Source organism: Pseudoalteromonas sp. SR45-4 (genome assembly GCF_014163535.1).
Classification (GTDB): domain Bacteria; phylum Pseudomonadota; class Gammaproteobacteria; order Enterobacterales; family Alteromonadaceae; genus Pseudoalteromonas; species Pseudoalteromonas nigrifaciens.
Genome location: NZ_JACJDO010000001.1, coordinates 1 through 57,671, shown reverse-complemented (window position 1 = coordinate 57,671; position 57,671 = coordinate 1). Strand labels below are relative to the sequence as shown.

At 40.2% G+C, this 57,671-nt stretch carries 51 protein-coding genes (1 of these 51 running past the window's edge); 28 read left to right on the top strand and 23 right to left on the bottom strand.

The window, feature by feature from the left end; all coding sequences use genetic code 11:
* From murF to lpxC, 11 genes are all read left to right on the top strand, one after another.
* Positions 1 to 68, top strand: partial view of a UDP-N-acetylmuramoyl-tripeptide--D-alanyl-D-alanine ligase gene (gene murF, locus H5058_RS00255; RefSeq protein WP_182676482.1) — the final stretch only. Its footprint begins 1,315 nt before the window's first position; the window shows 68 of its 1,383 coding nt (coding positions 1,316-1,383); its start codon lies beyond the left edge, outside the window; it ends in the stop codon at positions 66 to 68.
* Positions 68 to 1,150 carry a phospho-N-acetylmuramoyl-pentapeptide-transferase gene (gene mraY / locus H5058_RS00250; protein ID WP_182676480.1) on the top strand — a complete coding sequence of 361 codons (1,083 nt, stop codon included), beginning with the start codon at positions 68 to 70 and terminating at the stop codon, positions 1,148 to 1,150. The genes murF and mraY overlap by 1 nt, the downstream gene beginning before the upstream one ends.
* A complete protein-coding gene (gene murD / locus H5058_RS00245) occupies positions 1,151 to 2,491 on the top strand; it encodes a UDP-N-acetylmuramoyl-L-alanine--D-glutamate ligase (protein ID WP_182676478.1) in 1,341 nt (446 codons plus the stop codon).
* Entirely contained in the window at positions 2,488 to 3,663 is a 1,176-nt protein-coding gene (gene ftsW, locus H5058_RS00240; protein ID WP_182676476.1) for a cell division protein FtsW, read from the top strand. Before murD ends, ftsW begins: the two co-directional genes overlap by 4 nt.
* Positions 3,660 to 4,736, top strand: coding sequence for an undecaprenyldiphospho-muramoylpentapeptide beta-N-acetylglucosaminyltransferase (gene murG, locus H5058_RS00235; RefSeq protein ID WP_182676474.1), 1,077 nt, complete (start codon positions 3,660 to 3,662; stop codon positions 4,734 to 4,736). Before ftsW ends, murG begins: the two co-directional genes overlap by 4 nt.
* Positions 4,737 to 4,778: 42 nt before the next feature.
* Positions 4,779 to 6,188 carry a UDP-N-acetylmuramate--L-alanine ligase gene (gene murC, locus H5058_RS00230; protein WP_218910928.1) on the top strand — a complete coding sequence of 470 codons (1,410 nt, stop codon included), beginning with the start codon at positions 4,779 to 4,781 and terminating at the stop codon, positions 6,186 to 6,188.
* On the top strand, positions 6,185 to 7,105 hold the full coding sequence (locus H5058_RS00225; RefSeq protein ID WP_011329150.1) for a D-alanine--D-alanine ligase: 921 nt from the start codon (positions 6,185 to 6,187) through the stop codon (positions 7,103 to 7,105). Before murC ends, H5058_RS00225 begins: the two co-directional genes overlap by 4 nt.
* A 1-nt stretch (position 7,106) precedes the next feature.
* The gene (locus H5058_RS00220) at positions 7,107 to 7,886 is read left to right on the top strand and encodes a cell division protein FtsQ/DivIB (protein ID WP_089368728.1); all 780 of its coding nucleotides are present in this window, start codon (positions 7,107 to 7,109) and stop codon (positions 7,884 to 7,886) included.
* Positions 7,883 to 9,115 (top strand): cell division protein FtsA, encoded by a 1,233-nt coding sequence (gene ftsA, locus H5058_RS00215; RefSeq protein ID WP_182676472.1) that lies wholly within the window; start codon positions 7,883 to 7,885, stop codon positions 9,113 to 9,115. Before H5058_RS00220 ends, ftsA begins: the two co-directional genes overlap by 4 nt.
* 21 nt (positions 9,116 to 9,136) lie before the next feature.
* Positions 9,137 to 10,387, top strand: a complete 1,251-nt coding sequence (gene ftsZ, locus H5058_RS00210) for a cell division protein FtsZ (RefSeq protein WP_058374115.1) — start codon at positions 9,137 to 9,139, stop codon at positions 10,385 to 10,387.
* Between the two features lie 103 nt (positions 10,388 to 10,490).
* Positions 10,491 to 11,402, top strand: a complete 912-nt coding sequence (gene lpxC / locus H5058_RS00205) for a UDP-3-O-acyl-N-acetylglucosamine deacetylase (RefSeq protein WP_011329146.1) — start codon at positions 10,491 to 10,493, stop codon at positions 11,400 to 11,402.
* A gap of 90 nt (positions 11,403 to 11,492) precedes the next feature.
* Here lpxC and yjjG read toward each other — a convergent pair whose 3' ends face one another.
* The 3 genes from yjjG to H5058_RS00190 form a co-directional block, all read right to left on the bottom strand.
* Complete coding sequence (gene yjjG / locus H5058_RS00200; RefSeq protein ID WP_011329145.1) at positions 11,493 to 12,167, bottom strand: pyrimidine 5'-nucleotidase; 675 nt, start codon at positions 12,165 to 12,167, stop codon at positions 11,493 to 11,495.
* A gap of 14 nt (positions 12,168 to 12,181) precedes the next feature.
* On the bottom strand, positions 12,182 to 12,727 hold the full coding sequence (gene yjjX / locus H5058_RS00195; protein WP_182676470.1) for an inosine/xanthosine triphosphatase: 546 nt from the start codon (positions 12,725 to 12,727) through the stop codon (positions 12,182 to 12,184).
* Positions 12,728 to 12,803: 76 nt separating this feature from the next.
* Entirely contained in the window at positions 12,804 to 13,709 is a 906-nt protein-coding gene (locus H5058_RS00190) for a phosphoribulokinase (protein ID WP_011329143.1), read from the bottom strand.
* 116 nt (positions 13,710 to 13,825) lie between these two features.
* Between H5058_RS00190 and H5058_RS00185 the strand changes: the two genes are divergently transcribed.
* Together H5058_RS00185 and H5058_RS00180 are read left to right on the top strand one after the other, a co-directional pair.
* Entirely contained in the window at positions 13,826 to 14,704 is an 879-nt protein-coding gene (locus H5058_RS00185) for a hypothetical protein (RefSeq protein WP_011329142.1), read from the top strand.
* Positions 14,705 to 14,778: 74 nt separating this feature from the next.
* Entirely contained in the window at positions 14,779 to 15,144 is a 366-nt protein-coding gene (locus H5058_RS00180; protein ID WP_011329141.1) for a hypothetical protein, read from the top strand.
* Positions 15,145 to 15,390: 246 nt separating this feature from the next.
* Here the strand turns inward: H5058_RS00180 and H5058_RS00175 are convergent, their stop codons facing one another.
* The 6 genes from H5058_RS00175 to H5058_RS00150 all read right to left on the bottom strand — a co-directional run bounded on the left by H5058_RS00175 (position 15,391) and on the right by H5058_RS00150 (position 20,921).
* Positions 15,391 to 17,964, bottom strand: coding sequence for a M1 family metallopeptidase (locus H5058_RS00175; protein ID WP_182676467.1), 2,574 nt, complete (start codon positions 17,962 to 17,964; stop codon positions 15,391 to 15,393).
* Positions 17,965 to 18,122: 158 nt separating this feature from the next.
* On the bottom strand, positions 18,123 to 18,803 hold the full coding sequence (locus H5058_RS00170; RefSeq protein WP_011329139.1) for a hypothetical protein: 681 nt from the start codon (positions 18,801 to 18,803) through the stop codon (positions 18,123 to 18,125).
* A 167-nt stretch (positions 18,804 to 18,970) separates the two neighbouring features.
* The gene (locus tag H5058_RS00165) at positions 18,971 to 19,321 is read right to left on the bottom strand and encodes a DUF2750 domain-containing protein (protein WP_011329138.1); all 351 of its coding nucleotides are present in this window, start codon (positions 19,319 to 19,321) and stop codon (positions 18,971 to 18,973) included.
* 17 nt (positions 19,322 to 19,338) lie between these two features.
* Positions 19,339 to 19,917, bottom strand: coding sequence for a glutathione S-transferase family protein (locus tag H5058_RS00160; protein ID WP_182676465.1), 579 nt, complete (start codon positions 19,915 to 19,917; stop codon positions 19,339 to 19,341).
* Positions 19,918 to 19,977: 60 nt separating this feature from the next.
* Positions 19,978 to 20,259 carry a peptidylprolyl isomerase gene (locus tag H5058_RS00155; protein WP_011329136.1) on the bottom strand — a complete coding sequence of 94 codons (282 nt, stop codon included), beginning with the start codon at positions 20,257 to 20,259 and terminating at the stop codon, positions 19,978 to 19,980.
* Between the two features lie 86 nt (positions 20,260 to 20,345).
* Positions 20,346 to 20,921 carry a glutathione peroxidase gene (locus tag H5058_RS00150; protein ID WP_011329135.1) on the bottom strand — a complete coding sequence of 192 codons (576 nt, stop codon included), beginning with the start codon at positions 20,919 to 20,921 and terminating at the stop codon, positions 20,346 to 20,348.
* Between the two features lie 91 nt (positions 20,922 to 21,012).
* Between H5058_RS00150 and H5058_RS00145 the strand changes: the two genes are divergently transcribed.
* The gene (locus H5058_RS00145) at positions 21,013 to 21,498 is read left to right on the top strand and encodes a GNAT family N-acetyltransferase (protein WP_011329134.1); all 486 of its coding nucleotides are present in this window, start codon (positions 21,013 to 21,015) and stop codon (positions 21,496 to 21,498) included.
* A gap of 42 nt (positions 21,499 to 21,540) precedes the next feature.
* On the opposite strand, the gene queG is transcribed toward H5058_RS00145, so the two are convergent.
* From queG to H5058_RS00125, 4 genes are all read right to left on the bottom strand, one after another.
* Positions 21,541 to 22,680, bottom strand: coding sequence for a tRNA epoxyqueuosine(34) reductase QueG (gene queG / locus H5058_RS00140; RefSeq protein ID WP_220485765.1), 1,140 nt, complete (start codon positions 22,678 to 22,680; stop codon positions 21,541 to 21,543).
* Between the two features lie 109 nt (positions 22,681 to 22,789).
* Complete coding sequence (locus H5058_RS00135; RefSeq protein WP_182676463.1) at positions 22,790 to 24,010, bottom strand: methyl-accepting chemotaxis protein; 1,221 nt, start codon at positions 24,008 to 24,010, stop codon at positions 22,790 to 22,792.
* 24 nt (positions 24,011 to 24,034) lie between these two features.
* Positions 24,035 to 24,727, bottom strand: a complete 693-nt coding sequence (locus H5058_RS00130; protein ID WP_041454560.1) for a glycerophosphodiester phosphodiesterase family protein — start codon at positions 24,725 to 24,727, stop codon at positions 24,035 to 24,037.
* Positions 24,724 to 25,590, bottom strand: a complete 867-nt coding sequence (locus H5058_RS00125) for a DMT family transporter (protein ID WP_182676461.1) — start codon at positions 25,588 to 25,590, stop codon at positions 24,724 to 24,726. Before H5058_RS00125 ends, H5058_RS00130 begins: the two co-directional genes overlap by 4 nt.
* Before the next feature lie 311 nt (positions 25,591 to 25,901).
* Between H5058_RS00125 and H5058_RS00120 the strand changes: the two genes are divergently transcribed.
* From H5058_RS00120 to rlmB, 3 genes are all read left to right on the top strand, one after another.
* Positions 25,902 to 26,636: an enoyl-CoA hydratase/isomerase family protein gene (locus H5058_RS00120; protein ID WP_086993265.1), complete on the top strand. Its 735-nt coding sequence runs from the start codon at positions 25,902 to 25,904 to the stop codon at positions 26,634 to 26,636.
* 244 nt (positions 26,637 to 26,880) lie between these two features.
* Positions 26,881 to 29,373: a ribonuclease R gene (gene rnr / locus H5058_RS00115; protein WP_182676459.1), complete on the top strand. Its 2,493-nt coding sequence runs from the start codon at positions 26,881 to 26,883 to the stop codon at positions 29,371 to 29,373.
* Positions 29,370 to 30,113, top strand: a complete 744-nt coding sequence (gene rlmB, locus H5058_RS00110; protein WP_011329127.1) for a 23S rRNA (guanosine(2251)-2'-O)-methyltransferase RlmB — start codon at positions 29,370 to 29,372, stop codon at positions 30,111 to 30,113. Before rnr ends, rlmB begins: the two co-directional genes overlap by 4 nt.
* Positions 30,114 to 30,500: 387 nt before the next feature.
* Here the strand turns inward: rlmB and H5058_RS00105 are convergent, their stop codons facing one another.
* Together H5058_RS00105 and H5058_RS00100 are read right to left on the bottom strand one after the other, a co-directional pair.
* Positions 30,501 to 32,657, bottom strand: coding sequence for a TonB-dependent receptor domain-containing protein (locus H5058_RS00105; protein WP_182676457.1), 2,157 nt, complete (start codon positions 32,655 to 32,657; stop codon positions 30,501 to 30,503).
* A 173-nt stretch (positions 32,658 to 32,830) separates the two neighbouring features.
* Positions 32,831 to 33,676 carry a LysR family transcriptional regulator gene (locus H5058_RS00100; RefSeq protein WP_011329125.1) on the bottom strand — a complete coding sequence of 282 codons (846 nt, stop codon included), beginning with the start codon at positions 33,674 to 33,676 and terminating at the stop codon, positions 32,831 to 32,833.
* Positions 33,677 to 33,803: 127 nt separating this feature from the next.
* On the opposite strand from H5058_RS00100, the gene H5058_RS00095 reads away from it, so the two are divergent.
* The 6 genes from H5058_RS00095 (at position 33,804) to H5058_RS00070 (ending at position 40,027) form a co-directional block, all read left to right on the top strand.
* Positions 33,804 to 34,403 (top strand): hypothetical protein, encoded by a 600-nt coding sequence (locus H5058_RS00095; protein ID WP_179808116.1) that lies wholly within the window; start codon positions 33,804 to 33,806, stop codon positions 34,401 to 34,403.
* 157 nt (positions 34,404 to 34,560) lie between these two features.
* Positions 34,561 to 35,643 carry a glycine cleavage system aminomethyltransferase GcvT gene (gene gcvT / locus H5058_RS00090; protein WP_011329123.1) on the top strand — a complete coding sequence of 361 codons (1,083 nt, stop codon included), beginning with the start codon at positions 34,561 to 34,563 and terminating at the stop codon, positions 35,641 to 35,643.
* A 59-nt stretch (positions 35,644 to 35,702) separates the two neighbouring features.
* Positions 35,703 to 36,092, top strand: a complete 390-nt coding sequence (gene gcvH / locus H5058_RS00085) for a glycine cleavage system protein GcvH (protein ID WP_011329122.1) — start codon at positions 35,703 to 35,705, stop codon at positions 36,090 to 36,092.
* Between the two features lie 164 nt (positions 36,093 to 36,256).
* Positions 36,257 to 39,148, top strand: a complete 2,892-nt coding sequence (gene gcvP, locus H5058_RS00080; protein ID WP_089368720.1) for an aminomethyl-transferring glycine dehydrogenase — start codon at positions 36,257 to 36,259, stop codon at positions 39,146 to 39,148.
* 292 nt (positions 39,149 to 39,440) lie between these two features.
* A complete protein-coding gene (locus tag H5058_RS00075) occupies positions 39,441 to 39,737 on the top strand; it encodes a type II toxin-antitoxin system RelE/ParE family toxin (protein ID WP_182676455.1) in 297 nt (98 codons plus the stop codon).
* Between the two features lie 5 nt (positions 39,738 to 39,742).
* Positions 39,743 to 40,027 (top strand): addiction module antidote protein, encoded by a 285-nt coding sequence (locus tag H5058_RS00070; protein WP_007579952.1) that lies wholly within the window; start codon positions 39,743 to 39,745, stop codon positions 40,025 to 40,027.
* Positions 40,028 to 40,558: 531 nt separating this feature from the next.
* Here H5058_RS00070 and H5058_RS00065 read toward each other — a convergent pair.
* Positions 40,559 to 44,389: a hypothetical protein gene (locus H5058_RS00065; RefSeq protein WP_182676453.1), complete on the bottom strand. Its 3,831-nt coding sequence runs from the start codon at positions 44,387 to 44,389 to the stop codon at positions 40,559 to 40,561.
* A gap of 401 nt (positions 44,390 to 44,790) precedes the next feature.
* Here H5058_RS00065 and H5058_RS00060 point away from each other — a divergent pair, with 401 nt between their 5' ends.
* Positions 44,791 to 45,732: a transposase gene (locus tag H5058_RS00060; protein ID WP_259398609.1), complete on the top strand. Its 942-nt coding sequence runs from the start codon at positions 44,791 to 44,793 to the stop codon at positions 45,730 to 45,732.
* A gap of 141 nt (positions 45,733 to 45,873) precedes the next feature.
* On the opposite strand, the gene H5058_RS00055 is transcribed toward H5058_RS00060, so the two are convergent.
* The gene (locus H5058_RS00055) at positions 45,874 to 46,245 is read right to left on the bottom strand and encodes a hypothetical protein (protein WP_086994464.1); all 372 of its coding nucleotides are present in this window, start codon (positions 46,243 to 46,245) and stop codon (positions 45,874 to 45,876) included.
* A gap of 524 nt (positions 46,246 to 46,769) precedes the next feature.
* Here H5058_RS00055 and H5058_RS00050 point away from each other — a divergent pair.
* Positions 46,770 to 47,384 (top strand): ACP phosphodiesterase, encoded by a 615-nt coding sequence (locus H5058_RS00050; RefSeq protein ID WP_086997747.1) that lies wholly within the window; start codon positions 46,770 to 46,772, stop codon positions 47,382 to 47,384.
* Between the two features lie 52 nt (positions 47,385 to 47,436).
* Here H5058_RS00050 and H5058_RS00045 read toward each other — a convergent pair whose 3' ends face one another.
* Positions 47,437 to 47,745: a hypothetical protein gene (locus tag H5058_RS00045; protein WP_011329115.1), complete on the bottom strand. Its 309-nt coding sequence runs from the start codon at positions 47,743 to 47,745 to the stop codon at positions 47,437 to 47,439.
* A 366-nt stretch (positions 47,746 to 48,111) separates the two neighbouring features.
* Between H5058_RS00045 and H5058_RS00040 the strand changes: the two genes are divergently transcribed.
* Entirely contained in the window at positions 48,112 to 48,450 is a 339-nt protein-coding gene (locus tag H5058_RS00040) for a YajD family HNH nuclease (protein WP_086997751.1), read from the top strand.
* 392 nt (positions 48,451 to 48,842) lie between these two features.
* On the opposite strand, the gene H5058_RS00035 is transcribed toward H5058_RS00040, so the two are convergent.
* The 3 genes from H5058_RS00035 to H5058_RS00025 form a co-directional block, all read right to left on the bottom strand.
* The gene (locus tag H5058_RS00035) at positions 48,843 to 49,820 is read right to left on the bottom strand and encodes a GGDEF domain-containing protein (protein WP_182676450.1); all 978 of its coding nucleotides are present in this window, start codon (positions 49,818 to 49,820) and stop codon (positions 48,843 to 48,845) included.
* Between the two features lie 249 nt (positions 49,821 to 50,069).
* Positions 50,070 to 50,396, bottom strand: coding sequence for an SMR family transporter (locus H5058_RS00030; protein WP_011329111.1), 327 nt, complete (start codon positions 50,394 to 50,396; stop codon positions 50,070 to 50,072).
* Positions 50,393 to 50,731, bottom strand: a complete 339-nt coding sequence (locus H5058_RS00025) for a multidrug efflux SMR transporter (protein WP_011329110.1) — start codon at positions 50,729 to 50,731, stop codon at positions 50,393 to 50,395. Before H5058_RS00025 ends, H5058_RS00030 begins: the two co-directional genes overlap by 4 nt.
* Before the next feature lie 101 nt (positions 50,732 to 50,832).
* Here H5058_RS00025 and H5058_RS00020 point away from each other — a divergent pair, with 101 nt between their 5' ends.
* A complete protein-coding gene (locus H5058_RS00020; protein ID WP_089368717.1) occupies positions 50,833 to 51,735 on the top strand; it encodes a LysR family transcriptional regulator in 903 nt (300 codons plus the stop codon).
* Between the two features lie 173 nt (positions 51,736 to 51,908).
* Positions 51,909 to 52,619, top strand: a complete 711-nt coding sequence (locus H5058_RS00015) for a VC0807 family protein (protein WP_011329108.1) — start codon at positions 51,909 to 51,911, stop codon at positions 52,617 to 52,619.
* A 63-nt stretch (positions 52,620 to 52,682) separates the two neighbouring features.
* Here the strand turns inward: H5058_RS00015 and H5058_RS00010 are convergent, their stop codons facing one another.
* The gene (locus H5058_RS00010; RefSeq protein WP_011329107.1) at positions 52,683 to 54,422 is read right to left on the bottom strand and encodes a SulP family inorganic anion transporter; all 1,740 of its coding nucleotides are present in this window, start codon (positions 54,420 to 54,422) and stop codon (positions 52,683 to 52,685) included.
* A 153-nt stretch (positions 54,423 to 54,575) separates the two neighbouring features.
* Positions 54,576 to 57,515: a TonB-dependent receptor gene (locus H5058_RS00005; protein ID WP_182676448.1), complete on the bottom strand. Its 2,940-nt coding sequence runs from the start codon at positions 57,513 to 57,515 to the stop codon at positions 54,576 to 54,578.
* Positions 57,516 to 57,671: the final 156 nt, after the last annotated feature.

Genomic DNA, 57,671 nt, shown 5'->3' with positions numbered 1-57,671 from the left:
CTCGCATGGAGCTTTTAGTAACCGATTTAGTTAATGGCCAGCAACAAGCCATCAATGGAGTATTTTAATGTTAGTTTGGCTGGCAGAGTATTTAACCCAATATTACACGGGCTTTAATGTTTTTTCGTACTTAACCCTACGTGCGATTTTAGGGATTTTAACCGCATTAATGATGTCGCTTTATTTAGGGCCTAAGTTAATTCGCGCTTTGCAACGTATGCAAATAGGGCAAACAGTGCGCGATGACGGTCCACAATCGCATTTATCAAAATCGGGAACACCTACTATGGGTGGCTTACTGATTTTAGCGGCTATTTTTACCAGTACCTTATTATGGGCCGATTTATCAAATAAATATGTTTGGGCAACGTTATTTGTTATTGGCTCGTTAGGAGTGGTTGGCTTTGTGGATGACTACCGAAAAGTTATTCGTAAAGACCCTAAAGGTTTAATTGCTAAGTGGAAGTATTTTTGGCAATCAGTTATAGCCTTAGTTGTTGCTTGTGCATTATTTTTTACCAGCACTCAAGCCAATGAAACTTCGTTAGTTGTACCATTTTTTAAAGATGTATTACCGCAACTAGGCTTGTTTTACATTGTTATTACCTACTTTGCGTTAGTAGGAACATCAAACGCGGTAAACCTTACCGATGGACTTGATGGCCTTGCCATAGTACCCACTATTTTAGTGGCAGCAGCACTGGCAATTATTGCTTACTTAACTGGTAATGTGAATTTTTCGAATTACTTACATATTCCATATTTACCGCTGGCCAGTGAGCTTGCTGTGGTATGTACCGCAATAGTAGGCGCAGGGCTGGGCTTTTTATGGTTTAACACTTACCCAGCGCAAGTATTTATGGGCGATGTAGGCTCATTAGCATTAGGCGGTGCATTGGGTATTATTGCCGTATTAGTTCGCCAAGAGTTACTGCTTATTATTATGGGGGGAGTATTTGTAATGGAAGCCTTGTCGGTTATTTTACAAGTAGGCTCGTATAAATTACGCGGGCAACGAATTTTTAGAATGGCGCCTATCCATCATCATTACGAATTAAAAGGTTGGCCAGAGCCGCGGGTTATTGTGCGCTTTTGGATTATTTCAATCGTGCTAGTGTTAGCTGGCCTTGCGACGTTAAAGATTCGATAAATGCGATACTTAAGTGAGATAAAAAACAAACAAATAACAGTGCTCGGACTCGGTGTAACCGGTCTGGGCATTGTGCGTTTTTTAGTGTCTCAGGGTTTAACACCAACCGTGGTTGATAGCCGAATAAACCCACCGGGAATTGATTGGTTAAAACAAAATACGCCAACCTTAACTACCCGTTTTGGTGATTTGGACAGTGCCGATCTTTGCGCCAGCGATATGATCATTATTAGCCCAGGCCTTAGCTTAACAATTCCAGCAATTGCTAAAGCTATAAACGCAGGCGTTGAAGTGATTGGTGATGTTGAGTTGTTTGCCCGCATTAATACTAAACCTGTGGTTGCTGTTACGGGATCTAATGGTAAATCCACAGTAGTCACACTGGCGCAGCAGGTATTACTTGCTGCTGGTTATAAAGCAGCATTAGGTGGCAACATTGGCACCGCAGTGCTTGATTTACTACAAAGTGATTTAAGTAACAACGACGTTGATGTGTACGTATTGGAGTTGTCTAGTTTTCAGCTAGATACCACAACAAGTTTACAGCCAATTAGCGCCACCGTGCTGAATGTTTCAGAGGATCACCTCGATCGTTACGCCAGTTATCAAGCTTATATAGATTCCAAGCTGAGTATTTATAATAACGCAGCTTTAGTGATAACCAATGCAGACGACGAAGCCACGCATAGTAAAGCAAAATCCCAATTAAGTTTTGGTGCTAACCAGGGCGATTACAGCCTAGGCGAATATCAGCAACAAACATATTTTATGCAGGCTAACAAAGCCTTTTTACCAGTAACTAGCTTGGCGATAGTCGGCAAGCACAATTATTTAAATGCTCTTGCGGTAATGGCGCTACTTAGCCCGTTTAATATTAGTAAAACACAATACAGTACAGCATTTAGCCAATTCAATGGCCTTGCACACCGCTGTCAGTTTGTTGCTGAACGTGCTGGAGTTAAATACTTTAATGACTCTAAAGCCACTAATGTGGGCGCTACTATTGCTGCAATAGATAGCCTTGCAACTAATGGCCAACAATTAATAGTTATTGCTGGTGGGGATGCAAAAGGAGCCGATTTAAACGCCCTTACACCTTACTTACAGCAGCATGTTAAAGCGCTAATTTGCTTTGGAAAAGATGCCAAAGATTTAATGGCATTAACCAATAAAAGCCATTTAACCAATAATATGAGCGAAGCGGTAACACTGGCTAAGCAATTAAGCGAGCCCGGTAATATTGTGTTACTTGCACCGGCTTGCGCCAGTATTGATATGTACAATAACTACATGCAACGCGGCGATGACTTTATACAATGTGTTATGGCGGAACAGCCATGATGGCCTTTGCCGATATTAAAGAAGCACTAACGCCCAAGCCTTCGGCGCAGCTCTACGATGTACCATTATTGTATTGCATGCTGATGTTAATGGGGGTGGGTTTTGTCATGGTTACCAGTGCATCTATACCTACAGCAGACAGATTATTTGGTAATATTTATCATTTTACTATTCGGCACGGTATATTTTTAGCTTTGTCGTTTTGTTTATTTTGGATCACCACTTCAGTGCCTATGAGCTGGTGGAAAAAAGCGAATCCGTACTTGTTGTTAGTGGGTTTAGGCTTATTACTTATAGTGCTTATTGTTGGCCGAGAAGTAAACGGTTCAACTCGTTGGATACCCATAGGGCCGTTTAACATTCAGGCATCTGAGCTGGCTAAGCTATTCTTTTTTAGTTATATATCAGGCTATTTGGTGCGTAAACGTAGCGAAGTCCAAGAAAACATAAAAGGTTTTATTAAGCCAATACTAGTATTTGCGGCTTATGCAGGATTAATTTTAATGCAGCCTGACTTAGGTACTGTGGTCGTTATGTTTGTAACTACCGTGGGTTTATTGTTTTTAGCTGGTGCCAAACTTTGGCAGTTTTTTGTATTAATTCTAACCGGTGTTGCCTTGGTTATCGGGCTAATAGTACTTGAACCATACCGTATGGCGCGGGTTATTGGCTTTTTAGAGCCGTGGGACGATCCATTTGGCAAAGGGTATCAGTTAGTGCAATCGTTAATGGCTTACAGTCAAGGTGATTGGTTTGGCCAAGGCCTAGGTAACAGCGTACAAAAGCTACAATACTTACCCGAGGCGCATACCGATTTTATTTTTGCGGTAATAGCCGAAGAGCTTGGTTTTGTTGGTGTATCGAGCATATTAATAGTATTAGGCACCTTAGTGTTTAGAGCCTTACTAATTGGCCAAAATGCGCTTAAAAATGGTAAAGAATACGAAGGCTATTTAGCGTTGGCAATAGGTATTTGGTTTGCTTTTCAAACCATGGTGAACGTAGGCGCAAGTGCGGGTATTTTACCTACTAAAGGGTTAACACTGCCGTTTATTTCTTACGGTGGGTCGAGTTTACTCATGATGACAATTGCTGCTGGTATTTTATTACGTGTTGATTTTGAAACTAAAATGGCGACCAAACAAGCCACGTCAGGTGGAGCTAAGCGATGAGTAAAAAGTGTGTTGTAGTTGCCGGTGGTACTGGCGGACATATATTTCCGGGTATTGCTGTGGCCGACTACTTAAAGCAGCAAGGCTGGCAAGTAAGTTGGATAGGCACTCCCGATAGAATGGAAGCAACGGTTGTTCCTAAGCATAATATTGATATCAATTTTATTAATGTAAAAGGCGTACGTGGTAACGGAATAAAGCGTCTTATTAAAGCCCCATTCATGGTGCTTAATGCAATATTACAAGCGCGTAAAGTATTGAAAAGCGAAAAGCCCGATGTGGTACTCGCTATGGGCGGTTATGTAACTGGCCCAACAGGTATTGCAGCTAAAAGTTTAGGTATTCCGCTGGTGATACATGAGCAAAATGCCATTGCCGGTATGAGCAATAAGTGGCTTGCTAAGTTTGCTAATCGGGTATTGGCGGCTTTTCCAAGTGCATTTGCTACAGGGCAAGCCGAGTTGGTTGGTAATCCAGTGCGAGAAAGCGTGGCAAATGTTACTGTGCGAGAAGTATCAAGCCCAATTAATATTTTAGTGGTAGGCGGCTCATTAGGGGCGCAAGTACTTAATACAACTTTGCCTGCTGCGTTTGCAGAGCTGGGTAATACCAATGCTATAAGTGTTTGGCACCAAACGGGTAAAGGGCACTTCGGCAGTGTTGAAGCTGCTTATAAGTCGCATAAATTTAGCACTGAAAATACAAAAGTAGCTGAATTTATAGATGATATAGACACAGCTTACGGCTGGGCTGATATTGTTATTTGCCGCTCGGGCGCGCTCACTGTGAGTGAAATTGCCGCTGCTGGTAAAATGGCAGTGTTTGTACCTTTTCCGCATGCGGTGGACGACCATCAAACAGCTAACGCACAGTATTTAGTTGTGGCAAATGGTGCATTACTAATGCCACAAGGGCAGTTTAATCAACAATCAATTGTTGCGCTTTTAAGCCCATATTTAGCTAAACCTTCATTAATTAAAGAAATGGCGGCAAATGCAAAACAGCAAGCCATTTTAGATGCCACAGCAAGCGTAGCTATGCACTGTGAGCAAGTAACCAATAAGAGAGCATAAGTGAAACAAACGTCAATAAGAGAGCAATATACACGACCAGCAATGCGTCGCATTGAAACCATCCACTTTGTTGGTATTGGCGGCGCAGGCATGGGCGGCATTGCCGAAGTACTCGCGTTTGAAGGTTATAGGATTACCGGTTCAGACATTGCGCACAGCGCTATGACAGACAGGTTAATTAAAGCCGGTGCAGAGGTGTTTATTGGGCATCACGAAAATAACGTAAAAGATGCCAATGTAGTGGTTGTTTCCAGTGCTATTGATGAAACAAATCCAGAAATTATAGCCGCCAAGGCCGCAAGAGTACCTGTGGTACGCCGCGCCGAAATGCTCGCTGAGCTAATGCGCTTTCGCCACGGTATAGCTATTGCGGGTACACACGGTAAAACTACAACAACCAGTTTAATTGCCAGTATTTATGCACAAGCTGGCCTTGATCCAACATTTATAATTGGTGGCTTATTAAATAGTGCCGGCAGCAATGCAAAAGTAGGTAAAAGCGACTTTTTAATCGCCGAAGCGGATGAAAGCGATGCCTCATTTTTACACTTACAGCCAATGGTATCGGTGATCACTAATATTGAAGAAGATCACATGGAAACCTATGGCGGCAGCCTAGAAAAAATGAAAGACACTTATGTGGACTTTATTCATAACCTGCCGTTTTATGGCTTAGCTGTAGTGTGTATTGACTCTGAAGTCGCGAGCGAGCTTATACCGCGTTTTGGTCGCCCAGTGATTACTTATGGCGAGTCGAGCGATGCGGATTATCGCATGAGCGACTTTAGCCAGTCGGCAAACACGTGCAAGTTTACGGTAACCAATAAACAAGGCGAGAGCTTAACCGCAACGCTAAATATGCCAGGCAAGCATAATGCACTTAATGCCACTGCAGCTATAGCGGTAGCAAAAGATCAAAATATTGCTAATTTCGCTATTTTAGAAGCATTGCAAAAGTTTGAAGGTATTGGCCGACGTTTTCAGCACTACGGTGAGTTTGAAAACGAACGTGGCAGCGTAATGTTAGTTGACGATTATGGGCATCATCCGTCAGAAGTAGCCGCAACTATTGCCGCTGCTCGTGAAGGCTGGCCAGATAAGCGTTTAGTTATGGTGTATCAACCTCATCGCTTTACTCGTACTCGCGACTTGTACGAAGATTTTGTAAAGGTATTAGCCGAGGTTGATCAGTTGTTACTACTCGATGTATACAGTGCTGGCGAAGAGCCAATTGTAGGCGCAGATAGTAAAAGCTTATGCCGGAGTTTACGCCAGCGCGGTAAAGAGCCCCGCCACGTAGCTAATAGTGCAGAGCTGGCAAGCGTATTAGCCGATTGCTTACAAAATAACGATTTAGTATTAACCCAAGGGGCTGGCAACATAGGGCAATTAGTAAAAACCTTAGCCGCTACGGGTATGTTGATAGAAAAACTTAAACAAGGTGAAGTATGACACAGTTAAATACGCAGTTTGGTAAAGTAGCGGTGCTGTTAGGGGGTAACTCAGCAGAGCGTGAAGTGTCATTAAGATCAGGGCAAGCGGTATTAAATGCATTGCAAAATCATGGCATAAACGCCATTGCCTTTGACCCAAAAGAGCGCCCGTTATGGGAGCTAAATGAGTTAGCAATTGATAGAGTGTTCATTGCACTGCATGGTCGTGGTGGCGAAGACGGTACAGTGCAAGGTGCGCTTGAATTTATGAACCTGCCGTATACTGGCAGTAACGTACTAGGCTCAGCGCTGGCTATGGATAAAGTGCGTTGTAAGCATTTATTTAAATCGGCAGGGTTAAGTACCGCTCCTTATACCGTGGTTGATGCCAAAAAAGGCTTTGATGCAGCGGCAATAATGCAGCAATTTAAAAAAGTGATGGTAAAGCCGTCACACGAAGGCTCAAGTATTGGTATGGCACAAGCAAGCACGCCACAAGAGCTTGAAGATGCACTGAGTAATGCGTTTAAGTTTGATAGCCAAGTGCTAGTTGAGCAGTGGATCAGTGGCCGCGAATTTACCATAACGGTATTAGGCGATGAAGTGTTGCCAGTAATCGAAATGACAACCCCCAATGGTTTTTATGATTACCAAGCTAAATATCAAGCAACCACCACGCAGTATCATTGCCCGGCAGATTTATCGCCTGCAGATACCGAGCACTTACAAGCAATGGCACTCGATGCATTTGATTTAGTAGGTGCTAGCGGCTGGGGACGCGTAGATGCAATGCAAGATCAGCAAGGTAATTTTTACTTATTAGAAGTAAATACAGTACCCGGTATGACCGAAAAGTCGCTTGTACCTATGGCGGCAAAAGCACATGGTGCAAGTTTTGAGCAATTAGTTGTTCGCATTTTGGAGCAAACACTTTAATATGCATCCCCTTTTAGAAAAAACGCTACAAATCAAACAGCAACTTAACTGGTCGCTAATTTTTGGGGTGAGTTTTTTTCTAGCTGTGGTAATCGGCTTAGTGCAAATTACTACAGGTGTATCGGATTGGTTGGTAGAAAATAAAGATGCCCAAATTAAACACTTAATGGTGCAGGGTAATCCTAAATATACCGACGAAATCGCTATTATTAGGGCGATTAAAAAAGCAGATTTAACTAGCTTTTTTGACCTTAATGTAAAGCATGTACAGCAATTGGTACAAGATTTACCTTGGGTGGCAAGTGTATCGGTGCGTAAACAATGGCCCGACACACTGCAAGTTTATGTAGTTGAGCACCGCGCTGTTGCGCATTGGAATAGTGACTTGTTACTTAATCAAAACGGCGATGCATTTGAAGCTAAAAGTAATAAGTTAAGTAAAAACTTACCTCAACTATATGGCCCAGAGGGCAGTGAGCAAGAAGCATGGATTGCGTTTCAGCAATTTGACGAAATGCTAAAAGTAAACGCATTAACGTTAAAAAGTTTAGCGTTATCGGAGCGTTTCTCATGGCAGTTGTGGCTAGATAATGGAGTGCGCTTAAATTTAGGGCGCAAAGATAAAGCTAAGCGTGTACAGCGTTTTATAGACGTTTATCCACGCATGGAAAAGCGTGCAGATGCTCAAATAGATGCAATCGATTTACGCTACGATACTGGCCTTGCAGTCAGCTTTAAGCCATTGCAAGAAGAACAATTACAAAATAAGAGTAAGGCATGACTAAGTCAGCAGAAAGAAACCTAGTGATTGGATTAGACGTTGGCACCTCAAAAGTGATTGCAACGGTAGGTGAAATCACCGCAGACAACAAACTCAGTATTGTTGGTGTAGGCACGCAAATATCCCGAGGTATGGATAAAGGCGGCGTAAACGATTTAAACTTAGTATCTGAGTCTATTCGCCGAGCCATAGACGAAGCCGAATTGATGGCTGATTGTCGTATTAGCTCAGTGTACCTTGGTATCTCTGGCAAGCATATACAATGCCAAAACGAAAGCGGTGTAGTAGCAATTAACAACACCGAAGTAACCGATGAAGACATTGAAAATGTGATTCATATTGCCCGCTCAGTGCCTATTTCAGCAGAGCGTAAAATGCTACATGCGTTACCACAAGAATACAGTATCGACATGCAAGAGGGGATTAAAAACCCACTCGGTATGAGCGGCGTACGTATGGAAGCACGTGCTCACATTATTACGTGCTCAAACGATATGGCAAAAAATATCGAAAAATGTGTACAGCGTTGTGGGCTTGAAGTTGACCAACTTATTTTTACTGCACTTGCCTCATGTTACTCGGTACTGACCGATGATGAAAAAGAGCTGGGAGTAGCAGTACTTGATATTGGTGGCGGCACTATGGATATCACCATTTATATTAATGGCGCACTTCGTCACTCTGCGGTTATTCCAGTGGCGGGTAACCAAGTTACTGGTGATATTGCAAAAATATTTCGCACACCTATATCACATGCCGAGTCACTCAAAGTACAATACGCATGTGCTAGTAGCCAAATGGCCAGTAATGAAGACACCATAGAAGTACCGAGTGTAGGCGGACGCCCAGCTAGATTAATGTCACGTCATACATTATCGGAAGTGGTAGAGCCAAGATTTAGAGAATTATTTGAATTAGCGATGGAAGAAATTCGTCGCTCAGGGTTAGAAGACCAAATTGCAGCAGGTCTCGTTATCACAGGCGGAACTGCTAAAATGGCCGGCGCAATGGAAGTAGCAGAAGATATTTTCCAAATGCCGGTAAGAATAGGCAAACCAATTGGGATAGTTGGTTTGACAGACTATGTGGACGATCCTTCGTACGCAACCGCTGTTGGTTTGTTACAATACGGGCGTACCATGCAATCAATGAATGCACAAAAGTTGAAAGCAGAAGGGAATAATAATTTATGGAGCCGCATTACTAAGTGGTTCCAAGGCGAGTTTTAGTACTCAAGTCGGAGAGTAAACATGTTTGATATGATGGAACAACATAGCGAAGAAGCTGTAATAAAAGTAATTGGCGTGGGCGGCGGCGGCGGTAACGCTGTTGAGCACATGGTAAAACAGCAAATTGAAGGCGTATGCTTTATTGCTGCTAATACAGACGCACAAGCATTACGTAACTCAGCAGCGCACGTTACTGTACAATTAGGCACGCAAATAACCTCAGGGTTAGGAGCCGGTGCAAACCCTGAAATAGGTCGTCAATCAGCTGAAGAAGATGCCGATACAATTCGTGCCAGCCTTGAAGGTGCCGACATGGTATTTATTGCAGCAGGTATGGGCGGCGGTACTGGTACTGGTGCAGCGCCTGTAGTGGCAAAAATTGCAAAAGAGCTTGGTATTTTAACCGTAGCAGTAGTTACACGTCCTTTTGACTTTGAAGGTAAAAAGCGAGCTGCAGCGGCTGAACAAGGCATTAATGAATTGTCAGAAATTGTAGATTCACTTATTACAATTCCAAACAATAAACTGCTTAAAGTTTTAGGAAAAGGGACTACACTTTTAGATGCCTTCGCTAAAGCTAACGACGTATTATTTGGTGCGGTTCAGGGTATTGCAGAGTTAATTACTCGCTCTGGTCTGATCAACGTGGATTTCGCCGACGTACGTACAGTAATGTCAGCAATGGGTCCTGCAATGATGGGTACAGCGTCTGCATCAGGTCCAGATCGTGCACAAGAAGCAGCAGAAGCGGCTATCTCAAGCCCATTACTTGAAGACGTAGATTTAACTGGTGCTAAAGGTATCTTGGTTAATATTACTGCGGGTATGGACATTGCGATTGAAGAATTTGAGATCGTTGGTAACCACGTAAAAGCATTGGCATCAGAAAACGCTACTGTGGTTGTAGGTGCAGTAATTGACCCTGAAATGACCGATGAATTACGTGTAACTGTAGTTGCAACTGGCTTAGGTGGCGATCGTCGTCCGCAGTTTGGCATTGTTGATAATGGCTTCAAAAAAGCATCAGGTTCTGATGTAGCCAGCACTTCAAACCAAAGTAGCAGCATGTACGTACCAAGCTTTGCAAGCCAAGGCACAAGCGCTGAAGAAAACACAGCAAAGACGCAAGTTGAAAGTAACGAAAAAACAACGTCATCTACTGCTAATAAAAGCACAACGAGTGCTGCAGCGCCAAGTAACAAAAAATCAGATAAGTCAGAAGGCGGAGATTATTTTGATATTCCTGCTTTTTTACGTAAACAAGCTGATTAATATAAACAGTATTTCGTTTGAAATGTGAACGAATATTGCAATTGCGGCGTATTTATGCTAGTATCCGCCGTCTAACTGTAACTGAATTTAAGTGAGCGAACCTATGATTAAACAGCGAACGATTGCACAAGTAGTCAAAGCCATAGGAATTGGACTTCATAAAGGTGAGAAGGTCACAATAACTCTCCGACCTGCGAGCGCAAATACTGGGATTGTATTTCGTCGTGTCGACCTTGATCCGGTTGTTGATTTTGAAACAACACCTGAAGCCGTTGGTGATACGCAATTATGTACCTGTTTAATTAACAAAGATGGTGTTCGCTTATCAACTACTGAGCATCTTATTGCTGCTGTTGCTGCAATGGGTATTGATAATCTAATTGTAGAATTAGATAGCTCAGAAGTGCCAATAATGGATGGTAGTGCATTACCATTCATTTATTTGTTACAAAAAGGCGGCATTGAAGAGCAAAATGCAGCAAAACGCTTTATTCGTATTAAAGAAAAAGTACGTATTGAAGAAGGCGATAAATGGGCCGAGTTAGAACCGTATGATGGTTTTCATATCGACTTTGAAATTGCTTTTGATCACCCAGCTATCAATGAAAGTCGCCAACGTATTGGTTTAGATATTACGACGAAAAGCTTTATTGAAGAAATTAGCCGTGCACGTACCTTTGGTTTTATGAAAGACATTGAATATATGCATGCTAATAACCTAGCATTAGGTGGCAGCATGGATAGCGCAGTAGTACTTGATGAGTTTAAAGTGTTAAATCCAAACGGTTTACGCTACAGCGATGAGTTTGTTAAGCATAAGATATTAGACTGTGTTGGTGACATGTTTATGACAGGTCATAACATTTTAGGTAAAGTAACTGCATTTAAATCGGGTCACGATTTAAATAATAAATTACTACGTAAATTAATGGCTACTGAGTCAGCATGGGAGTGGGCAACCTTTGAAACGCCTGTAACGATGCCTGCACCCGGCCTTGAATTAGCGCCAGCCTAATTTATTGCTCACACAGTTATAAAAAATGACGCTAATTAGCGTCATTTTTTTTGCCTATTGAAAATACTTTAAGTGCGTAGCTACCTACAGCTACAGCTCTAAAATACTTTGTAACTGCTTCAAATGAGTAACGGTATAGGTAGGCTTTATACCCTCGGGCAACTGCTCGTTTGGGTGTTGTAACCAGCAGGTATCAATCCCCGCATTATTACCGCCTAAAATATCGCTTGTGGCAGTATCGCCAACCATTAATATTTGGCTTTTATCTGGGTTACCCATTAATTCAAAGGTATGGTCAAAAATAGCTTTATTAGGCTTAGCTATGCCCACTAATTCAGAAATGACTAACCATTCAAACATATCTTTTAAACCAGTATGCTCAAGGCGCACGGTTTGTAAACGTGCAAAACCATTAGTAATAATACCTAACTTAGCGTGGGGCTTAAGTTTATTTAACAGCTCTATGGCACCGGGTAGCGGCTCGCATATTTCTGCCATAGCATCTAAAAATGCATCATTAAGCTCTTTTGCTGGCACATTTAGTTTAGTAGCCCATTCGCTAAAGCGAGTAACCTGCAAGTAGTCGGCACTAATGTCGCCATTTTGGTAATCAACCCATAGTTGCTTATTGGTTTTTTGATAATGAAGATAGTCGGCTTGGCTAAAATCTACGTTATATGTTTTAAACATGCGAGTCATGCCCGCTAAAATATCAAATCTAAACAAGGTTTCGTCTGCATCAAACAGCACGTAACTGTATTTCATTAAACTTCCTAAAATTAATTTGTTTGGCAATAAAGCGCTGAATGTAAAAAAGGTGCCATGGCCAAAGTAAGTGCCTGAGTATAGGTACTTTCGCGGGTGGCGTGGTTATTAGTGAGTAAACCAATAGCGCCGCCTTGCTGCTTTATATTGGTGGTATTAAAAGCCTTATCCATAACATTGCCAAGCTCTGCACCATTAAGTAATGCGTTATACAGTATTTGCGGCAAAGGTAGGTTGCTACTGCGTCCTACAACTTGATTTACCGCGTTATCGATAACTACATAGGCAAAGGTTGCGGCACCGTAACTAAATTGCTCTGCACCGCCTTCCATGGCCACATAATAGTGGGCTTGGTAGTGCTCTTTGCAGTAATTCACTCGGTTTTGTGCGCCAATGCGAGTTTGCTCTTCACCAATAGGTTGATCAGGCACACCCGAGGGAGCATTTACACCTTGGCAGTCAATGTCACGCTCTGGAAAATACATGCTAAAAATGCACTTAGCAGCATTTATTTTTACTGGGTTTTTAGAGCCCACAATAACTTTTAATGGTTGCGACATGCTGATCTCACTTTAAGCAAAATCAGCAGTGTACGTGAGTTGGCTTTAACAAAAAAGGGCTGTGGGTTATCCAATATCAAATAGGTAAATCCAGTGGTGCTAGGTTTTCTAATGCTCGTTTTTTTAAAATAATATCTTTAATGAGTGGGGTAAGTACCAACTCCATTGCCAAGCCCATTTTACCGCCAGGCACTACCAAGGTATTAATACGCGACATAAAGCTACCTTGGATCATCTGTAAATAGTACGGAAAATCGACATCTTCAATGCCCCTAAAGCGGATCACCACAAAGCTTTCATCGAGTGATGGAATGTCTTTTGCGCTGAACGGGTTAGAGGTATCTACGGTAGGGACTCGTTGAAAGTTAATATGGGTGCGTGAAAATTGTGGAGTAATATGGTTAATATAATCGTCCATACTGCGCACTATAGATCCCATTACCGCTTCGCGTGAGTGACCACGATCAGAGGTGTCGCGGATCAGCTTTTGGATCCACTCAAGGTTGATAATGGGCACCATACCAATAAGTAAATCTACATGTTTTGCTACATCCACATTGTGCTCTTGATCTACAACAGCGCCATGCAATCCTTCGTAAAATAATAAATCGGTATTTTGCTCTAGGTTTTGCCACGGAGTAAATGTGCCGGGCAATTGGTTGTAAGGGACCGCTTCGTCAAAGGTATGTAAATAACGACGCAGTTTACCTTGGCCGGTTTCACCGTAGCTATCAAATAGGGTTTCTAGTAAACCAAAGTCGTTGGCTTCGCGGCCAAAGTAGCTAATATGTTTGCCTTCTTGTTGCGCGTCACGTACTTTTTTTTCCATTTCAGGGCGAGTGTAACGATGAAAGCTATCCCCTTCGATAAAAGCCGCACTAATGTTAAGGCTACGAAAAATATGTTTAATTGCATTCGTGGTGGTAGTTGTCCCCGCACCTGAAGAGCCGGTTATTGCAATAATAGGATGTTTAGCTGACATATTAATTCTCTTTTATAAGACCCGGTTAGTTATAAAGATGTTGCTGGTCTAGGTCAAGTGACGTAATCAGCAAATAACGTTATCATGGGGTGCTTAAAAATAAAACGAGATAGAGCATGAAATTTTTAAAACCACTACTAGGGTTGTTTTCAATAAGCGCTTTAACGCTCTCAGTAGCACAGGCAAGTATGCCCAAAAGCCAAGTATTATTAGCCGATTTAAATACTCCTTATGGCCTGCAAGTTACTATTGTGAGCGACAGTGATAGTTATAATAATCAGCCTCATATACACAATAATGGTGTTTACTTTACCCATGAAGTATTAAGTGTTGAGCAAAGCCAAACCGATATTGCTTACTACGACTTTGCAACAAAACAAATTATTAATATAACCAATACGCCAGTAAGCGAATACTCACCAACCGTAATGCCAAATAAACAAAGCTTATCGGCAATTGTGGTAGAGGCCAATGGCAAGCAAAAGCTATGGCAATATCCGCTTGATAGCGAAGTTGCAGCAAGTCGTATTTTTGACTGGATAGAGCCAGTGGGATATCACGCATGGGGTATAAATAACGATTTAGTAATGTTTATTTTAGGTGAGCCACATACATTACAATATAGCTTGGTTGCAGCGGCAAAAGGGCAAGTTGTGGCAAAAAACATTGGTCGTACGCTTATTTACAATCATACAATGGCGCAGTTTATATTTAGTTACACCCAAAATGAGCAACATATTGTAGCGCGTTTTAACCCACAAACTAAGCAGGTAGAAAACTTACTTAGATTGCCGCTACAAGTACAAGACTTTATCTTAAAAGACGACAGTACGCTGGCTTATGCGCTTAACAACCGTGTTTACCAACGTAACCTTAGTGGCAATAACACTGTATCGCAATGGCTGGATTTAACACCCTATTGCCATACCAATATTACCCGTATGAGTTATAACAACGACAAACTTGCTTTTGTTTGTGATGTAGCTGAGGACTAATTTAAATAAATTTCAGACTTTATAATGCGTATGCGTTAAGGTTATGCGCAAATTTAACTAATAGGGATTACAACGTGGCTTATAGTGCAGACGAGCTTACTGAGCAGCTAATTAAATTAGAGTGTAGAAGTAATTTTAAAATAAAGAATATTGCCGAATACATGTTAGTTAATTCAAAAGAAGCGTTTTACACGCACAGTGAAGGCGGCAAAGGTAAAATTATAATTCGCCCAGCATTTGAAGTGTTTAGTGATGATTTTACCGATATTGATGGGGTAGTGCGTACTCAGGGCTATTTTCATAGTAGCGAAATGACGCGTTTTCCTACGCGCATTTATAAAAGTGCACAGCCGATTCATTATGGTGTCGCGTTTAAAATAAACTCTGAGCAAGCAGCAAAAGATTTTATTGCTAAACTAACGATGATTTTAGGCGGGTAATAGTAAAGGTTTATAAATCAGCTTTCAGACTTCAGATTTAACAAAATATCGGCCAAGCTGGGTTTAGGTTATAAGTAGGCAAGGCAGTATGCCGCGCTTTTTTAAAGCCTGGTAAATTTAACACCACAGCGCAAAATGCTAGGTATTAGTAAAAAACAAACCAAGCTCGCAGTAAATTATTAGCTACGAAGCTTGGTTTTGTTATCAGCTCTAGGCTCTAAAATAAAACCTAGAACCCCAATATAGCTACTTACCTTTTAAGAAGTTATTAACCGATTCAAGCTCACGATTTTTCAGTGCAATACAATCATTAGTACTTTCTTCTAGTTTACTTAAAGTACGAGCGTAACCTGGTATTTCAGCTAACTTAGTATTAAAGAAGCTTTGTGTTGTGGCAAAGCTATTTGCATCACAATTTGCAGTCGTAAAATACGGTAGGTTAGGGATAAAAAACGGCGGTAAGCTTGCTGTTACTTTATCGTAATTACTGTAAACCCAGTCAATAAACAGCGCTTGGCGCTCATCAGTATAGCTTTGTCCTGCTAAAATAGTGCGCATGTCGGATGCGGTTACTTCATCTGTTAAGCTGTAAGCCAATACTGCTTTTTGCAGTGCAGGTTTTGCAAAGTAGCCCATAGCCGAGAGCATATTAGTACGTACTTGTGGATCTTTGGTGGTTTTAAAGGTTGCCATAAATTGATCAAGCAACGCTTTATCGCCGTTAAAAGCAGCTAAAGTTAAATAAGTACCTGCTAAGTACGGGTCTACTTTTTGTGGATCGTTTAAATAAACCTGAGTTTGCTGTTTTGCTTTATTGATCACATTTTGATCTTCGCCATCAAAACCTAAACGCGATACAACCGCAGCTCGAAGTTGTGAAATAGCGCCATCTTCACCTACTTTTGCCTCTAAGCCGTATTTTTTAGCCGCAGGAGTTACTGCACCACGAATAAATTTAGGCCATAAGTCTTTATTGCTATCGTCTTTAAAGGTGCGTTGTTGCGATACTAAATAGCCCAGCGCGGTATTAGCAACGCGAGGGTGGCTGTCGCTTATAAATACTTCAAGCGTTTGCATTAACTTAGCGGCCGATATAACACCAGCATCAAGTAGTGCATCGGTAGCAGATAATAACGCTAAACGTTCGCGGTCATCTAGCTTGTCAGCAGCATTGTCGATAAGCGCACTAAACTGTGCATCGTTCATCACCCAGCGGTAATAACCCAATGCGCCTTGATCGGGATAAATCCACTCGGGTGCAAAATCTAAATCTAGCGTTTGGCTTTGTTTATTAAGTAATACGTTCGCTGTTTTTACTTTATCGCCCGCGCCATATTTAATTGCAACAGGCACATTCCATAATTGCTCAGGCGCATCAACACCGGCATTTACAAAGCGACTTTGCGATATAGTTATTTTACTACCTTGCTGAGCTACTTTAATCAGTGGGTAGGAAGATTGCTCAATAAACGATTTTAAAACACTCGCTACATCTTTATTAGAAGCTTTGCCAAGTGCTTGCCATAAATCGGCAGCTTCGGCATTTTTATAGGAAAATTCTTTTAAGTAATTTTGAATACCTTTTTGAAAGGCCTCTTCACCTATCCAGTTTTCAACCATAGCAAGTACCGAGCTACCTTTGCTATAAGCAAGGCCTAAACCATCCATAATATCGGCTTCGGTTTTAATTGGTTTACGAATTGGTTTAGTACTCAAACGCGCATCAAGTGGCATAACGTTATTTTGTGGTAAATCTAGGTGCGATTCAAATTCAGGGTTTAGTTGCTTGGTAATTTTTGCCGCCATCCAACTAGCAAACGCTTCGTTTAACCATAAATCGTTCCACCACTTCATCGTTACTAAGTTGCCGTACCATTGGTGTGCAAGTTCGTGAGCAATAATAGACACATTGCGTTGTTTTTTACTGCGCGTAGCGGCAGCTAAATCAACCAATAAAATATCTTCTCGGTAGGTTACAAGTCCTGAGTTTTCCATGGCACCAAACGGAAATTCAGGTACAGCCACCGAATCTAGTTTTTGATACACATAAGGAATACCAAAATACGCCTCAAGTGCGCCTAGTACTTTTGGCATGTTTTCTTTTGCGTACTGGGCTAAATGAATTTTACCTTGTGGGGTAATTACGCGCCCTGGCACCGACATACCTTCAACATTAAGCTCTTCAAAAGGGCCCACAGCCATTGCTACTAAATAAGAAGGAATAGGCGGTGTTTTATCAAAAAAATGGGTGGTCATGTCGCCATTTACTGTAGTTTTAAGCTCAGGTGTATTGGCATATACTTTTTGTGAGGTAGGCGCGGTAATAGTGAGCTGAAATGGAATTTTGTAGCTTGGCTCGTCAAACACCGGAAATGCACGGCGCGCATCACTCATTTCAAACTGAGTAAATAAGTAAGGTGTACCTTGATCTAATGTTTTATATAGCCCAACACTTTGGCGATTATATGGCGCTGAAAAATCAATTTTTAAGGTGTATTTACCCGGCTGAATTTGCTCATCACAGCTAAATTTTACTTTACCGGTTTTGAGCATTTCGCTGTTTAAGTCACAATTTTGCTCGCCAAGTAATTGTGCCATTTTAGTTGCGTAAGCCACGCCGTTTAGCTCTATGTAGTTAGTTGGCTTGAGTACTTCTAAAATAATTTCAGTCATTCCAGTAAAGGTATCTTGGCTTGGATCGAGTGTTAACGACACTGATTGACTGCTTGGTTTTGCGAGTTTTTCAATTACAAATTCGTTAGCATTTGCTGCGTTCATCGCGAATGCAACACTTACGGTTAAGAGGCTTTTAAGAAACATAGTATCCCTAGTTTATTATTGTTATAAATGACTAAAGCAGACAGCGTTACCACGCTACTTCAATAGAAACGGTATTATATGCGGATATCCTAGCAGCTTTCTTTTATGGAGTAATCGAATAACCCCGGATTTGGACGAGTAAAGAGTAACAAAGTTTGTCAGTGACTATCGCGATTGATAAAGCGCTGCCAATGCAGTTGTGAGTTAATAACGCGAATTTGCCCAATTATGCTATTTAACACTGCTACATTGCTATAATTTGGGTGTGGGTATTCGTTAAAGCCCATTAAATAATTAAACGCGTCTTTAGAGTTGGCTTGCAGTGCATAAATACGTACTTGCTGCTCAAAGTTAAGCCGCAGGCTACTTATAGCGGTTTTCATTCCGAGTTGGTCAATGTTTGGAATTGCACATTTTTGTAAGTAACCAGCGCGCTCGCCTTCGCCGCTAAACCAAATGCGAACTTTTTCGCTGTAGCGACCGGTTTTAGCTGGCAAGTCGAACATTAATCGCTGTTGGTTTTGGCTTTTTATAAATGCTAAATAGTCGTTAAAGCCAGCATTAATTAGCGCTTGATGTACAGGAATAAGTCGCGGTTTTATTTTTCCGTGGGTATGAAAACTAAAACATAAAATGTTTTGCTCAACAGTTAAGTCATCAAGTGTTAAACAGCCTATTTCGTCACTATAAGCGCCCGTATAGTAAGCAATTAATGGCAACCAAAAATGCCAATGTTTTGCTTGTTCACGCACCACGCGCATATCGCCATAAATATAGCCAGTGTAAAGTGTGTGCAGCTCCATAGCTGAAAAAGGACGGCGACCAAGATGGGTTTTCAACGGTGTACCTTGAACATAATGACAAAATACATTTTATACCCAAAACATAGCAAGATGCGAGTATGTTTTGGGTATAAATACTTATACCTAATTAATTAAAACAAAAAAGCCAACTAGCACGAATGCAGTTGGCTTTTTTTATGCTTTATTAATTAAGCTATAGTGAATTATTCACTTAATGCGCGTGCTAAACCTACTGGTTCAATTTCTACGCATACTTGGTCGTCATTCCAGTTAAGGCCAACTAAAGCATTGTCTTCGTTTAGGTCTTCAACCCATTCATCTAAAAATTCATCAAGGCCAATTTCTACTGGGCTGTACTCTTTCCACTCGTCTTTACACTGAGCTTTAGCAGCCGCTTCGCTTTCCCAAAGTAGTAATACGTCAGTCTCGTCAAATTGATTTGAATCACACACTACAAAGCCATTATCTTCTGCACCTAGTGCCCAAATTACTTCGCTCATACGTACTTTTTCAACAAAGTTGACTAGTTCTGATTCAATCTCGATATCGCTCATGTGTTTACCTTTTTAAATTAATGACTAGGACTGGTATTTATTGCTGCTTGGCGTTGGCCATATTGCTCATAAAAAGCAACAAGCGCTGAATGCTGACTAATGTCGGTTAGTTCACGAAAGCAAATCCAATCAAGCAGGCAGTATAAACTGATGTTGAGGTATTCACAGCCTTTAAATTCATCATCAGTTAAATGATCATTTAAAAAGTGTAATGTTTCAACAATACGTTCGTTTTGCAAATTAAAAAATAACGCATCACTTTGCGTATCAAAACCAGAGCGCTGGCATAAAAGCATTTCCACTAAAGAGTCATTACAGGCATTAATAGTGGTAAGTAAGTGCTCTTGCGGCCAAGTTAATTTTGGCTGTGCTGTTTTTTCAAGTAAATAACGCAGTATTGAGTTTGAATCACTAAGGGTTAAATTGCCATCTACGAGAATAGGGATTTTGCGTGCTGGGTTTTTGCTCACCATAGTTGGGCGATCTTGCGCTGAAAAAATATCCAGATTAATAAACTCTAAATCACAGTTATTTTCCAGCGCCCATATTCTAATACGGCGTACATAAGGCGAGGTAACAGAACCTAATAGTTGCATAATTACTCCATAAAAAAGCCGCATAAGCGGCTTTTTTCAAAATTTACAGTACAGAATAAGTTACTCTGAACGGCTGGTTACTTCAAGTAAATGGTAACCAAACTGTGTTTGTACTGGGCCTTGTACTTGATTAATTGGCGCAGAGAACACCACTTTATCAAACTCTGGCACCATCATACCTGGGCCAAACTCACCAAGAGCACCGCCATCTTGACCTGAAGGACAGTTAGAGTGTGCTTTTGCTAACACAGCAAAGTCTTCACCTTGTTCAATTTTTTCTTTTAAATCTAAACACTGTGCTTCACTATCTACTAATATATGTCTTGCGCTTGCCACTGTCATAAAATCTCCTAATAATTAATCTGGTTGTTTTTTAATCATACTAACGTGTATTTTAGTTAGTTTAAACTAATTGTAACGGTTTTAACCTAGTTAATAGCTAATGTCGCTTCAATTGCTGCAGTTAGTTTTTCTGATTCGGGGGCTACTTTACTGTTAAAGCGCGTAATTGTTTTACGATCAGCAGACACTAAATACTTATAAAAATTCCAATTAGGTGAGCTGGTTTGGCTATTTAAGTGTTTAAAAATAGGGTTTGCATCGCTGCCGCGCACTGCGCTGGTGGCAAACATAGTGAAAGTAACCCCGTAATTAACAAAGCAGACTTTGGCGGTGTCTTGCTCGTTGTTTTCTTCTTGAAAAAAATCATCAGAAGGAAATCCCAATACCACTAAGCCTTGATCTTTATATTTATTATAAACCGCTTCAAGCCCTGCAAATTGCGGCGTAAAGCCACAGTTACTCGCTGTATTAACAATTAGCAGCGGTTGGTTTTCAAATTGGCATAAGTTAACAAACTCTTTTGAGCGTAGTTTACGCAAAGTAACGTTAGTAAAGTCTTGGCAGTTATTTTGTTTTTTAATGGGGTGCTCAGCCGTGCTTTGCGCTTGAGCTAATGTGGGTAAAAGTAACGCCATTAATGCTAATAATATTATTTTTATCATTTTTAATGCCTAAAGTTAAAAGGTTACATATTGTTTATAGCCTCAATGATACGCTAATATAAACGCAACTGATCAACCTTATCTAGACCTTATGACAATCCGTTTAGCACGCCCAGAAGATTTAAAAACTATAGTCGCAATTTATAACGAAACCATTGCCAGCAGAATGGTTACCGCCGATACCGAAGAGGTAAGCGTTACCGACAAGCAAGCTTGGTTTGATAGTCACACTTCTCAGCGGCCAATTTATGTATATTCTGAAAATGACCAAGTGTTAGCATGGCTTAGTTATAAACCGTTTTATGGGCGCGTAGCTTACGAAGGCACGGTAGAAATAAGTATTTATATTACCGCTAAAGCACAAGGCAAAGGTTTAGGTAAAACACTGATGGAGTTTGCCCAAACGCAAGCTAAGCAACTTAATATTAAAGTGCTGCTAGGGTTCATTTTTAGTCATAATTTACCCAGTATTAAACTATTTAAACACTTTAACTTTAGTGTGTGGGGCGAGTTACCACAGGTGGCCATTATGGATAATAACCCTTACAGCTTAACTATTTTTGGTAAGCACTTATAACCGTAGCGATTAATTAAAAGTGCTTACTCCACACCTAAACATTTAAGCGTCGCGGGGTAGGCCTTTTTCAACAATTCTGATAAGCCTTGCGGTTTTACGCAGTATAGTACCTTGCTTATTGCGTTGCTGTTGCAGCGCCCAATTTATATGCTCTAAAACCAGTTCACTGCAAGCTAAGCTTTTATCTTCTAGGGCATGAATAATGCTAGGGCTAAATTCAGCATTACCTAAGCCTACAGCCAAATTACGCAACCAACGCTCGTGGCCAATACGACGAATAGGGCTGCCTTCGGTGTTTTTTAAAAAAGTGGCTTCATCCCAAGCAAACAGCTCAAGCAGGTCTTTATCTTTTAATTGAATGCGCGGATGAAAATCATTTTCGTCGGTAAGTTGGCCATAACGATTCCACGGGCAAACTAATTGGCAGTCGTCACAACCATAAACGCGGTTACCTAATAATGTTCGGTATTGCTCTGGAATAGGGCCTTGTAGCTCAATGGTTAAGTACGATATACACTTACGTGCATCTACCACGTAGGGCTCAACAATAGCGCCAGTTGGGCATAGTGTTATGCAGGCTACGCATTTACCACAGCCTTCAAAGGTGTTTTCTGCATCTATGGGCAGCGGTAAATCAACAAATAACTCACCTAAAAAAAACCAAGAACCGGCTTCTTTATTAATAAGTAATGAGTGTTTACCGCGCCAGCCCAAGCCTGCTTTTTCAGCAAGTTGGCGCTCAAGTACCGGGGCTGAGTCGACAAAAGGCCTAAAACCGTATTCGCCAATTTCGAGCTCTATTTTTTGGCCTAATTTTTTTAAGCGATTACGCATTAATTTATGGTAGTCGCGGCCAAGAGCATAGCGACTTATATACGCTTTTTCTGAGTTTTTAAGGGTTTTGGCAAAACCTGCATCGGGGGGCAGGTAATTCATTTTTACCGAAATAACACGCTGCGTTCCGGGCACTAACTCAGCAGGGCGAGCGCGTTTCATACCATGAGCGGCCATGTAATCCATATTGCCATGGTAGCCGGCGTCGAGCCAACGTTGCAGCTGCGTTTCATGCTTGCTTAAGTCTATATCAGTAATACCTACTTCGCTAAAGCCAAGCTCTTGTCCCCACGCTTTAATTTGTTGGGCAAGGTTTTTATAATCAGGAACTGCGTCGCTCACATGCATCACACGGTTAAATAAATAGCTGGGTAATTTAACATATTTAGCTTATGGGTAAAACGCTTGTTATACCCATAAGCTTGTTAGCAAATACCTATTTTTAATAAAATAGGTATTACTGCACAAAGCGTTTTAGTTGTTGTTGTGTTTGTTGGCTGAGGGTTTGTGATTGTTGGCAATCATTAAGTGCTGTATCTATGGTTTGTTTGGCTTGCTCGCCAAGCGCTACAATATGCTCTACCGATTGGTGGGTTTGATTTTGTGTTTGCTCAAGTAAGTGCACAGCCTCGGCAATTTGTTGTAACTGTTGCTGGTTATGCTCAAATTCAGTAAGCATATTAGTAAAACCATTAGAAGTACTATTAATTGATTTTTGCGCATTGTGTGAGTGAGTAATTAATTGCTCTGACTCTTTATTTGTTTCGTTTACTAGCTCGTTCATTTGGTTTATAAAATCACTAATTTGCCGCGTTGCACCACTTACCTTAATTGAAAGAGTACGCACTTCATCGGCAACTACCGCAAAACCACGTCCCGCATCACCGGCTCTTGCTGCTTCAATGGCGGCATTTAGGGCTAGTAGATTGGTTTGATCAGAAAACTCTTCCACCATTTTTAAAATGCTACGAATGTTTTCACTGTTTTCTTTTAAGCCTGAAATAGTTGCCGAAAAGCCGGTTAGCATATCGGTTATTAATTTTACTTGTTGCACTAAGGCCGACAACTCTGTTGCCGAAAGCTTAACAAAATTTAAATGCTCATTATTTACTTTATGCACGCTGTCGGTATTACTTACTATATTTTGTAAGCTCTGCGCTATTTGGTTGCTGGCATTTATAATGGTATGGCTTAAATGTATTTGTTGTCCGCTTAATTGCTCAGTATGTTGCATAGACTGAGTTGCTTGCTCGATACTTTGCACGCCTGCTTGGGCGCTATTGTAGGTTGTGTTTAGTAGCTGATTTAAATGAGTAGTAAAAAGATTGTATTGCTCGCTTAGTTCACGAAACTCATCATAAGTAAAATGGGGTAACTTTGCCGATAAGTCTGCATCTTGCTGGTTTATATTTATTAGCGTGTCGCGCATTGCCTTGACTGGGCGCACCATTAAAAATCGCATATAAAATAGGGTGAAAATAAAGCCAGCCACAATCACTAAAGCTAATGCCCAAAATAACCCAGTACTTTGTTGGTTTAGGGTTAAGCTTTCATACAGCCAAAATAAAGTAATAGCCTGAAATAAAAATACAAAACTTAAATTACCCACAATTTTGCGCGTTAAGGTAAAAAAAAGTGTTTTTTCTAAAAAATTATAAATTCGCATATAGCTACTCATTATGTACAGACCATTTGGTTATTATTAATCACCTAAGTAAGCTTTAGTTTGTGCCGGATAATTTGTAAAAATACCATCCACACCTAAATCTAGCATCAGCTTTATATCTTGTTGTTTGTCTACAGTGTACGCATAAATTATTAAACCACGTTGTTTTGCATCATCTACAAAGGTTTTATTTATAAAGTTTTTATCTACATGAACACTGTACGCGCCTAAGTCTTCAGCAAACTTTGCATAATTAATTGGTATAGATGACGTTAGTGCACCCATTTTTAGCCAAGGTAAGCGTTTTTTTAACCAGGCTAGTTGATGATGATCGAACGACGACACTAAAATGTTATCTGCTGATATGCGTTTTTCTGTAATGTTTTTTTCAACTTGAGCTGCAAACTGTTCAAGATTAAAAGTATGTTTTAGCTCTAAATTTAAGAGTGTTTGATTATTATTCCAATCAAAAAGTTGCTGTAAAGTTGGTACTTTTTCGCCATTACCAGCATTGAGTTGCATAATGTGAGCAGCAGTAAAGTTACACACTTTACCTACGCCGTTAGTGGTTCTATCAAGCCAAGTGTCGTGAATGATCATGTAATCATCAAGTGCGCTTTGTACATCTACTTCAATGCCGTCAACGCCTATTTGTAAGGCCGCCATAATGGCGCTTTGGGTGTTCTCTGGAAAGTGCCCACTGGCACCGCGATGGGCAAATACTTTCATTGGCGTGATTTCCGTGCAATAGACCAAGTTTCAAAACAAGCAGCGCTAACAATTAATGCACCACCAATAAAAGTGGCGATAGAGGGGCGCTCATGCAAAATAATAATAGCTAATAATGTGCCGTAAAGTGGCTGAAGGCAAGCAATTAGCCCCGCGGTTGCCGCCGATAAATGCTTTAAACTGGCAGCAAATAATGAGTGTGGAGCTGCGGTAAATATAACTCCCGCAACTAAAATAAGCACCAAATCGTGATTAGTGGTCGCATAAATAGGCACTTCAATAAACGCGCAAAGCATTAGGCTGGCAACCAAGGTTTGATAAAACATGGTTTGCGGGCCACCGTATTGATTAAAATAGCGCTTATGAATGATATTACGAATGGCAAAAAAGAACGCCGAAATAACCCCAGTGATCACCCCAAGTGTTACATCATTCCCTAAATTTGTATTAGGTATTAATAAATAAATGCCGATTAACACTACCGCCGCACTAATAATATCTTTTGCTTTGGGCTTACTTTTATGAAAAAACGGTTCTAAAAACACGGTTATTACCGGGTAGCTAAAAAAAGCCAACATACCAATGGTGATCCCAGCAAGTTGCATTCCCGCAAAATAAGTTACCCAATGTATGCCTACTGCCACACCGAGTAACAGGGCAATTAAGTAATCTTTACCTTGGTTTAGCTTAATCGGTTTTTTTTGCATGCCGAGCAAAATAAAAATAGCGATGCCGGCTATGGCTGCACGATACACGGTAATGTCGAGTGCATTTAAACCAATTAACTTTGCAAATAGCGCAGTGCCGCCAAAGAGTAATACGGCAATGTGTAGGTAAATTAAACTTTGCTGTTGCGACTGCATGTTATTTCCTTATGTTGGCTCATCTAAATATTGCAGACAATGGTTAAGATGAATTTTTGATTTTTCGTGACAAATGTAAGCAAAGTTAGCTGTATTTAAGGTAATGTAACTAAAATCGAATTTACTTTTAATATTCGTTTAGCTTACACTCGTTAGTAGGTTACTGCGTTTAAAATTGATAAATACAGGAATTAAACGTTTATTTGTAAAGTTGTGCGTAAAAACACTAAACCAAGCTTGAGTGTATTAATAACAAAAACGCGCTGCTGAAACAGCATTAATAATTAAAATAATGAAAAATGAGGGAATAAATGACACGTTTTATAGCAATAAAAACCGAAGAAAGCACGGCCGTTTTAACCATGAATACCCCAGAAAACCGCCATAATCCAGAGTTTTTGGCTGAGTTTAATCAGCATCTTGATCAAATAGAAGCCGATAAAAATATTAAGTCGGTGGTGCTTACATCTAACAGTGAAAAAAATTGGTCATTGGGAATCGATCTAGAGTGGATGGCTAATACGAGTAATACCCCAGAAACAATTGCCGGCTTTATGAGCGATGTAACCGCGTTATTAAAACGCATTGTTACGTTTCCTATGCCGATTATTGCCGCGTTAAACGGCCATACTTTTGGTAATGGTGCAGTATTGGCCTGCGCTTGTGATTTTAGGCTAATGAAATCTGATAAAGGATTTTTTTGTTTTCCTGAAGTCGATGTGATGGTGCCATTTTTACCCTCAATGTTTCCTATTATTAATAAAGCTATTCCACAAGCCTTTTTTAACCGTTTAGCTATGTCGGGTATGCGAGTAGGGGCACAAGAGTTATTAGATAACAAAGTAGTAGAAGCTATTTTTGCCGATGAAGCTCAATTACAAGCAGGTGCGCTGGGCTTTGCACAACAGTTTAATAAAAACCGTTGGATTTACGCTCAAAATAAAACCCAAATGAATAAACAAATAGTGTTAACCATGGAAACAGAAGATCCGATCTTTATCGATAATATCAGTAAATTGTTATGGAAAAATTTACAGCAAAAATAATTCTAACTTAGCGTCAAACAGGCCTTAATGAGTTTGTTTGAGCTACTAATTTTAGTTACTAATTTTAACTTATAGCAGAATAAACCCGCCACAAAATTAAGGGCGGGTTAAGCCCGGTTAAGCTAAGTTTTTAAATACAAAAAGTAAGGTAAAAGTGCTTTATTAAAAGTTTAATAGCTTTTACCTGTCTCATTTTAGCTATATGGGTTAAAATACCTACATAACCAAACTAACAAGATAGTGAATGTCAAACCAAGATCCAAATCTCAGTCGAGAACAAGAAAAGTACGAAAACCCAGTCCCTAGCCGTGAGTTTATACTTACTCACCTTCAAGAGCGTTCAAAACCTGCTAACTATGCACAGTTATGTGAAGAACTAGCGGTAAACGATGAAGAACGGCAAATCGCATTTAAACGCCGCCTTCGTGCTATGGAACGTGACGGTCAGCTGTATTTTAATAAGCATAAATGTTACGCCCTAATTGACGAAGCCGGTTTAACTAAAGGCAAAGTAGTAGGCCACAGAGACGGTTTTGGCTTTTTAGAAGTTGAAGGCGAGAATAAAGATTGGTTTATTGCTAAGCACCAAATGAACATGGTGTTACATGGCGACATTGTACTTGCTAAAGGCACTAAACGTGGCTCTGGCTCAAAATGCGATGCACGTATTATAAAAGTACTTACCAACGAGCGAGCGCCTATTGTTGGCCGCTATTTTGTTGAGCATGGTATTGCCGTTGTGGTTGCCGAAGATCCGCGTATTACCCAAGACATAATGATTTTACCGGGAAGCGAAAACGGCGCGCGCCATAACCAAATGGTGCAAGTTAAAATAACGCAAAACCCCACCCGAAATATGAACGCGGTAGGTAAAGTAATTGACGTACTTGGCGAGCATTTAGCCCCAGGTATGGAAATAGAAGTTGCCCTGCGTAACCACGATATTCCGCACGTTTGGCCAGAAGAAGTTGAAGCGCAAGTAGCCCACTTTGGCGAATTTGTTGACGAGGCTGATAAGCAAAATCGCGTAGATTTACGCGACCTACCTTTAGTAACCATAGATGGCGAAGACGCACGCGACTTTGATGATGCCGTTTATTGTGAGCCTAAAAAGTCAGGTGGTTGGCGTTTATGGGTTGCCATTGCCGATGTATCGCATTACGTAGGTATGAACACCCCGCTAAACAAAGAAGCCATAGAGCGCGGTAACTCAGTGTATTTTCCTGAGCAAGTAATTCCTATGCTGCCTAAAGTATTGTCTAACGGCTTATGTTCGCTTAACCCTGAAGTTGACCGCTTATGTATGGTTGCCGAAATGACAGTGTCAGATTCGGGCAAGCTTTCGGGTTATAAGTTTTACGAGGCGATAATGAATTCGCATGCACGTTTAACTTACACCAAAGTAAATGCCATTTTACAAAACGATGAGAAACTACGTAAAGAATATGCGCATGTAGTGCCACATTTAACCGATTTACAGCAAATGTATTTAGCGCTTAAATCGGCTCGCCAAGAGCGTGGTGCAATTGAGTTTGAAACTCTCGAAACTCGTTTTGTATTTAACGCACAGCGTAAAATAGAATCGATAGTGCCGGTTATTCGTAACGATGCGCACAAACTTATTGAAGAATGTATGATTTTAGCCAACGTATCGGCGGCTAAATTACTTGAAAAACACGAAGCCAGCGCGCTATTTCGTGTCCATGACGAGCCAGATAGCGAAAAACTAGGTAACTTTACTAAGTTTTTAGGCGAACTTGGTATTGAGAGCACGTTAAGCGACGAGCCAACACCTAAAGAAATTACTCAAGTGCTAGCTCGTTTAGGCGATCGCCCAGAAGCAGAGCTTATTCAAACCATGCTGCTGCGCTCAATGAAGCAAGCTGTGTATCAACCAGATAACATAGGCCACTTTGGTTTAGCCTTATCTGCTTATGCGCACTTTACTTCACCAATTCGTCGTTACCCCGACTTAGTAGTGCATCGTGCTATAAAAGCGGTACTAAAAGCACAAGGCCAACATACTTCAGGCGAATACGCATACACAGATGACGAAGTAGATAAGTTAGGTGAGCAGTGTTCTACCACAGAGCGCCGTGCCGACGATGCTACTCGCGAAGTAGCCGATTGGTTAAAATGTGAGTTTATGCAAGATCACGTTGGCACTGAGTTTGACGGTGTTATTTCATCGGTAACCAATTTTGGTTTATTCATTCGTTTAGATGATTTGCAAATTGATGGCCTTATTCATGTTGCCAACTTAGGCAATGAATTTTTTGCCCATGATGCCGCAAAACATTGTTTAATAGGCGAGCAAACGCACAAAGTATATCGCCTTGGCGATAAAGTAACGGTAAGTGTTGCATCGGTTAGCTTAGAAGACAGACGCATAAACTTAACCCTTAAAGGCGATAAAGCGCAAGACCGATACACGCGCCGCCGTGGGCCAAAAGGCACTGATAAATCTGAGCATGCACCTGCGAGTGTACGCTCACAGTTAAAAGCAGGCAAAGTACCGGGTAAAAAATCGCATGGCGATGAAAAACCTAAAGGTAAAAAAAGGCCAGCAAGCAAAGATAAAGGTAAACCTGCAAATAAGTCGGCAACTAAACCAGCTGACAAAAAAGCAGTAGATGCCACAGCAAATAAAAAACCGAAAAAAAAGGCCGTTAAAAAGCCTAAAAGAGTAGGCAAAAATGCCCGCAAACGTAATACCCCAGGAGCAGAAAATACGTGAGTAATGAATTAATTTTTGGTTTTCATTCTGTTGAAGCGATTTTAGCAAGCGAACCAGAGCGTTTTGTAGAAATTTATGCGCTTAAAGGGCGTGACGATAAACGCTCAACCCCGATTATTGATGAAGCACTTAAATTTGGTATTTCAGTACAGTACATGCAACGCAAAGCCCTTGATAGCAAATCAAAAGGCGAGCAGCATCAAGGTATTATTGCCAACGTAAAAGCAGCACCAACGTTTAACGAAAAAGATCTTGATGCGATTATTGCACGTGAAGATACTCCATTTTTGTTAGTGCTTGATGGCATTACTGATCCGCATAACTTAGGTGCATGTTTACGTAGTGCCGACGCCGCTGGCGTACATGCTGTAATAGTACCTAAAGATCGCTCAGCTAAGCTTAACGGCACAGCGCGTAAAGTTGCCTGTGGCGCAGCCGAAACAGTACCGCTTATTCAGGTTACTAACCTTGCACGTACATTGCGCGAAATTAAAGACGCTGGTGTTTGGGTTGTAGGCACTGCAGGCGAAACAGATAACCACGTATTTGATGCCAGCTTAACAGGGCCAATGGCTATTGTTATGGGTGCCGAAGGCGAAGGCATGCGCCGTTTAACCCGCGAGCATTGCGACTTGTTAGTTAAAATACCTATGGCGGGAACGGTTTCAAGCTTAAACGTATCGGTAGCCACAGGTATTTGTTTATTTGAAGTATTACGCCAACGTAGCGTTAATAACTAAGTTATTAACTGGCTCGTTTAAGCAATAAAAAAACCGAGGTTGAAAATTCAACCTCGGTTTTTTTGTGTTCGTAATTTAATGCGGTTGTTATAAACGGTTCAATAACAAGGCAATAATTTAGATGTGTAGTGTTTCCTGCATAAAAAATTATTACCGCTGTTAGTAAGTAGTATTGCCTTAAAAGCACAGGTAAACGGTTCAATAACAAAGCAACAATTTAGATATGTAGTGTTTCCTACATAAAAAATTATTAACGCTGTTAGTAAGTAGTATTGCCTTAAAAGCGCAGGTAAACGGTTCAATAACAAGGCAATAATTTAGATGTGTAGTGTTTCCTACATAAAAAATTATTAACGCTGTTAGTGAGCCGTTTAACCAGCTTTCAACTTAGAATGAGTAGCTGTAGCCCAACTGTAGGGTACGAGGCTTACCTGGTTGGATACCGCCATTAGCACGATTAGCAATGTAGGTTTTATCAAACAAGTTATCAACGCTTAAGTATACTTTTTGATTGTCGTCGATGCGGTATTTAGCGGCTAAATCCCATACCACACGGCTATTAATAGCATTTAAGCCAGAGTCGGTTAAATCTGCATGTGAGTCAGATACATAGCGCAGTTGGCTGTGTACAACAAATGCTGATAATTCAGCACCCATAGAGAGTGCTACTTGGTTTTTTGGCACGTAAGGCATAGCGTCGCCTTTTTCTACTGTGCCCCAAATTTCTGAATCAAAAGTGTTTTTAAATTCAGAATCGGTGTAGGTGTAAGTTAACTTAACCGGGAACATAACAGTATCGGTGTTAAAAGTATGGCCTGCACTAAATTCAACGCCAGAAACAGCTACTTCACCATAGTTATATTGATCGCCAATGTTCTCATCGCTACACCCTACAGCGGCAGTACAATTACCGTGCATGTTGTCGTAATCAGAATAAAACGCAATAATTTCACCATTAATACCGCTTACGTTATAGCGTGAACCAAATTCAATATTTACACTTTTTTCTTCTGCTTGGTCGGCATTACCCGGCGCGGCTGGTGCATAACCTTGTTGAATACCAGCAAGTAGAGTGATGTTGTCGTTTACTGTGTAAGTTGCACCGAGTGACGGCACTAAAATATCAGTGTCGTTCGACACATTTTTAGTTAAACCATTGCTGCGTGTAGGATCCGACTTTGCCCACTCTTCACGGGTAATCGTAATGTCTTCGAAGCGCAGGCCTGCACTGATCACTAATGCATCTAGCGTCCATTCGTCTTGAATAAATAAAGTACGTGCAGTGGCACTATCTACGCGGTTACTGTCAGAACCCGGAACTCCGCGCTCTGTCAGTGTCATGCTTAAGTCTTGATTAAGCGTGTACTCGTCTTGCCACTGAAAGCGATCCATTTCGTCTTCATGGTAACGCATACCCACAGTTATATAGTGATTGCCAGCAGGGATATGCAGCTCAGACTGAATACCTTTAGCTTGGTAGTCGCGGTTATTTGCTTTTATAGCAATGCCTTCAATACCTTGTGCGGTAGGGTTGGCTTCAAATTCGCTGTACTGCTCAAGGTAGCTTTCGCTTACTTTACTGGCTTTATACCAGTTACGATGAAAGTCGTTTAAATATGCCGTAGCAAGTAGTTCGTAACCAGCACCAAAGCGATATGCATAGTTAAGTTGATAAGCATTGTGACGGGTATTCATTTCATCATTTTGCGATGCCGCATAACGACGGTATGGCGTTGCTTGGTAATCGGCATCGGTTAAGCCCATGTAAGTTTCGTCTGATGTTTCGTCTGAATACTTAATTTTTAGCTCAAGGTTATGCGCGTCATTTTTACCAAATGTATGGCCTAACTTTAATAGTAAGTCAGTTTTTTCAAAGCCGGTGTTGTCATCGCCAACTGGCAGCTCTTTAAAACCATCTGCGCCGTAGGTAAATACTTCAATTAAACCCGCGGTATTGTTTTTTTCTTTGGCAAAATAAGCATGGCCTTTATAGTAGCCATCGCTACCTAAGGCAGCATCAAGCATACCTGTTGAGCTATTAGGCTCGGTTGGTAAGCTGCGCGATAATAAGTTTAAAACGCCGCCTGTAGTACGTGGACCATATTTAACCGATGCAGCACCTTTTAATACTTCAATAGACTCCATGCGGCCCATAGTAGGGAAGTAATAAGCCGAAGGAGCCGAGTAAGGCGCAGGTGCTACAAGTACACCATCTTCCATTACTGATACTTTGTCGTTACGACCAGTGCCAGTTCCGCGCATACCTATATTAGGGCGCAGGCCGTAGCCGTCTTCTTCTTGTACGTAAACACCAGGTACAGAGGCTAAAACACGAGAAATGTCGGTAAATTCAAATTTTTGCAGCTCAGCATCCGAAATAAACGTTGCAGAGCCCGGAATATCGTTAATAGCTTGTTGTGAGCCTATAACTGTAATTTGTTCAAAGTTACGCTCTACCTTACCCATATCTTTTGCCATTGCAGTTGCACTAATAGACAAGGCAACCGCAGTTGCAAGGGTAGATACTAAAAACTTATGTGCCATTGAGACTATCCTAAATTGGGTCAATTAACTAAATTGGCGCAATTTAAACACGTTAACGAATGAGAATCAATGTTATTCAGCGTTTACGTGTGTAAGTTTTTATAACTAAAAATCTTCATATATATAACTTTTAATATATGAAGATTTGTTGGCTAGTATGTGTATAAAGCAGGTTAGCCTAAGCGAAGTTTTATAAATTCGGCCAGTTTAAAAACGGCATTTTCTGGCTCACTGGCCGTTTTTACTAAGCTAATACCAATATCACCCAAGGATGGTAAAAATTTGGTTTTAAGTTGATAGTTTAGCTCGTTTGGTACAGTACTTTTAGCCAGCACTGTAATGCCTAAGCCTTCTTTTAGCGCAGCAATAAGCCCAGTTAAATCGGCGTTGCTATACACAATACGATACTTTATTCCCGACCTTTCTAGCGCCTCTATAGCTCGGCGTCTGTAAATACACCCCTCGGGAGCGGTAACCAAAGTAACAGTGTCGTTTTGTGCCAGCGACAAGTCGCCCACCCATACCAGCTGATCTTGCTTAAAAATAGGAAATTGCTCCGAGTCGAGCTGCTCGTTGAGTGCCAGTACTAAATCAAACTGATCTTGGCGTTCTTGCGATAATAAATGCTTACTTAAACGCGATTTAACTTCCAGCGATACTTCAGGGTATAAAGCTACAAAGTCGCCAATAATAGAGGGTAAAATACGCGCTGCAAATTCGCTTGGAATACCCAAACGTACTCGGCCGGTAATACTTTCTGAGGTAAATAGCTGCAAAATGGCATCGTTGTGTTGCATCATTTGTTTAGCCATTGGTAATAATAGCTCGCCATATTGATTAAGCACTTGGCGTTGGCCTTGTTTTTTAAATAATTTATAACCGAGCAAATCTTCTAAGCGCTTTATTTGCAGGCTAACCGCAGGTTGCGATAAGCCAAGTAAATCGCCGGCTTTAGCAAAGCCGCTAGCCTCTACTACCATTACAAAAGTGCGTAAACTATCTGTTGAAATGTTTTTCATATTTAAAATCAAAATTAATATCGCCATATATATAAGCATTATTTATCAATTGATTAATAATTACAATTTGTTGTTGTACAGCGGGAGCAATATACTTTTGATATTATAAGTTTGATAGGTGTTTGTTATGACTTTTAGCCCCATTATGTTTGCCCGCCATAGCAAAGCTAACAGCGCGGTTATTAATTCTTTGCAGGCCAGCAACAACCACGTTGTAATAGACTTTAGCGGCACAGAAGCCTCGGTATTTTTAAGTAATATACTAGGCCACGATTTAACTAAGTTAACTGCCAGTGGTTTGGGTTTAATTGGCACCCTTGATGGCGATTTTAATTCTGATTATAGCTATGCCGTTTACTGCTTTAGCGAAACCGCTTTTAGATTTATATTACCGCACTGCGCAAGTCTGCAATTACAAGCACTTATAAACGAGCAACAACTGCGTTATGACATTGATTATGTTATGCGTACTGACCTAGCAAGCTTTATTTTAAGCGGCAGTAATGCCTTTGACTCAATTGTAGAAGCCTTTAAATTAACGCCGGGTTTACGTCTTTCAGATGCACAATTATGTTACGGTACGCAAAGCGGTGACGTATTTATCACAGTCATAAATAAAAACGACCAGCAACAATTTGTACTGGTGGCTAAAACTCCTGAGCTGCAAAAGTGGCAAGAGTATATGCAAGCCCAAGGCTTTGCCCTTATTCAAGGCGCTGCAGCGTAAAATATTCACCCTAACTTGGGTGCTCACAGCTTAGTATTAATATTTGGCTGTGTTTAATTACAATTTGGCAGGCGTTAAATGCAGGCCATATTATTCCCCCTCATTAAATTGAGGCCACGCCCAAATAACTGGGTTAATTTAAAAGTGAAGGAATATCATGACTTCTAAAACAGTACTTTATGCTAAGCACCTTGAAGCGGGCGCTAAAATGGTTGATTTTCATGGCTGGGAAATGCCAATTAACTACGGCTCGCAAATAGAAGAGCACAATGCAGTACGCAACGATGCCGGTATGTTTGACGTATCGCACATGACCATTGTTGATATACAAGGCGAGCAAGCACAAGCATTTTTACAAAAACTAGTAGCAAACGATGTTGCTAAACTTACCGTACCTGGTAAAGCGTTATATACCCCAATGCTAAATGAGCAAGGCGGCGTAATTGACGACTTAATAATTTATTTTTTCAGTAACACCTCTTATCGCCTAGTTGTTAACTCAGCAACTCGCGAAAAAGACTTAGCTCACCTTGCTAAAATATCAGCCGATTTTGCCGTTACCGTTACAGAGCGTAACGAATTTGGCATGATTGCAGTGCAAGGCCCTAACGCTAAAGCTAAAACTGCCACATTATTAACAGCTGAGCAAAATGCAGCAATAGAGGGTATGAAACCGTTTTTTGGCGTGCAAACAGGTGATTTATTTATTGCCACAACGGGTTATACTGGCGAAGACGGTTACGAAATTGTAGTGCCAAAAGAGCAAGCTGCCGATTTATGGCAACAACTGTTAGACGCAGGAGTTGCACCAGCAGGTTTAGGCGCACGCGACACGCTACGTTTAGAAGCGGGCATGAACCTTTATGGCCTAGATATGGACGAAAGCGTATCGCCACTAGCGGCTAACATGGCTTGGACTATTGCATGGGAACCACAAAGTCGTGACTTTATTGGCCGTGATGTACTAGTACAACAACGCGCCGACCAAAGCACTGATAAACAAGTAGGCCTAGTGCTAGAAGAAAAAGGTATCTTGCGCAGTGGCTCTAAAGTAATTGTTGATGGTGGCGAAGGTGTTATTACTTCTGGCACTTTTTCACCAACACTGGGTTACAGTGTAGCGCTTGCACGTGTACCACGTTCAACGGGCGACACCGCTCAGGTAGAAATGCGTAAAAAATTAGTTACCGTAAAAGTAGTAAAGCCTGGCTTTGTACGTAACGGTAAATCAATACTTTAAAGTATAAATAAATTTAATTTTGGTGCTATCACCCAATATAAACCAAAGGACAAAACAAAATGAGCAATATCCCTAGCGAGTTAAAGTATGCCTCTTCACACGAGTGGGTTCGCAACGAAGGTGACGGTACGTTTACTGTTGGTATTACTGAACATGCGCAAGAGTTACTTGGCGACATGGTATTCGTAGAACTTCCAGAAGTAGGCGACGAAGTAGATGCAGGCGAAGAGTGTGCAGTAGCAGAATCGGTAAAAGCAGCATCAGACATTTACGCACCAATTGGTGGCGAAATTGTTGCAATTAACGAAGAGCTAGAAGACGCACCAGAAACAGTTAACACCGACGCGTTTGGTGACGGCTGGTTATTTCGCATTAAAGCATCAGATGAGTCTGAGCTTGAAAACCTACTAAATGCAGAAGACTACGCAAACACTATTGACGAAGATTAATCTTTAGTGAGTAAAAAGCCCCATTATTTAAAACATTGGGGCTTTTATGATTTTGCTGCTTACCTTTCCATACACTGTAAGTTATTAAATCATATTAATTTTAAGTTATTGCTGGTTACCCATTAGTAATAATCACATTTTTTGGATCATAGGAATCTGGACACATGTCAAACGCCAAATCTCTTGAGCAGTTAGAGCAAACGCAAGATTTTATTCGCCGCCATATTGGGCCAAGCCCAGCGCAAGTAAGCGATATGCTTAGCGCGCTTGAAGTATCGAGTGTTGAAGAGCTGATCGGTCAAACTGTACCTGCAGGTATTCGCCTTGAGCAGCCTTTAACCGTGGGCGAAAGCCGCACCGAAGTTGAAACACTAAGCTACTTAAAATCAGTAGCAAGCAAAAATAAAGTTTTCAAATCGTATATTGGCCAAGGCTACCACCCAACACATGTACCGCACGTAATTTTACGTAACGTACTAGAAAACCCAGGTTGGTATACTGCGTACACTCCATATCAGCCAGAGATAGCGCAAGGGCGTTTAGAGTCGTTACTTAACTTTCAAACTATGACCCTAGATTTAACCGGCCTAGATTTAGCAAGTGCATCGTTACTTGACGAATCAACCGCTGCAGCAGAGGCTATGGGCCTTGCAAAACGTGTATCTAAAGCGAAAAAAGCCAATGCATTTTTTATTGCCGACGACGTACACACACAAACAATTGACGTAGTAAGCACCCGCGCCGAGCAGTTTGGTTTTGAAATAATTGTTGGCAAAGCAGCCGACGCTGTTAACCATGAGATTTTTGGCGCGTTATTTCAATACCCATCAACAACTGGTGAAGTGGTAGACATTACCGACCTAATTGCTGGCGTACAAAGCAAAAAGGCAATTGCCTGTGTTGCTGCCGACATTATGAGTTTATTACTATTAAAAGCACCGGGTAAATTAGGCGCAGACGTAGTATTAGGTTCGGCGCAGCGTTTTGGTGTACCTATGGGTTACGGTGGCCCACATGCTGCATTTTTTGCAACACGTGACGCGTACAAACGTTCATTACCAGGTCGTATTATTGGCGTATCTAAAGACCGTTTAGGTAACGATGCACTGCGTATGGCAATGCAAACGCGTGAGCAACACATTCGCCGCGACAAAGCCAACTCAAACATTTGTACCGCGCAAGTATTACTTGCCAACATGGCAGCGTTTTACGCTGTGTACCATGGCCCACAAGGCTTAAAAACTATTGCTCAGCGTATTCATCGCTTTGCCGATATTTTAGCTGCAGGCTTACAAGCTAAAGGCGTGAGCCTTAAACACAACACCTGGTTTGATACCCTAACGGTAGTAAGCGATAGCAAAGCCGACGTTATTGCGCGTGCACTAGCAAGCGGTGTTAACTTTGCTACTAACCGCGATGGCGAATACTCAATTGCCGTATCAGAAACCACCACACGTGCAGACGTAGCGCAGTTATTTGATATTGTATTAGGCGAAGGCCATGGCCTAAGTGTTGATGCAATTGCAGCCGATATTGAAAACAATGGCAGCACGTCAATTCCAGCAAGCTTAGAGCGTGATGACGAAGTATTAACGCACCCTAACTTTAATTCGTACCACAGCGAAACTGAAATGCTGCGTTATATTAAGCGCCTAGAAAACAAAGATTTAGCGCTTAATCACTCAATGATCTCGTTAGGTTCATGTACCATGAAACTAAACGCGACTGCTGAGATGATCCCAATTACCTGGCCTGAATTTTCAAACTTGCACCCATTTTGCCCGCTAGATCAAGCACAAGGCTATCAAATTATGATGGGCGAACTGCATGATTGGTTGGTAAACATTACCGGTTACGATGCGGTTTCATTGCAACCTAACTCAGGTGCTCAAGGTGAATACGCAGGCTTAATTGCCATTCGTAAATACCACGAGTCACGCGGCGACGCTCACCGTAACGTATGTTTAATTCCAAGCTCGGCGCATGGTACTAACCCAGCGTCGGCACAAATGGCCAGCATGAAAATTGTGGTGGTTGATTGTGATAAAAACGGTAACGTAGACATGGCCGATCTTAAAGCGAAAGCAGAAGCGGTAGCCGAAAACTTATCGTGTATTATGATCACTTACCCATCTACACACGGCGTATACGAAGAAACAATTCGTGAAATTTGCGATATTATTCATCAGCACGGCGGCCAAGTTTACATGGACGGCGCAAACATGAACGCGCAAGTTGGCGTAACTAGCCCAGGCTTTATTGGCTCAGACGTATCGCACTTAAACTTGCATAAAACCTTTTGTATTCCACACGGTGGCGGTGGCCCAGGTGTTGGCCCAATTGGTGTTAAATCGCACCTTGCGCCATTTATGCCTAACCACAGCATTATTAACGTACCAGGTACTAACGAAGGTAATGGAGCGGTATCGGCAGCGCCATATGGTTCAGCGTCTATTTTACCTATTTCGTGGGCTTACATTACCATGATGGGCTCAGAGGGCTTAAAACAAGCCACTGAAATGGCAATTGTAAATGCTAACTACTTAACGCATGAGCTAAGCAAGCACTTTCCAATTTTATACCGTGGCCGTAACAACCGTGTTGCGCACGAATGTATTGTTGACTTGCGTCCGCTTAAAGAGTTGTCGGGTATTACTGAAATGGACGTAGCTAAACGCCTACAAGACTACGGCTTCCATTCACCTACTATGTCGTTCCCAGTAGCGGGCACGTTAATGATAGAGCCTACCGAGTCTGAGTCTAAGGTTGAGATCGACCGCTTCATCGAAGCAATGGTGTCAATTAAGAGCGAAATCGACAAAGTAATCTCTGGCGAATGGTCAATCGAAAACAACCCGTTAGTGTTTGCACCGCACACCCAAGGCGACGTGTTAGGTAACGAATGGGACCGTGCATACGACCGTTTTTACGCAGCATTCCCAGTGCCAAGCGTGGCTAAAAACAAGTTCTGGCCAACCGTAACACGTATTGACGACGTATACGGCGACCGTAACTTAGTGTGTGCTTGCCCACCGGTTGAGACATACCGCGATTAATTTTTTGAAAAAATTTCTACTGTAGAGTGGAAATTTATCAAAATTATAAAAGCCGTTGCAGTAATGCAACGGCTTTTTTGTGCGTGGTGATTCGCCATAAATTATATGGGCGTAGGTTGGGAAGAGTGCAACGAAGCCCAACGAATCACAAATATACTTACTCGCTCAAAAGCCAAGAGTATGTGTTATTTATTGTAGACGTTAAGCTTGCTGACGCGTTGATTGTTAAATCAAAATTTGGTACCCCTTAAATAAAATTGCACACATGTAGCCTTTGGGCTACAATTGTTTTATGAAATATCGTATTAAGAAAACCGACGAGTTCGATAAATGGCTTAAAAAGATCAAAGATCGTCAAGCTTTTATGGCAATAGCTAAACGTATTACACGTGCCATAAATGGTAATTTTGGCGATAGTGAATCTGTTGGTGGTGGCATATCTGAAATGCGAATTTTCGTAGGGAAAGGCTATCGTGTTTATTACATAATTAGAGGTGGTGAAGTTATTTTACTACTCAGTGGTGGACACAAAGGCACACAAGGCAAAGACATTACCAAAGCAAAAGCCCTTTTAAGAGAGTTGGAGTAATTATTATGGCGCTACAAACATCAGATTTTAACCCGTTTGACTATATGGAAACACAGCAAGAAATTAATACATTTTTAGAAGAGTGTTTAGCTGATGATGATCCAAACACTTTTATTGAAGCACTTGGCTTATTAGTTAAAAAACATGGCGTGAGTGATATTGCTAAAGCAACGGGATTAAACCGTGAAAGCTTATATAAAGCCGTTAACGGTAAAACCAAGCCACGTTGGGAAACTATTTTTAAAGTGATGAAAGCACTTAACTTTCGCCTTACAACACAAGTAGCATAGGCTGGGTAGAGTGCAACGAAACCCAACAAATCCCAAATATACTTACTCGCTTAAAAGCCAAGAGTATGTATTATTTATTGTAGGCGTTTAGCTTGCTGACGCGCGGGCGCCAGCCCGAATAAGTATTTGAATAGGTGTTTGAGGTTATCATCACCGATAATGCGAATACGTTTCGCGTTTCACGCTTCTAGAAATTAGAAACCTTATTCAAGGTTTTGTCGCGCTGGCGACAGCAGCCAAAGAGGGGCTGCCGCTGACCCCTCTCTGGACTCTCCCAGCGCCACCCGAGCATCACGCTTAATCCTTCAAAACACAATTGATGTGAACGTAAACGCCATGAAAGCACATCCATGTGCAAGCATGGCTTTCATTTCATCCATGAAATGAATTACTCATCAATTGCTTATTTTCAGGGCGTGATGACGGGGGAAGGGTGTTAAACGTGAGGTTGGTGTTTGGTCTTGGCAAGAAACAAGACCTGACCCTATGCACATTATTATATTTACACAAAATTAATGATCTCCTACCCTTCTATTTACCATTTAAGCTTCTCTTGACAAAAATCTCGATATTTCTTTTTTCTTCACTAGATAGTTTACTTTCATGTTCTTTAAATGAAGATATTATTTTACGACACTTCAGCACTGTGGCTAGAAGCATATTAACTTTGTCGTTTTCAACCTTAAATGACCTTCGAGCTGTTAATGCTTGTGTAAAGTCAATATTTGCAAGTTTTAATAACTGAATTGCTTCGCTATTACTTAAATATTGTAATTGACCTGTCAGTAATACTTTACTGAATTGGACATCTGATGCTTGGAGTAAACTCTCTAATAAATAAATGGGAAGTTTAGGCATCTCTGAATCAGAAATATCGCCTCCTTTAATGATCTCTTGAAAGCCCAGCGCATCTTTTAATGAATCATTAATTAAATTTGAGTCTATTAGATCGCTTTTTGATTCAATCAAAACTTTTCGTTGGTTAGTGGACAAGCTTCTTAACTCTAACAAGCTATAGAATACATCTTTATCAAAAGTTAGTTCTTCATTAAGTTGATTCTCGACCACAAAAGAATCGAAGTGTTTAGCTAGGTAAACTGCTGATAGATCTTTGTGAGTTTCTGTGATGGCCTCAAACGTTTCGACATCAACCATTAATTGATTATTTTCAAGTAAGAAAGAAAGCTTGTATGAAGGGATTTCTTCGAATTGATCGATTTGGTAGTGGAAATTGAAGTACGATACATAAGCTTCAAAAGCTCCAATTTCGATTTGGTCATCAAGAATTATTAGTAAATAAGACTCTATGGCTTCATTAGAGAGGGCTGCCTTTTTTTCCGAACACAGAGCCTTATAGTTGTTATTTAAAAACTCTTTAAATGGCTTGTCTTGAATAGACTCTAGTTCATACAAATAGTCTGTATTGTTCCAATTTGCCGAAATCCGTTGTGCTTCTAACAGATGTATCGAAAGTTCATCTCTGTTTTTCAAGCTCTTAATATCTTTAATAATAAAATTATGTTTTTCAATAATCTTGATTCGCGTATCAATAGATATATGTTTGTTGTTTAATAGCCAAACATAATCTTCTTCTTTTGAAACACTAAAATGACCATATGATAATCTCAATGCTATTTGTTCTATTTCAGTATCAAAGATACTTATGAAGTCTTGATCCTCGATTGCCTTAAGACAAGAAAAGTCCCTATGATCGTTTTTAAGTCCAAACAGTTTCTTAGCTATTACCGATAGATTGCTTTCGTGTATTTCAAAAAGTTTATTTTTTAGCACTAAAGCCAAGAAATCTGTTTCGTTTTCCACATGTGACAAATGCTGAAACTTAACATCCAGATACTTAAACACGCGAAATATTTTAGTCGCATCAAATTTTGATTTTGCGAAATGCTCACCAATTGATTCATTTTTGTTCAAGAAGCTTTTTAACTCATTAACGGCATCGCTTAAATAATCGTTGCTGTCTTTGCTAGGTAAAGAATCAATCGAATGAATAAGCAATAACTGTTTGTCTTTTTGAATAAATGACTGTTCAGTAATAAGATCCTTCCAATAGTTTTTGAAGTTATGAACTACGGCAACAATCCATGCTTCTTTATTCACAAGGTTTTTTAATCCATCGCGCACAAGTTGTATACGGTTGGAGTTTCCAGCTAAATAATTTTCTATAAATCTGAATACTGGCAATGGATTTTTACTGCCCAACATATGATCGAACAATTGATAGTTAAAAAACGTTCCTTTTTTGTAATCTTCATCTGATAGATATCTTAGAGCTTCTTCATAGTTATCAACTATGCATAATGGATCAGCGTTTTCGTCGCTTTGAACATTCCTTATAAATGCCATGTCATTTATGGTCATATGTCCTTCATGGAAGTGAGAAATGTACTCGTCATAATGTTGGTCTATATAGCCCCTTTCCAGTAACAAAACTAAAAGGTGCTTATCCGCTATATTTTTAAAAACATCTTGTCTTGAGCAGGACTTAATAATTCCTGTTATAGGCAGCTCATGTAACAGTGAAAGCTCGACATTTAATTGCTCTATTTTCTTTGAAATATCTAACTTTGCTTCTTCTGACTTATCAATGATTCTGCGTTTTCTTTCATCATAATTAGGCAATAGTTCGTCTAAAAATTTTCCAAAACTGAAGTTTACACTTAGATAATTATTATTCGTATTTATTCGGTAGGTCATTTGACTTTTATCTTGCAGCAATTCATCAAATACTTCAGGGTTTTTAATAGTGTCTATTCTGTGCCCGCTTATTTCAAAAATTCCATGATTTGTATTGATTCTGGGAAGTAGGCTTAAGACGTAGCTCGCACTCAATTCCTTTAAAGAGCTAGTTAATTCATGTTCAGAGTCAAGTAAGCGCTGTTTAAATTGGTTAATTTCAGCCTCAATCGACTCCTCTTTTTCACCTTTGATGTTAACAACATCAGAGAAAAATGTTATCAGGTCACCTTTACCGCTATGAAGTAAAGCAAAGTCGTCACAATAAACATTTTTGTAAACAATAAAAGCAAACAACTTGGTTAGATTTAGATGCTCCAAATTTTTAACTAATGTATTTTTGTAAATACCAAATTCGGTCACAATGTTTTTAAGCATTCTCATGTCATCAACATAGACCGAAACACCTCTTAAAAATGAGTCTTCTATATCATTTATTAGGTTGGCATTTTGAATTAACTCTTTGAGTTGAGGGTAGGAGTTTGCTTTACTGGCGATAGGAATAATTGGAATTATGACATCAAAAAACTTCGTCCGATCTTTACCTTGAAATACATCATCACGTAATGCATATATAAACCTGACTTTCTGCTTTACGTCTTTGCTGTCGTTTATTAGCTTATTTAGCTCTTTAAGTTTTATGAACACTTCAGTATTTTGAAATCGGTCTAAATCTTCAAAAACAACAACATCACTTTTCTGACTGGCGAAAAAATAAATTATTTCATCAAGATAAATATTAAATATTGAATCCTTTTTCTGTTGTTCAAATGCCAATTCCCCTTTGGCCGGATTAAATTTAGAAATGTTATATCCACTTAAACTTTTGTATAAATCTCTAACAACAAGTAAAGGTATAGAAACAAGGTAACTCAAAAACCAGAGATTGATATTTACTAATTTTGGTGATGATAAAACAGACTCAATCAGAGTTTTTAATGAGAAACTTGGCAGATAAAGTATTGCCCCTATTATTGCTCCCCAAAAAACTAAAGAAGCTGCTATCGAAATCGCGTGAAAATTAGATACTGGTAGTGGAAATATTCTTCTGAATCTTGAATTTGGAGTTTTTTTACTATCCGTTCTATAAAGCAACTGCTGAACAATGCTTTTTTCTATCTTACTTAGGTCTTCTCGTGCATGTGAAGCTTCTAGCTTAATGTTAGTGCCATTTGTTCCCGCTAATATTGCAGTGTTTTCTTCAGGTGAATCAACTCCAACGCTTTGCGACAGATCTTTAAATGATGCTAACGATATGGATGTAAACTTTAAAAATGGAGTCTTTCTTATATAGGTATTTAGAAGAGAACTCTTGCCGCCAGAATACGGTGAAGTTATAGCAATTTCTCGAACCGTTTGTTCTCTATTGATAAGTGTTTCATTTAGCATATCTATATAAGTGTCAACATACTTTGCATCATCAGTCGGACATAGATCAGGAAGCTTAGAAGAATTTGTATTTGCTGGCAGCTCGAAACACCTGAGAACAGCCCAGCATGTTTTAATAATTCCTTTTTTAATAACTACCCAAATAGCCTTAGGGAGTGCCCAGAAAAGCCAGAACAGTATACTTCTAGTTTTTAACCACAGTAGTTTTAGAAAAGACATCAAATTCCCTCTTAGCGATTATATTTCTTGTATTTTGACAGCATCGAATAAATAGAGATTACTATACAATTAAAAGCTTGATTATTTTACTTAAATTTATACTCTACTAACTAATTTTCAAAATGTTGCGGCGCTTAGGGAAGCGACTACATCCCCAAAATGTAAAGTCGCTAGGGTCAGGTCTCTCTTTTCGCCTTATGTGATTAATGAAAAATGCAAAGCCTGCACCTAGTAACCCCATTTAAAAAAGGGCAATGTTATTGCCCTTTAATGCGCTTAAGGAAATCAAAGGGGTCAGGAAATCAAAGGGGTCAAATCTTGACTTCATACATCAATGGTCTAGATTTATAGTTTATTGCTCATTGAGTTTATTATTATGTCTAGACCACTGCGAATAGAGTATGAAAATGCGTTTTATCAATCGTGGAAGAGGGCGTGAAAATACCTTTTTGAGTGATGACGATTTTAAGCATTTTTTATACTGCATTGAGCAAGCAAGCCTTCGTTTTAATATTGAAGTGCATTCGTATTGTTTAATGACCAATCATTACCACCTACTAATAAAAACCCCTGATGCAAATTTAGGCAGAGCCATGAAACATATTAATGGTCTCTATACGCAATATTTTAATAGAACACACAATACAGATGGTGCACTGTTTAGAGGTCGCTACAAGGCGGTGCTGGTGGATGCTGATAATTACTTACTACATGTTAGCCGTTATATACATCGTAACCCAATAGAAACAAGTACACCGTTAGTAGATGTACTTATTGACTATAAATGGTCTAGCTATTCAGCTTTCATCAAAAAAACAGTGACGCCAAAATGGCTAGTTCGAGACTTTATATTTTCGCTTCAAGGAAAGAATCGTAAATATGCTGCGTACAAACAGTTTGTTGAATATGAAAATAATAAAGAGGTAAGTACGTTTTATGGCGCTAAAAAGTTACTTTCAGTTTTGGGTTGTGACGCATTTATTGAAAAAATAAAGGGGTATATAGCAATACCAGATAGCGAAAGAAGTATTGTTATTAAAAAACGCTCAACGGATGATGTAATTGATTACTTAGCTAAATATTTTTGTATAGATACACATGATATTGTAACGGTTAAAAAAGGGCGAAAAGAGAAAAACTTGCCACGTATGTTTGCTATTAAATTATGCCAAGATTTAACTGGGCAAAATTTAAAAGCGTTAGCCGTTATTTTTAATGTTCAACATTATTCAGCTATATCCCAAACGGTATGTAGGCTAAATAAGTTAATAATTGAAGATGATAAGGTCAAATTACAATTCGAAAAACTGCGAGATAGCTTGATGTGTGAAGTCAAGATTTGACCCCAAACCTTCAAACCTTTCAAACCTTTCAAACCTTCCAAACCTTTGACCCAAACCTTCAACGCAAATAAGGTAGGCCGGATAAGCGGCGCAGCCGTGCCATCCGACAGTTCACATAATTGCTTAAATAAACTTAAGAGCTTACGCTTCAGCCCCCAGTAAACTATCAATATAAGTGAGTTCTTCGCTAAAAATACCACTAATGAATGCACTTTGTTCGCTAATTACAGCGTCATGAGGTTGGGCTTTATAGTCTTGTTGGCACCTGACAAGTTCGGTGGCTAACCATTGGCATGTGTTGTTTGCTGTATTTATGGCTGTTTTTAAAAAAGATGACCATTTTATTTTTTGTAGATTAAAGCGGTATAGCGCGACAGCAATTAAGCTATAGGCTTGTTGCTTGGGCGATGGTGCGTTATTGCTCTTTAATGTGTAGCTGTTTAAAAGCTTGGTGCTGATAAGGGCTTGTTGCAGTGCGACTTGCTGTAATTGGCTTAAAAAAGTAGTTGTCATAACGTGTTGTGCCTCTGTGAGCTTAATAACCTGAGCTTCGGATAATAAACTTATCTCAAGCAGCTATTTTCAGCGCTAACTGCGTTGAATTTACTTGCAATAGACTAGCTATTTACGCGTAAATTCGACTTGTTTTCACTGAAAGCCTTTGGCTAGAGAAAATAAAATTAAATATAAATATGATTCAATACGTTAGTAAATCTCTTAACCAGAGTTCAGGTTTAATAGTTAAGGTTAAGCAAGGCGTTTTATGACTCATGCAGTACCGAAAAAATACAGCAACATTGATAGCAAAATAGGGCTGACTCTTTACTGAATTAATCAAACATAATTGTAATTGGGTGGGGAGCAGGTTTGTGTTGTCTTTTTTATGGGGAGCGCAGGAGTCTGTGTTTTATTGGTGAAAAAATCACGAACTAAAATATCATTCCCTTGAAGCTTAAAGCCTTTCACTTTTCCTTTATATGAATTTCATCTACAACTGCGTTATTATCTAAAAGGTATTAACCAAACCCGAGAACACGTTGAATTATTTAGCTCATCTTTATTTAGCACAGCCTACGGCCGATTCGCACTTTGGTAATTTACTGGGCGACTTTGGTGGTCAACGGCATTTAAACCAGATACCTATAACGGTAAAGAATGCGCTCGATAATCACTATTTAGTGGATAAATTTACTGATTCTCATCCTATAGTTAAAGAGGCTAAACAGTATTTTTCATCTAAGCGTAAGCGTTTTGCAGGGGTGGCTATTGATGTGGTGTTTGATCACTTTTTAATTATGCATTGGCAAAAATATAATCTACAGCCATTAAACGACTTTAAACAAACTAGCTTTGCGCTTTTGCATAAGCGTATGCCTGTAATGCCGCCGCGAATGCAGCACGTTGTAAAACACATGACCGACAACGATTGGTTTAAAGAGTACGAAACTCTTGATGGGGTAGGGCTAGCACTTGATAATATAGCCAAGCGCATTCGCTTTACTAATACCTTTGCTGGTGCTGTTGATGATATAGCAAAGCATTATGATGAATTGAATGTTGTATTTTTAGCATTTTTTCCGGAGCTGATTACGCATGTAAATCAGTTTAATCTTGAAAACGCTAAAAACATCCGTGGGTTTTATACTTTATAGCCGGGGGATTTAATCCCCGAATCTACTTTTTATCCTCGGTAATAAACCTGATTTAGCTATCGGGTGCTTCTAATGTAAATACTAAATGTTTACGCATATCTTTTAAAACAACGCCTTTTTTTAGCATGGCTGCGCTTAAGCGTTTTTGCCATTTTAATAACTCTGGTTTTGCTGCAGCTAAGGCTTGCTCGTTGTCAAATTGAAAGCACAGTAATAAGGAGCCAGGGAATAAGTGATATTGAACGTCAAACCAGCATTGCAGCATACCAGGGAGTTCTGCTAGGCCTTGTTTTTCGAGTGTATCGGCAATATTAAGGACAAGCGCTTGCTGTTTTATTTGCACTGCAGAGAGTTTTTTCATTGTTTTATCCAAGTTGTAGGCTAACAAATACAGCCATAAGTGCTCATTATACCCAAGCTTTTAGGTGAGCAACAACTTTGAGGATAGTTAACCTAAACTCTGGATAATAAATTTATCTCAAGCAGCTATTTTCAGCGCTAACTGCGTTGAATTTATTTGCAATAGGCCAGCCATTAACGCGTAAATTCGCCTTATTTTCACTGAAAATCTCTGGCTAGAGAAAATAAGTTTAAACATCATTATTATTATTCAATGTGTTAGTAAATATCTTAACCAAAGCTCGGTGGTTAAAATAAAAGGCGCTGTTCAAAGTGGTTTTTAAAGGCTAATCTGGGCTTATTGTAAAAAGACGGTAGTAATAAGTTAATGAGTAAAACCACGAGTGGTATGCAGGCTTATCAGCAGCAAGAAGAAGGTTATCGAATTAAGGCGTTAAGATTGTACCCTTGGGTATGTGGGCGCTGTGCACGTGAGTTTGAGTATTCTAATTTACGAGAGTTAACGGTGCATCATATTGATCATGACCATAATAATAACCCTGATGATGGTAGTAACTGGGAGTTATTGTGTATTTATTGCCATGATAATGAGCATAATAAATATCACGAATATGTGTTGTACGGCGGCACTACAGAGCAAAAAGTGGTGGCGGCTACACATAACCCGTTTGCCGACTTAAAGGCGCTGCTAAACAAAGATAAATAATGGGTAAAGCCATTTTGGCCAAGTGGTTAGTTTAGCTTACTTATTTCAAAGCTTTAGGGTCTGTTTATCTTTCAAGGTTAAATTTGCAACAGTGTGTTTGGTATTTAGGCAAGGCAGAGCCTATGTGGTGTGGTTATTCCCCATAAATAGGCGATAACGTAGAATCAATACCAAACATGCGCTGCCCGAAGGGTTCTTAGGGGCAATTAACTCTTTGTTAGGGGCGTGAGCAGGATGCAAAAGCTTTGCTCGGTTTTTGCTTATTCTTACATGGATGTAAGCCAGTAGAATAACGCAGGAGCAGTTATCGAGCCCACTAGGTTACAAACCTCGCGCCGTGATTAACTCGCCCCTAGTTTGAACGAATTTTAATCCGCAAAGGTCAGCAGACCCTAATCTTTACTAAATACGGCGCAGTCGCGGCCTTGTTTTTTTGCTTGATACATAGCATCGTCGGCGCGTTTAAACCAGCTAGCAACTGTGGTGCCCGGTATCCAAGCTGCAACACCAAAAGATACAGTAACTGAGTTACCCGCAGGTGTTTTTAACTCGTTTTTTATTGTTTCGCGTAGCTTGTTTATAAAGCTAACTTGCTCTTTGGGCGGGATTTCGGGAATTATTAGCACAAACTCTTCGCCACCAAAGCGGTATAGCTTATCTGATTCTCTTATATGTGAATTGGTAATTGACACTAACTGCTTTAGTACTCTGTCTCCTTCGGCATGGCCGAATTCGTCGTTTACCTTTTTGAAAAAGTCTAAGTCTAAAAACGCTAATAAATAAGTGCTGTTATAACGCTCTGCTCGCGAAATGGCGGCTAGTGTATCATCGTTAAGCGCACGGCGATTTAATGCGCCGGTTAAAGGATCGGTACTGTTTAGTTCTGCAAGTAAAGCAAGCTGCTTGTTGCCAAAAGAGGCATATACAAAAGCACAGGCAGCTAGCATTAAGTTGGTTGTAAAGTAAGAGTTTAGTGGCATAACATCGAATAAATTAGGTATGCTCGCAATAATTGCCACATTGCTAAGGGTGAGTATGAGCGCTTCTATTGGTTTAACTAAAAAAAACGTAACGGCTACTACCGGATAAACCCATAGCATACTGTTAATGCCGTTGGTAATTATAATGGCAATAACGCCAATATTAACAAGCAATGCAATAACGGCGCTAATAACACGCGGCTTTTTAGTGTAATGGGCATAACCGACTAAGGTTAAAATACCGCTTACAATGGCTAAGTCAATTAGCGCTGCGACTATGTTATTTTCTATAAAACGAATAATAATAAATGGCGTAATACCAAATACTGACACAATACTGAGTATAAGCAGAATAGAAAGCTGATGTTTTTCTTGTAGTTGCTTGAACATAAATGCCTCAAGGTAATAAGTATAATAATGCCAAACCTAAACTAGTGATAGCTTAAGCAAGCGGTGCGCTTTTAAGTTTTTATTTACTACTTTGTAGGTTGGCACAGCGCAACGTGTTACAAGTTATAGCGTTGCGCTATAAAATAGTCAACTAAGTTAGAAGTTTAGCCTAAAGTTAACTAAGGCAAAACAGCAGGAAAAACTAGCTTGAACTGCAGAGCACTTTAGCTAGTTTTTAATAAGAGGTATTTACGCGGGGCCAACTAATTGCATTGTCACAATAGATAAAATAAGTACTGCTAAACCAAAACAAACAACCCAGTTTAATTTATGACCAAACAACAACCAAGTTGCCAGCGCAGTACCGCTAATTGAAAGAGCTCCCCAAGTGGCGTAGGCAATAAACAGTGGGATGCCTTGCACAGCGAGGGTGAGTAAGGCAAACGCGGCCATAATAAAAACAATGGCAAGTATGCCAAAGCGTTTATGTTTAAATCCGTGCGACATTTCTAAAAATACGTTGGCGGCAATGTCAAAAATTACTGAGCCAAGAATATAAAGCCAATATACTGTCATTGTTTTTGCTCTTGCATAGCGTGGCCGCTGTTAATTATAACAATGCCGATAATAGCTAATAAAAGTGCAAACATTTGGCCAATAGAAATAGCTTCGCCTAAAAATACAAATGACACAGATGCAATTAATATCATCCCCAAGCCTTCCCAGAAGGCGTTAGCAAGTGCGATAGGAATTTTGCTGGTGGCTTGGCTAAGAGCAAGATAAGCTAAGCCAACCATTAAAGTTACAAATAAGCTACCTAATAGTAACTGGTCTTCGTTTACCAGCCACTTCATTACTGTTGTACCTATAACCTCAAGAGTTACAGCTATTATTAAATATATCCAATGCATTTTTCCTGCTCTTAATACTAAAACATTGTGCGTATAATACTGCTTATTATTTTTATACTATAATTGCTCAGAGTCAAAATAATTGACACTAAGGGGGCTTGATGAAATTAGAGTCGTTACAGTACTTTGTGATGATTGCACAAACCGGCTCTATTGCTAAGGCGGCAGCGCGCTTGTCGGTTAATCGTAGCACTATGAGTATGGCGCTATCGACGCTAGAGGATCAGTTGGGTACTGCGCTATTTATTCGCACTGGTAATAGTATGCAATTAGCCCCCGCGGGTGAAAAAATAATTGACGATAGCATTCGCTTAATTAACCTTGCTGAGAGTATTAAGCACCGCTGCCTGCACGATGACGAGCAACTGCCACACCGCTTAGTTATTGGCCGTGATGATGCTTTACCCGAAGCCTTTTGGCGCGAAATTATTCGCAGTATTCGCAAGCGCTACCCAGGTATATCGTTAGAAATGCACTATGCGAGTGCAAATGCGTTGCAGCAAATGGTTGAAGAGGGCTTTATGGACTTAGCTTGTTGCTTAGATCAGAGCTTGTATGCAAATACTCAGCTACCTTTACAAGTTTTGGGCTGGGTGGCATTGCATATGGTTATTGCCAAAGATCATCCGTTAACGCAAATGCGCTATGTAAGTAATGAAGACTTAGCCAGTGTGCCGCAAATTGCTTATTTAGATTTAAGCCAAAGTGACATTCAAACCAATGTATCTGAGCGTTACGATATTGCGTTAAGTAGCTTTGAGTTAATTAGGGATGCAATACGCGACAAGCTAGGTTGGGGTTATGTGCCAGAGCCATTATTAAAAGGGTTTCAACCACAAGAGGTGGCGCGCATTGCTCATGGCTATAATGTTTCGTGGCATGGGTATGTGGCTATATCGCAGCAAGTAGTTGAAAACGAGCAGCCAATAATTCGTGAGATTCGCCGCCTTATTAGCGATCAGATGGTGGCTTTACCTGGCATCGATATGAGTTTGCCTGCGTAATAGAGGGCTGTTTGTGCACTTATACACAAAAAATAATTGCTCCCTTTCGGCTTTTTAATCAATACAAAAACGACAAGCTAGAATGGCGAAGGTATTGCGAGTATTATAGCCTTTGGCAGTAGCGAAGAGGTGCTCTTTTCGTCTTAGCAATAATATATTAATGGAAGTAACGAATGACAACCAGTGGTCAAAATAACAGTAAAGGTAAAAAAAACAATCCATTATTTGAGGTCGTTTTTAATATTATAGTGCCTTCAATTATTTTAATGAAGTTTTCGGGGCCTGAATATTTAGGAACCGTTGTAGGGTTAATTGTCGCGCTTATATTTCCTGTGGGTTACGGTATTTATGATTTTATTAAAGCACGCTCGTTAAATTTTATTTCATTATTAGGTTTTTTAAGTACTTTATTAACGGGTGGCATTGCGCTGTTTGAGCTTAATGTAGAATGGTTGGCAATAAAAGAAGCGGCTATACCGGGTATTATTGGCCTGACTGTTTTAATGTCGGGTTTTTTTGGTAAGCCATTATTGGCAAAGGTGCTGTTAAACTCGATTTTATTTAAGTTAGATGTAATTTACGATACGTTAGATGCGCGCGGTAATACCCAGCGTTTTAAGCAGCAAATTACCAAGGCTAATTATATTTTAGCGCTTACTTTTGCTTTTTCATCAACTATGAATTACGTGCTTGCTAAGTGGATAGTGACCAGCCCTGCGGGTACGGTAGAGTTTAACGAGCAGCTTGGCGAAATGACCTTGCTCAGTTACCCTATTATTGCTATTCCGTCTATGTTGGCAATGATTGGTATTTTCTTTTATGTGATTAAAGTAATTACTAAATTAACCGGCATGAAGTTTGAACAAATGGTTCATTCACAGTAATTTAAGTTACTAAGTTTTTAGTATAAAAAGGCTTACAACTATGTGTTGTAAGCCTTTTTGCGTTTATAGCGGCTCGGGTTTTGCCTCATTGGTATGAGCTTCAAATAAGGCGACTTCGTCGGTAGGCTGGCTTACGCTATTTTTTTGTAGCGCAACATATAGATCGGAGTGAACATAAATGCCATTTTTACCCGATACCATTCCGGCAATTTCAAACCACGATAGAAGCTGGCGTTTTCTACCTGCTAGCTCAAGACTAATGCCACGCTTTTTAAATATAACGTCTAAATCGGCAAGCATGGCCATAACGCTTAAATCTAAATGGGTAAAGCAAGGTACGGCATCAATAATAACGCATTGGGTATCGTCTTTTTGTTTTGCGTATTGCTCAAGTAATCTGCGTTTAAAGTAACTGGCATTAAAGTAAGTTAATGGCGAATTAAAGCGGTAAATAAATACCCCTTGCACGGCTTTTGCTTTATCGGTGGCATCTAAGCTTCTTACCACGCCTTTTATATCTACGCCTAATATGTTGTCGGTAGGGCGCATTACGGTGCGAATAAATTGAAATAAACCCAGTAATACAGCAAGCGTAATACCCGGAATAACACCAATAAACAGCACTGCAAACAAGGTGGCTAAGGCAAGGTAAAACGCCTGCTTATCTTTAAACTTTAGTTGCCATACCGCTTTTAAATCTAACAAATGCACAGAGGCAATAATAAGTACCACGCCGAGTGCTGCACTAGGTATAAACTCGAGCGGGGCGGTTAAAAAAATAGCAATAATAGCAATAATAGTGGCGGCTATAATCGACACTAATTGCGTTTTACCGCCATTAGCGTCGTTAACTGCGGTGCGAGAGTCGGCGCCACTTACAGCAAAACCTTGCGACAACGCAGAGGCGAAGTTGGCAATACCTAGGGCTCTAAACTCTTTATCTGCATCTATGTCGTAGCCATTTTTTGCGGCAAAACTACGCGCTGTTAGCATCATACTTACAAAGCTCACTATGGCTAAGTTAAGTGCCGGCACAACTAGTTCACGAATAATACCAATATCAAATACAGGGGTGTTAAATACCGGCAGTCCGCCGGTTACTGTGCCTATGGTTTTAATATTAAATTGCTCTAAATTAAAAAACCACACTAATATTGCGCCCAAGGTAATGGCAAACATTGATGCGGGCCATGTAGGCTTTAGTCGTTTCATAACAAAGTAAATAACCACAGTAAATAAGGCCATTAATAAAGTGGGAATATGGGTTTGTGATAAATAAGTGGGCACCCCCCCTAAGCGTTCAAGTAGGTATCTTTCATCAAAGGTAAAACCAAATACTTTAGAAAACTGACCCACAATAATAGTTATGGCTACGCCGTTTAATAAGCCCATTAAAATAGGCTTAGATAAAAAGTCTGCTAATACACCTAATTTAAATTTACTGGCTATAAAACACCAAAAACCAGTCATGGCGGTCATGGTTACAACTAGCTGCCAGTGCTTAAAACTGTCGCCTGCGGCAAGCGGGGTAACTACTGCAGCTATAACTGCACAGGTTGCTGCATCGGGGCCAACTATTAATTGTTTTGAGGTGCCAAAAAGTGCATATAGCATCATGGGTAGTATGCAGGAATACAGCCCAACTGCAGCATTAACACCAGTTAACTGTGCATAAGCAATAGCAACGGGTAGCGCCACGGCGGCAACCGATAATGCCGCTCTTAAATCATCAGCAAACCATTGTCGTTCATAATGAAGTAAAGTATTTAAACCCGGCATAAAATTATATAAACGCGACAGCACTACCTTTCCTTATTAATAGTAATTGCTCTTTGATATTAAGTTTTATATTAAGATAAGTATAGCTAGGGAGAGGGTTTTTTATGCAATATAAAGCTACTATTATTTAGGCATAAAAAAGCCTGCATAAAAGCAGGCTTTAGCCTTCAGGGAAAATTAAAATTTAGCGCGAATGCCTAAGCTATAACGGCGATCCGCCTCAGTGTACTTCCAAGCACCGCCTAGTTCAGATAGGTAGATTGAAGGTTCACCGGTTAAGTTTGTTGCGTTACCTACTAGGGTAAAGTTTTCGTTTATGTCCCAACTTGCAGAAAAGTCTAATTGGCCTCTGTCATCGCGGTAGTTATTACCATAAACAGTACCGTCTTGTGAAATGCTGCCGTTAGAGTTAATGTTTTCTACGCGTTTTTCGTTTTCAGTACTTAAGAAACCGTCACGGTAGTTATAAGCAAGGCGAGTAGAGAAACCTTCGTGCTCCCAAAATACTTGTAAGTTATAAGTGTTTTTAGAAATGTCTAATAATGGGTTGCCGTTTGGCTGTTCGCTGTCTGCGTAAGTGTAGTTTGCATTAATACCCAAACCAGAAAACGCACCCGGAAGGCTTGTAAAAAACTGCTGGTAACCTACTTCAAAACCTTGAACAGAGCCGTTTTCACCGTTAATATTTTTAACGGTATCGATGCCGGTAAGCCCTGCATCTCTAAGGCCCGCAACGTGATTAAAACCATCAGCATCTACAGGATAGTTAGTTGCATCAGAGTAAACCATATTATCTTGAGATACGCCGGCAGTATCAAGCTGACATACTTGGTTCCACTGTGTTACGTTTTGCAGTGCAGCGGTAGTTGATGAGGCAACACACGTGCTTTCGTTGCTTAAAAATGACTTAACATCTTTATAAAATAGTGCAAAAGACAATACGTTACCTTCATCAAAGTAATGCTCTACAGATAAGTCGTATTGGGTTGCGCGGTATGGTTCTAAATCAATAGCTCCTTGAGTTGCACCCGTTCGGTCGTTATTTACGTCAAATGCTGGGCTTAGCTCGCTAAAGTCGGCTCTGCGCATAACTTTTGCTGCAGCAAAGCGAAATAGTGTTTCGTCTGAATAGTTATATGTCACGTTTAAGCTAGGTAAAAAGTCGGTGTAATCATTTTCACCCGTCACTTTTACACCGTTTTGGTAAACACTTGACTCAAGATCTGTTGTTACATAACGAGCGCCCACAATGGCTGTAACGCTATCAAAATCTAAATAAGCCGATATATAAATTGCAGCGGTGTCTTCAACTACATTTTTGTATGCGCTTTCTTGAAACTCTTGATTGTCGTGTAAGCTCCCAGTAGACGCTAAATTAGTGCCTGCTAATAGTTGCTGTAATTGAGCATACGTATTACTTGGGTTAGATAAGCCATTATAAGTAAGGAATGTTAAAAGATCGTTTTGACCAGAGTGACCCAGTTGATTAAAAGAGTTATCGTGGCTCATAGTTGTAAAGCTGCCAGGGAACAGCGCGTTATAATCATCGGCCCATAAAGTTGCTAATGACCCATCTGAGTCGTTAATAGCGTTTTTATAAATATCTTTAATTTCTACTTTGTATTGTTCATATTCGTAATCGCGTTTAGTAGCGCGAACACCTGCTTTTACTTTAGAGATCCAGTTTGCACTGCTTAACGGCTCAAACATTTCAATATCAAAACGAACCGCTGTTTCATCATTATTGGTTTTTCTATCTTCACTTTTGAATGTTCTTAATGCTAAGTTTTGTGGATTAGTAAATGCAGTTGGATCTGAGTGTATAATGCTTGGTAAGCGATTACCGTCTTGTGAAAATGCGCCATCATATAAATGGTTTACTAAATCAACACCGCCACTGGCTTCAAACGTCGATTTTTCGATTGGACGCAATGTAAATTCTGAGTCTGGTCTTATGCTTTCAGAGGATGCAACAGCAACTTCACCAGAAATTTTGATGCTATCGGTAAGGTTCCATTCTGCACCAAGTGCATTTGAAAACGAGTCAGTATCACGAAAATCACTGTATGTTTTAGGAATACCAAATTCGTTAGTTAACGTATAGTTATTTACGCCGTTAGCGTCTTGTGTGGTGTTTGCATCTGTTGATAGTGAACCTGCTACACCTAAAATAGAGTTACCAGCTTGCTCACCAGAGCGCTTAGTACCACTTAAATCAAGATATACCATGCCATTACCCGAGTGTGGTGCCCACTGAAGTGATAAATTTACAGCAGTACGTTCACGTTTCTCTACATATTGCTCAATACTGTGCTCATCTCTGACGATGGCGTTACCGCTTGGTGTGTTTCCTTCTTGAGCGTTAATTACTATGTCTTGAGGTTTTACGCGGCTAGACGTTTCGTCTTGGCGAATTTCGCGATCTTGATATGAAAACATAGCAATGGCACCAAACGTGCCCATTTCATCAAAATCCCAATTATTACCAACAGATCCACTGAAAATAGGCGCTACGTTTTCGGTTTTATCTGCATATTCTGCATCTAACGACATAGCTGCTGTTAGTTTATCTAATTCTAATGGGCGAACCGTTCTTAAACTAACCGTACCACCAAGTGCGCCTTCAATCATATCGGCAGTTGGCGACTTAACAACTTCTACTGTTTTTAAGAAACTTGATGGAAAATCTTGAAGGCTAATGCCATCACGAGAATCGCCAATAGTAGAGCGACCATTTAATTCAACCCGGTTTTGCGGTAAACCACGAATCGAAACACTATCACCCACACCAAAGTCAGAATTAATAGATACACCAGTAATACGTTGCAGGGCTTCGGCAATATTATTGTCTGGTAATTTACCAATGTCTTCAGCAACAACAGCATCAACAATACGACCGTCAGTACGTTTAAGCATTGCAGCTGCTTTCATACTGTTAAGAATTCCTTTTACTTCAATAACCTCTATGTTTTTATCTGCTGTGGCTGAGGTGTTTTCAGACTCTTGTGCAGCTAAAGTAGATGATGTCATTAAAATAAGTGCGGCCGCGCTAATAAGTGCAGGATTACTTTTATGTTGTTTATTGATTAGTGAGGAAGTAATTCGATTAAGCTTCATGTATCTCTCCCGTTTGGGTAATTGTGTGTTGATGATGTGCTTTGGTTTACCAATTTTTCAGAGTTTTACTTTTTTTGGTAATGCGTAAAGTGTGGTTAAAATTAGTCCAATTAAGTTTTAATTTCAAGCTTTGTTTACCAGTAGTGTGAATTTGGT

What these genes read in the sequence shown, in the direction of transcription:
- H5058_RS00035 (WP_182676450.1), bottom strand. Translation starts at nt 49,820, where the DNA reads ATGTTCAAGCAACTACAAGAAAAACATCAGCTTTCTATTCTGCTTATA.
- yjjG (WP_011329145.1), bottom strand. Translation starts at nt 12,167, where the DNA reads ATGAAATACAGTTACGTGCTGTTTGATGCAGACGAAACCTTGTTTAGA.
- H5058_RS00075 (WP_182676455.1), top strand. Translation starts at nt 39,441, where the DNA reads ATGAAATATCGTATTAAGAAAACCGACGAGTTCGATAAATGGCTTAAA.
- queG (WP_220485765.1), bottom strand. Translation starts at nt 22,680, where the DNA reads ATGCATGTGAGCGACGCAGTTCCTGATTATAAAAACCTTGCCCAACAA.
- H5058_RS00020 (WP_089368717.1), top strand. Translation starts at nt 50,833, where the DNA reads ATGAAATTAGAGTCGTTACAGTACTTTGTGATGATTGCACAAACCGGC.
- H5058_RS00030 (WP_011329111.1), bottom strand. Translation starts at nt 50,396, where the DNA reads ATGACAGTATATTGGCTTTATATTCTTGGCTCAGTAATTTTTGACATT.
- ftsA (WP_182676472.1), top strand. Translation starts at nt 7,883, where the DNA reads ATGACTAAGTCAGCAGAAAGAAACCTAGTGATTGGATTAGACGTTGGC.
- H5058_RS00065 (WP_182676453.1), bottom strand. Translation starts at nt 44,389, where the DNA reads ATGTCTTTTCTAAAACTACTGTGGTTAAAAACTAGAAGTATACTGTTC.
- H5058_RS00130 (WP_041454560.1), bottom strand. Translation starts at nt 24,727, where the DNA reads ATGAAAGTATTTGCCCATCGCGGTGCCAGTGGGCACTTTCCAGAGAAC.
- H5058_RS00095 (WP_179808116.1), top strand. Translation starts at nt 33,804, where the DNA reads ATGACTTTTAGCCCCATTATGTTTGCCCGCCATAGCAAAGCTAACAGC.
- H5058_RS00025 (WP_011329110.1), bottom strand. Translation starts at nt 50,731, where the DNA reads ATGCATTGGATATATTTAATAATAGCTGTAACTCTTGAGGTTATAGGT.
- mraY (WP_182676480.1), top strand. Translation starts at nt 68, where the DNA reads ATGTTAGTTTGGCTGGCAGAGTATTTAACCCAATATTACACGGGCTTT.
- H5058_RS00185 (WP_011329142.1), top strand. Translation starts at nt 13,826, where the DNA reads ATGAAATTTTTAAAACCACTACTAGGGTTGTTTTCAATAAGCGCTTTA.
- H5058_RS00145 (WP_011329134.1), top strand. Translation starts at nt 21,013, where the DNA reads ATGACAATCCGTTTAGCACGCCCAGAAGATTTAAAAACTATAGTCGCA.
- H5058_RS00155 (WP_011329136.1), bottom strand. Translation starts at nt 20,259, where the DNA reads ATGACAGTGGCAAGCGCAAGACATATATTAGTAGATAGTGAAGCACAG.
- H5058_RS00015 (WP_011329108.1), top strand. Translation starts at nt 51,909, where the DNA reads ATGACAACCAGTGGTCAAAATAACAGTAAAGGTAAAAAAAACAATCCA.
- gcvP (WP_089368720.1), top strand. Translation starts at nt 36,257, where the DNA reads ATGTCAAACGCCAAATCTCTTGAGCAGTTAGAGCAAACGCAAGATTTT.
- H5058_RS00135 (WP_182676463.1), bottom strand. Translation starts at nt 24,010, where the DNA reads ATGAGTAGCTATATGCGAATTTATAATTTTTTAGAAAAAACACTTTTT.
- murC (WP_218910928.1), top strand. Translation starts at nt 4,779, where the DNA reads ATGCGTCGCATTGAAACCATCCACTTTGTTGGTATTGGCGGCGCAGGC.
- H5058_RS00160 (WP_182676465.1), bottom strand. Translation starts at nt 19,917, where the DNA reads ATGCAACTATTAGGTTCTGTTACCTCGCCTTATGTACGCCGTATTAGA.
- gcvH (WP_011329122.1), top strand. Translation starts at nt 35,703, where the DNA reads ATGAGCAATATCCCTAGCGAGTTAAAGTATGCCTCTTCACACGAGTGG.
- murD (WP_182676478.1), top strand. Translation starts at nt 1,151, where the DNA reads ATGCGATACTTAAGTGAGATAAAAAACAAACAAATAACAGTGCTCGGA.
- H5058_RS00055 (WP_086994464.1), bottom strand. Translation starts at nt 46,245, where the DNA reads ATGACAACTACTTTTTTAAGCCAATTACAGCAAGTCGCACTGCAACAA.
- H5058_RS00040 (WP_086997751.1), top strand. Translation starts at nt 48,112, where the DNA reads ATGAGTAAAACCACGAGTGGTATGCAGGCTTATCAGCAGCAAGAAGAA.
- murG (WP_182676474.1), top strand. Translation starts at nt 3,660, where the DNA reads ATGAGTAAAAAGTGTGTTGTAGTTGCCGGTGGTACTGGCGGACATATA.
- gcvT (WP_011329123.1), top strand. Translation starts at nt 34,561, where the DNA reads ATGACTTCTAAAACAGTACTTTATGCTAAGCACCTTGAAGCGGGCGCT.
- H5058_RS00105 (WP_182676457.1), bottom strand. Translation starts at nt 32,657, where the DNA reads ATGGCACATAAGTTTTTAGTATCTACCCTTGCAACTGCGGTTGCCTTG.
- ftsW (WP_182676476.1), top strand. Translation starts at nt 2,488, where the DNA reads ATGATGGCCTTTGCCGATATTAAAGAAGCACTAACGCCCAAGCCTTCG.
- lpxC (WP_011329146.1), top strand. Translation starts at nt 10,491, where the DNA reads ATGATTAAACAGCGAACGATTGCACAAGTAGTCAAAGCCATAGGAATT.
- H5058_RS00005 (WP_182676448.1), bottom strand. Translation starts at nt 57,515, where the DNA reads ATGAAGCTTAATCGAATTACTTCCTCACTAATCAATAAACAACATAAA.
- H5058_RS00100 (WP_011329125.1), bottom strand. Translation starts at nt 33,676, where the DNA reads ATGAAAAACATTTCAACAGATAGTTTACGCACTTTTGTAATGGTAGTA.
- H5058_RS00045 (WP_011329115.1), bottom strand. Translation starts at nt 47,745, where the DNA reads ATGAAAAAACTCTCTGCAGTGCAAATAAAACAGCAAGCGCTTGTCCTT.
- H5058_RS00125 (WP_182676461.1), bottom strand. Translation starts at nt 25,590, where the DNA reads ATGCAGTCGCAACAGCAAAGTTTAATTTACCTACACATTGCCGTATTA.
- H5058_RS00120 (WP_086993265.1), top strand. Translation starts at nt 25,902, where the DNA reads ATGACACGTTTTATAGCAATAAAAACCGAAGAAAGCACGGCCGTTTTA.
- H5058_RS00060 (WP_259398609.1), top strand. Translation starts at nt 44,791, where the DNA reads ATGAAAATGCGTTTTATCAATCGTGGAAGAGGGCGTGAAAATACCTTT.
- H5058_RS00190 (WP_011329143.1), bottom strand. Translation starts at nt 13,709, where the DNA reads ATGTCAGCTAAACATCCTATTATTGCAATAACCGGCTCTTCAGGTGCG.
- H5058_RS00220 (WP_089368728.1), top strand. Translation starts at nt 7,107, where the DNA reads ATGCATCCCCTTTTAGAAAAAACGCTACAAATCAAACAGCAACTTAAC.
- ftsZ (WP_058374115.1), top strand. Translation starts at nt 9,137, where the DNA reads ATGTTTGATATGATGGAACAACATAGCGAAGAAGCTGTAATAAAAGTA.
- yjjX (WP_182676470.1), bottom strand. Translation starts at nt 12,727, where the DNA reads ATGTCGCAACCATTAAAAGTTATTGTGGGCTCTAAAAACCCAGTAAAA.
- H5058_RS00165 (WP_011329138.1), bottom strand. Translation starts at nt 19,321, where the DNA reads ATGAGCGATATCGAGATTGAATCAGAACTAGTCAACTTTGTTGAAAAA.
- rnr (WP_182676459.1), top strand. Translation starts at nt 26,881, where the DNA reads ATGTCAAACCAAGATCCAAATCTCAGTCGAGAACAAGAAAAGTACGAA.
- H5058_RS00175 (WP_182676467.1), bottom strand. Translation starts at nt 17,964, where the DNA reads ATGTTTCTTAAAAGCCTCTTAACCGTAAGTGTTGCATTCGCGATGAAC.
- H5058_RS00225 (WP_011329150.1), top strand. Translation starts at nt 6,185, where the DNA reads ATGACACAGTTAAATACGCAGTTTGGTAAAGTAGCGGTGCTGTTAGGG.
- H5058_RS00150 (WP_011329135.1), bottom strand. Translation starts at nt 20,921, where the DNA reads ATGATAAAAATAATATTATTAGCATTAATGGCGTTACTTTTACCCACA.
- H5058_RS00070 (WP_007579952.1), top strand. Translation starts at nt 39,743, where the DNA reads ATGGCGCTACAAACATCAGATTTTAACCCGTTTGACTATATGGAAACA.